General features: G+C 63.7%; 52 protein-coding genes. 27 read left to right on the forward strand and 25 right to left on the reverse strand.

The window, feature by feature from the left end:
* Positions 1-72 precede the first annotated feature (72 nt).
* Positions 73-471, reverse strand: a complete 399-nt coding sequence (locus tag R3175_RS09720; protein WP_318944076.1) for an acyl-CoA thioesterase — start codon at positions 469-471, stop codon at positions 73-75.
* A 288-nt stretch (positions 472-759) separates the two neighbouring features.
* Here R3175_RS09720 and R3175_RS09725 point away from each other — a divergent pair, with 288 nt between their 5' ends.
* The 5 genes from R3175_RS09725 (at position 760) to phoU (ending at position 6,330) form a co-directional block, all read left to right on the forward strand.
* Positions 760-1,818 carry a substrate-binding domain-containing protein gene (locus tag R3175_RS09725; protein WP_318944077.1) on the forward strand — a complete coding sequence of 353 codons (1,059 nt, stop codon included), beginning with the start codon at positions 760-762 and terminating at the stop codon, positions 1,816-1,818.
* Between the two features lie 162 nt (positions 1,819-1,980).
* On the forward strand, positions 1,981-3,369 hold the full coding sequence (gene pstC / locus R3175_RS09730) for a phosphate ABC transporter permease subunit PstC (protein ID WP_318944078.1): 1,389 nt from the start codon (positions 1,981-1,983) through the stop codon (positions 3,367-3,369).
* Complete coding sequence (gene pstA, locus R3175_RS09735; protein WP_318944079.1) at positions 3,362-4,657, forward strand: phosphate ABC transporter permease PstA; 1,296 nt, start codon at positions 3,362-3,364, stop codon at positions 4,655-4,657. Before pstC ends, pstA begins: the two co-directional genes overlap by 8 nt.
* A gap of 10 nt (positions 4,658-4,667) precedes the next feature.
* The gene (pstB, locus tag R3175_RS09740) at positions 4,668-5,561 is read left to right on the forward strand and encodes a phosphate ABC transporter ATP-binding protein PstB (protein WP_318944080.1); all 894 of its coding nucleotides are present in this window, start codon (positions 4,668-4,670) and stop codon (positions 5,559-5,561) included.
* Positions 5,562-5,598: 37 nt separating this feature from the next.
* A complete protein-coding gene (gene phoU / locus R3175_RS09745; protein WP_318944081.1) occupies positions 5,599-6,330 on the forward strand; it encodes a phosphate signaling complex protein PhoU in 732 nt (243 codons plus the stop codon).
* A gap of 160 nt (positions 6,331-6,490) precedes the next feature.
* On the opposite strand, the gene R3175_RS09750 is transcribed toward phoU, so the two are convergent.
* The 5 genes from R3175_RS09750 to mnmH all read right to left on the reverse strand — a co-directional run bounded on the left by R3175_RS09750 (position 6,491) and on the right by mnmH (position 11,189).
* Positions 6,491-6,856 carry a histidine triad nucleotide-binding protein gene (locus R3175_RS09750; protein ID WP_318944082.1) on the reverse strand — a complete coding sequence of 122 codons (366 nt, stop codon included), beginning with the start codon at positions 6,854-6,856 and terminating at the stop codon, positions 6,491-6,493.
* Between the two features lie 40 nt (positions 6,857-6,896).
* Positions 6,897-8,192, reverse strand: a complete 1,296-nt coding sequence (locus R3175_RS09755; RefSeq protein WP_318944083.1) for an FAD-dependent monooxygenase — start codon at positions 8,190-8,192, stop codon at positions 6,897-6,899.
* A gap of 88 nt (positions 8,193-8,280) precedes the next feature.
* The gene (locus R3175_RS09760; protein WP_318944084.1) at positions 8,281-8,838 is read right to left on the reverse strand and encodes a YbaK/EbsC family protein; all 558 of its coding nucleotides are present in this window, start codon (positions 8,836-8,838) and stop codon (positions 8,281-8,283) included.
* Between the two features lie 247 nt (positions 8,839-9,085).
* Positions 9,086-9,919, reverse strand: a complete 834-nt coding sequence (locus R3175_RS09765) for a mechanosensitive ion channel family protein (RefSeq protein WP_318944085.1) — start codon at positions 9,917-9,919, stop codon at positions 9,086-9,088.
* Positions 9,920-10,100: 181 nt separating this feature from the next.
* Positions 10,101-11,189 (reverse strand): tRNA 2-selenouridine(34) synthase MnmH, encoded by a 1,089-nt coding sequence (mnmH, locus tag R3175_RS09770; RefSeq protein WP_318944086.1) that lies wholly within the window; start codon positions 11,187-11,189, stop codon positions 10,101-10,103.
* Between the two features lie 202 nt (positions 11,190-11,391).
* On the opposite strand from mnmH, the gene R3175_RS09775 reads away from it, so the two are divergent.
* From R3175_RS09775 to R3175_RS09785, 3 genes are all read left to right on the forward strand, one after another.
* Entirely contained in the window at positions 11,392-12,045 is a 654-nt protein-coding gene (locus R3175_RS09775; protein WP_318944087.1) for a class I SAM-dependent methyltransferase, read from the forward strand.
* Between the two features lie 83 nt (positions 12,046-12,128).
* Positions 12,129-12,605, forward strand: a complete 477-nt coding sequence (locus R3175_RS09780; protein WP_318944088.1) for an NUDIX domain-containing protein — start codon at positions 12,129-12,131, stop codon at positions 12,603-12,605.
* 15 nt (positions 12,606-12,620) lie between these two features.
* Positions 12,621-13,598: a histidine phosphatase family protein gene (locus tag R3175_RS09785; RefSeq protein WP_318944089.1), complete on the forward strand. Its 978-nt coding sequence runs from the start codon at positions 12,621-12,623 to the stop codon at positions 13,596-13,598.
* Positions 13,599-14,060: 462 nt separating this feature from the next.
* On the opposite strand, the gene R3175_RS09790 is transcribed toward R3175_RS09785, so the two are convergent.
* On the reverse strand, positions 14,061-14,474 hold the full coding sequence (locus R3175_RS09790; protein WP_318944090.1) for a VanZ family protein: 414 nt from the start codon (positions 14,472-14,474) through the stop codon (positions 14,061-14,063).
* 95 nt (positions 14,475-14,569) lie between these two features.
* Between R3175_RS09790 and cysZ the strand changes: the two genes are divergently transcribed.
* From cysZ to R3175_RS09815, 5 genes are all read left to right on the forward strand, one after another.
* Positions 14,570-15,322 (forward strand): sulfate transporter CysZ, encoded by a 753-nt coding sequence (cysZ, locus tag R3175_RS09795; RefSeq protein ID WP_318944091.1) that lies wholly within the window; start codon positions 14,570-14,572, stop codon positions 15,320-15,322.
* 12 nt (positions 15,323-15,334) lie between these two features.
* Positions 15,335-18,178: an RNA polymerase-associated protein RapA gene (gene rapA, locus R3175_RS09800; protein WP_318944092.1), complete on the forward strand. Its 2,844-nt coding sequence runs from the start codon at positions 15,335-15,337 to the stop codon at positions 18,176-18,178.
* Positions 18,179-18,371: 193 nt separating this feature from the next.
* Complete coding sequence (locus tag R3175_RS09805; protein WP_318944190.1) at positions 18,372-20,819, forward strand: acyl-CoA dehydrogenase; 2,448 nt, start codon at positions 18,372-18,374, stop codon at positions 20,817-20,819.
* A gap of 73 nt (positions 20,820-20,892) precedes the next feature.
* The gene (crcB, locus tag R3175_RS09810) at positions 20,893-21,273 is read left to right on the forward strand and encodes a fluoride efflux transporter CrcB (protein ID WP_318944093.1); all 381 of its coding nucleotides are present in this window, start codon (positions 20,893-20,895) and stop codon (positions 21,271-21,273) included.
* Positions 21,274-21,574: 301 nt separating this feature from the next.
* On the forward strand, positions 21,575-21,781 hold the full coding sequence (locus tag R3175_RS09815) for a cold-shock protein (protein ID WP_227173699.1): 207 nt from the start codon (positions 21,575-21,577) through the stop codon (positions 21,779-21,781).
* 63 nt (positions 21,782-21,844) lie between these two features.
* Here R3175_RS09815 and R3175_RS09820 read toward each other — a convergent pair whose 3' ends face one another.
* Positions 21,845-22,642, reverse strand: a complete 798-nt coding sequence (locus R3175_RS09820) for a dienelactone hydrolase family protein (protein WP_318944094.1) — start codon at positions 22,640-22,642, stop codon at positions 21,845-21,847.
* A 219-nt stretch (positions 22,643-22,861) separates the two neighbouring features.
* Here R3175_RS09820 and ald point away from each other — a divergent pair, with 219 nt between their 5' ends.
* The 3 genes from ald to R3175_RS09835 all read left to right on the forward strand — a co-directional run bounded on the left by ald (position 22,862) and on the right by R3175_RS09835 (position 25,279).
* Positions 22,862-23,983, forward strand: a complete 1,122-nt coding sequence (ald, locus tag R3175_RS09825; RefSeq protein WP_318944095.1) for an alanine dehydrogenase — start codon at positions 22,862-22,864, stop codon at positions 23,981-23,983.
* A 32-nt stretch (positions 23,984-24,015) separates the two neighbouring features.
* Complete coding sequence (locus R3175_RS09830) at positions 24,016-24,588, forward strand: glutathione S-transferase family protein (RefSeq protein ID WP_318944096.1); 573 nt, start codon at positions 24,016-24,018, stop codon at positions 24,586-24,588.
* Between the two features lie 82 nt (positions 24,589-24,670).
* Entirely contained in the window at positions 24,671-25,279 is a 609-nt protein-coding gene (locus R3175_RS09835; protein ID WP_318944097.1) for a Yip1 family protein, read from the forward strand.
* Between the two features lie 53 nt (positions 25,280-25,332).
* Here the strand turns inward: R3175_RS09835 and R3175_RS09840 are convergent, their stop codons facing one another.
* Positions 25,333-25,965 carry a TetR/AcrR family transcriptional regulator gene (locus R3175_RS09840; protein WP_318944098.1) on the reverse strand — a complete coding sequence of 211 codons (633 nt, stop codon included), beginning with the start codon at positions 25,963-25,965 and terminating at the stop codon, positions 25,333-25,335.
* An 81-nt stretch (positions 25,966-26,046) separates the two neighbouring features.
* Between R3175_RS09840 and R3175_RS09845 the strand changes: the two genes are divergently transcribed.
* The 3 genes from R3175_RS09845 to R3175_RS09855 all read left to right on the forward strand — a co-directional run bounded on the left by R3175_RS09845 (position 26,047) and on the right by R3175_RS09855 (position 29,464).
* A complete protein-coding gene (locus R3175_RS09845) occupies positions 26,047-26,889 on the forward strand; it encodes an SDR family NAD(P)-dependent oxidoreductase (protein ID WP_318944099.1) in 843 nt (280 codons plus the stop codon).
* Positions 26,890-26,912: 23 nt separating this feature from the next.
* Entirely contained in the window at positions 26,913-27,839 is a 927-nt protein-coding gene (locus tag R3175_RS09850; protein WP_318944100.1) for a ferritin-like domain-containing protein, read from the forward strand.
* Between the two features lie 86 nt (positions 27,840-27,925).
* The gene (locus R3175_RS09855) at positions 27,926-29,464 is read left to right on the forward strand and encodes an NAD(P)/FAD-dependent oxidoreductase (RefSeq protein ID WP_318944101.1); all 1,539 of its coding nucleotides are present in this window, start codon (positions 27,926-27,928) and stop codon (positions 29,462-29,464) included.
* On the opposite strand, the gene R3175_RS09860 is transcribed toward R3175_RS09855, so the two are convergent.
* Entirely contained in the window at positions 29,436-32,033 is a 2,598-nt protein-coding gene (locus R3175_RS09860) for an EAL domain-containing protein (protein ID WP_318944102.1), read from the reverse strand. The two genes, R3175_RS09855 and R3175_RS09860, sit on opposite strands and share 29 nt — an antisense overlap.
* A 301-nt stretch (positions 32,034-32,334) precedes the next feature.
* Here R3175_RS09860 and pbpG point away from each other — a divergent pair, with 301 nt between their 5' ends.
* Positions 32,335-33,228, forward strand: coding sequence for a D-alanyl-D-alanine endopeptidase (gene pbpG / locus R3175_RS09865; protein ID WP_318944103.1), 894 nt, complete (start codon positions 32,335-32,337; stop codon positions 33,226-33,228).
* A gap of 20 nt (positions 33,229-33,248) precedes the next feature.
* Complete coding sequence (locus R3175_RS09870) at positions 33,249-33,728, forward strand: asparaginase domain-containing protein (protein ID WP_318944104.1); 480 nt, start codon at positions 33,249-33,251, stop codon at positions 33,726-33,728.
* A gap of 3 nt (positions 33,729-33,731) precedes the next feature.
* On the opposite strand, the gene R3175_RS09875 is transcribed toward R3175_RS09870, so the two are convergent.
* Genes R3175_RS09875 through R3175_RS09885 form a run of 3 tightly spaced genes read right to left on the reverse strand, consistent with a single transcriptional unit; the run spans position 33,732 to position 36,681 of the window.
* On the reverse strand, positions 33,732-34,430 hold the full coding sequence (locus R3175_RS09875) for a pseudouridine synthase (protein WP_318944105.1): 699 nt from the start codon (positions 34,428-34,430) through the stop codon (positions 33,732-33,734).
* Between the two features lie 2 nt (positions 34,431-34,432).
* Complete coding sequence (locus tag R3175_RS09880; protein WP_318944106.1) at positions 34,433-35,464, reverse strand: metal-dependent hydrolase; 1,032 nt, start codon at positions 35,462-35,464, stop codon at positions 34,433-34,435.
* Positions 35,452-36,681, reverse strand: a complete 1,230-nt coding sequence (locus tag R3175_RS09885) for a lytic murein transglycosylase (RefSeq protein ID WP_413231754.1) — start codon at positions 36,679-36,681, stop codon at positions 35,452-35,454. The genes R3175_RS09880 and R3175_RS09885 overlap by 13 nt, the downstream gene beginning before the upstream one ends.
* Positions 36,682-36,957: 276 nt before the next feature.
* Here R3175_RS09885 and R3175_RS09890 point away from each other — a divergent pair, with 276 nt between their 5' ends.
* Positions 36,958-37,833: a response regulator gene (locus R3175_RS09890; protein ID WP_318944107.1), complete on the forward strand. Its 876-nt coding sequence runs from the start codon at positions 36,958-36,960 to the stop codon at positions 37,831-37,833.
* A gap of 18 nt (positions 37,834-37,851) precedes the next feature.
* On the opposite strand, the gene phoR is transcribed toward R3175_RS09890, so the two are convergent.
* From phoR to R3175_RS09915, 5 genes are all read right to left on the reverse strand, one after another.
* The gene (gene phoR / locus R3175_RS09895) at positions 37,852-39,174 is read right to left on the reverse strand and encodes a phosphate regulon sensor histidine kinase PhoR (protein WP_318944108.1); all 1,323 of its coding nucleotides are present in this window, start codon (positions 39,172-39,174) and stop codon (positions 37,852-37,854) included.
* Positions 39,175-39,272: 98 nt separating this feature from the next.
* Positions 39,273-39,965 carry a phosphate regulon transcriptional regulator PhoB gene (phoB, locus tag R3175_RS09900; protein ID WP_318944109.1) on the reverse strand — a complete coding sequence of 231 codons (693 nt, stop codon included), beginning with the start codon at positions 39,963-39,965 and terminating at the stop codon, positions 39,273-39,275.
* Positions 39,966-40,081: 116 nt separating this feature from the next.
* Positions 40,082-40,966 (reverse strand): 4-hydroxybenzoate octaprenyltransferase, encoded by an 885-nt coding sequence (ubiA, locus tag R3175_RS09905; protein WP_318944110.1) that lies wholly within the window; start codon positions 40,964-40,966, stop codon positions 40,082-40,084.
* A 67-nt stretch (positions 40,967-41,033) separates the two neighbouring features.
* Positions 41,034-41,612 (reverse strand): chorismate--pyruvate lyase family protein, encoded by a 579-nt coding sequence (locus tag R3175_RS09910; RefSeq protein WP_318944111.1) that lies wholly within the window; start codon positions 41,610-41,612, stop codon positions 41,034-41,036.
* Positions 41,593-42,150 (reverse strand): hypoxanthine-guanine phosphoribosyltransferase, encoded by a 558-nt coding sequence (locus R3175_RS09915; protein ID WP_318944112.1) that lies wholly within the window; start codon positions 42,148-42,150, stop codon positions 41,593-41,595. Before R3175_RS09915 ends, R3175_RS09910 begins: the two co-directional genes overlap by 20 nt.
* Positions 42,151-42,429: 279 nt before the next feature.
* On the opposite strand from R3175_RS09915, the gene rd reads away from it, so the two are divergent.
* The 3 genes from rd to R3175_RS09930 all read left to right on the forward strand — a co-directional run bounded on the left by rd (position 42,430) and on the right by R3175_RS09930 (position 44,813).
* Positions 42,430-42,597: a rubredoxin gene (gene rd / locus R3175_RS09920; RefSeq protein WP_271979009.1), complete on the forward strand. Its 168-nt coding sequence runs from the start codon at positions 42,430-42,432 to the stop codon at positions 42,595-42,597.
* 24 nt (positions 42,598-42,621) lie between these two features.
* Complete coding sequence (locus R3175_RS09925) at positions 42,622-43,776, forward strand: NAD(P)/FAD-dependent oxidoreductase (protein WP_318944113.1); 1,155 nt, start codon at positions 42,622-42,624, stop codon at positions 43,774-43,776.
* Positions 43,777-43,955: 179 nt separating this feature from the next.
* Entirely contained in the window at positions 43,956-44,813 is an 858-nt protein-coding gene (locus R3175_RS09930; RefSeq protein WP_318944114.1) for an acyl-CoA thioesterase II, read from the forward strand.
* 133 nt (positions 44,814-44,946) lie between these two features.
* On the opposite strand, the gene R3175_RS09935 is transcribed toward R3175_RS09930, so the two are convergent.
* From R3175_RS09935 to R3175_RS09945, 3 genes are all read right to left on the reverse strand, one after another.
* Positions 44,947-47,508, reverse strand: coding sequence for an EAL domain-containing protein (locus R3175_RS09935; protein WP_318944115.1), 2,562 nt, complete (start codon positions 47,506-47,508; stop codon positions 44,947-44,949).
* A gap of 208 nt (positions 47,509-47,716) precedes the next feature.
* Positions 47,717-48,163 carry a flavodoxin gene (locus R3175_RS09940; protein ID WP_318944116.1) on the reverse strand — a complete coding sequence of 149 codons (447 nt, stop codon included), beginning with the start codon at positions 48,161-48,163 and terminating at the stop codon, positions 47,717-47,719.
* Between the two features lie 58 nt (positions 48,164-48,221).
* Positions 48,222-49,331, reverse strand: a complete 1,110-nt coding sequence (locus R3175_RS09945) for a GGDEF domain-containing protein (protein WP_318944117.1) — start codon at positions 49,329-49,331, stop codon at positions 48,222-48,224.
* 246 nt (positions 49,332-49,577) lie between these two features.
* On the opposite strand from R3175_RS09945, the gene R3175_RS09950 reads away from it, so the two are divergent.
* Together R3175_RS09950 and R3175_RS09955 are read left to right on the forward strand one after the other, a co-directional pair.
* Positions 49,578-51,143 (forward strand): inorganic phosphate transporter, encoded by a 1,566-nt coding sequence (locus tag R3175_RS09950; protein ID WP_318944118.1) that lies wholly within the window; start codon positions 49,578-49,580, stop codon positions 51,141-51,143.
* 102 nt (positions 51,144-51,245) lie between these two features.
* A complete protein-coding gene (locus R3175_RS09955) occupies positions 51,246-51,512 on the forward strand; it encodes a hypothetical protein (RefSeq protein WP_318944119.1) in 267 nt (88 codons plus the stop codon).
* A 35-nt stretch (positions 51,513-51,547) separates the two neighbouring features.
* On the opposite strand, the gene panP is transcribed toward R3175_RS09955, so the two are convergent.
* From panP to R3175_RS09975, 4 genes are all read right to left on the reverse strand, one after another.
* A complete protein-coding gene (gene panP / locus R3175_RS09960) occupies positions 51,548-53,224 on the reverse strand; it encodes a pyridoxal-dependent aspartate 1-decarboxylase PanP (RefSeq protein ID WP_318944120.1) in 1,677 nt (558 codons plus the stop codon).
* 265 nt (positions 53,225-53,489) lie between these two features.
* Positions 53,490-53,828 carry a DUF503 domain-containing protein gene (locus R3175_RS09965; protein ID WP_318944121.1) on the reverse strand — a complete coding sequence of 113 codons (339 nt, stop codon included), beginning with the start codon at positions 53,826-53,828 and terminating at the stop codon, positions 53,490-53,492.
* Positions 53,829-53,896: 68 nt separating this feature from the next.
* Complete coding sequence (locus R3175_RS09970; protein ID WP_318944122.1) at positions 53,897-55,591, reverse strand: isovaleryl-CoA dehydrogenase; 1,695 nt, start codon at positions 55,589-55,591, stop codon at positions 53,897-53,899.
* Between the two features lie 2 nt (positions 55,592-55,593).
* Positions 55,594-56,223, reverse strand: coding sequence for a TetR/AcrR family transcriptional regulator (locus R3175_RS09975; protein WP_318944123.1), 630 nt, complete (start codon positions 56,221-56,223; stop codon positions 55,594-55,596).
* Between the last annotated feature and the right edge of the window lie 51 nt (positions 56,224-56,274).

The following is a 56,274-nucleotide window of genomic DNA, read 5'->3' on the forward strand; positions in this document are numbered from 1 at the left end:
GGCGCCAAGTGGCTGGTGCTGGCCTATGCGCCGTTGGAGCCGTGTTAGCGGGGCAGTCGTGCCCGGAACGGATTACTGTTCCGGGACCTCTCGGATACGCCCCTGCTCGTCGATGGCAACATACACAAACAGGGCCTCGGTGACCTTGCGCTGACGCTTGGCGTTGCGGTCCCGGGTCCATACTTCCACCCCTATCTTCATCGAGCTGCGTCCGATGTCCTGCAGCTCGCAGTAACAGCTCACCTGGGAACCGACCCGCAACGGCGAGAGGAATTCCATCCGGTCGATGGCCACGGTGGCGTTGCGGCCCAGGGAAACCCGGCCGGCGACGGTGGCAGCGGCCAGGTCCATCTGTTTGACCAGCCAGCCGGCGTAGACGTCGCCATTGGCGTTGGTGTCCGCAGGCAGAGGGACCACCTGGATGGTCAGCTCCCCCCTGGGGATCGGTTTGTCATCGTCGAGATTGCTCATGGAGACTACCCTTTTGCATTCTTGAAGTTGTATTCCGGGGGTCCCGGTTGTCTCAGCCTGCATGTTAATGGCGACAGCTCAGGTAGCAAGAAAAAACTGTGGCATCTATATTTCAGAGATTGTCACAAAGCTGTCATATAGTCTGCGTATTCTCCAACCATCGGCTCACCCGTGCCGTTTTGTCTGTGGGTCAGACATCAGCGTTTCGGTAGGCAACCGGACGGTATCTGGCTCGATCAGCACAATAAAAGCAGCTAAACAAGCTCATGTGAATGATGGAGACGTAACGTGATCAAACTGAAAGCAGCCCTCGCCAGCGTTGCTGTGGCCGGCGCCCTGGCTACCGTGTCCGCCCCGACCCTGGCTCGTGACACCATCAACATCGTTGGTTCGTCCACGGTTTACCCGTTCGCCACCGTCGTGGCCGAGCGTTTCGGTCGCAACACCAGCTTCCCGACTCCCAAGCTGGAATCCACCGGTTCCGGCGGCGGTCTGAAGCTGTTCTGTGCCGGTATCGGCACCCAGCACCCGGACATCACCAACGCCTCCCGTCGCATGAAAGCCAGCGAGTACGAGCTGTGCCAGAGCAACGGTGTTGAAGACATCGTGGAAGTCAAGATCGGCAGCGACGGCATCGTGCTGGCCAGTTCCAAGGAAGCCGAGAACCTGGACGTCACCCTGCGTCAGCTGTTCCTGGCCCTGGCCAAGGATGTCCCGAACCCGGATGGCAGCGAGGAACTGGTGCCCAACCCGTACCAGAACTGGAGCGACGTTGACGACAGTCTGCCCAACAAGCCGATCCGCGTAATGGGTCCCCCGCCGACGTCCGGTACCCGTGACGCGTTCAGCGAGCTGGCCCTGGAAGGCGGTTGCAAGACCTTCCCCTGGATCAAGGCCATCAAGAGCGAAGACAAGTCCCGTTACAAGTCCATCTGCCACAGCGTTAGGGAAGACGGCGCCTTCGTTGAAGCCGGTGAGAATGACAACCTGATCGTCCAGAAACTGACTGCCGACACAGACTCCTACGGCATCTTCGGCTACAGCTTCCTGGAAGAGAATTCCGGTACCCTACAGGCGGCCACCGTGAACGGCTTCGAGCCGACCATGGAGAACATCAGCTCTGACCAGTACCCGGTGGCCCGCTCCCTGTGGTTCTACGTCAAGAAGGCCCACGTGGGTGTGGTTCCGGGGATCCAGGAGTACGTCTCTGAGTTCGCCAGCGAAGGCGCATGGGGCGACAACGGCTACCTGGCCGACGTTGGTCTGATCCCGCTGGATCGTTCCACACGTATGGAGGCTTCCCGCCACGCCAACGCCCTGGAAACCATGACCGGCGACGAGCTGTAAGCAGTCGAACCAGGTCAGGATGACTGAAAAAGTGCGGGACGCAGGTCCCGCACTTTTTTGCGTATGTACGAAAAGGCCTGAGTGAAACGGCCCATCACGTTACACTATGGCTTTTTAAACAGTCAGGCGAGTGCCAGATACAGCTAGACACAGAGAGAAATCATGCAACCGGCCAATCTATTCCCGCTGATCGTGGTTCTGGTCGCCATCGCGTTTGCCCTGGGGCATGCGCGGTCGAGGGCCCTGGCGGCCCCGCTGGGCGGCATCCGGAACCTGAAGTCCCTGCCTTTCTACTACGCGGCCCGGGCCGCCATGTGGTGTGGTTTACCCGCGTTGATCGTGCTGGCCTGCTGGCTCGGCTTTGAAGGCAAGGTCATCCAGACCCTGGTGGTGGGCAGCCTGCCCGCGGAGTTGCGGCCGGATTCGGCCGGTAAGGCCAGCTTGGTGCTGTCGCAGATCAGTAACGTCGCCTCAGGAGCGCTGTCGGCGGATTTCGTGCCGGCCGCTATTGCCGACGCCGCCAACCGGCTGACCGAGCTGCGCGAAAACAGTCGGCTGATGATGACCCTGCTGGTGGTCGCCATCGCGGTGCTGGGGGGCTTCCTGGCCTGGCTGCGGATTGCGCCCCACATCAACGCCCGTGAAAAGTTTGAGACCACCCTGCGGCGCATCTTCTTTGCCTGTGCCGCGGTGGCCATTCTGACCACCGTGGGGATCGTGTTCTCGGTGATTTTCGAGACCATCCGTTTCTTCGGCAAGGTGCCCATTACCGAATTCCTGTTCGGCACCAGTTGGAGTCCACAAACGGCGATCCGCGCTGACCAGGTGGGGGCCGAGGGGGCCTTCGGCATGATCCCGCTGTTTGTCGGAACCCTGCTGATCTCGGTGATTGCCATGGTGGTGGCGGTACCGGTGGGGCTGCTGTCCGCCATCTACCTGTCCGAATACGCCAGCAAGCGCATGCGGGGCATCGTCAAGCCGCTGCTGGAGATGCTGGCCGGGGTGCCCACCGTGGTCTACGGTTTCTTCGCCGCCCTCACGGTCGCGCCCTTCATCAGTGACCTGGCCAGCGCACTTGGGCTGGAAGCCTCCGCCGAGAGCGCCCTGGCCGCGGGGCTGGTCATGGGGATCATGATCATTCCGTTCGTGTCGTCGCTGTCCGACGACGTCATCAATGCGGTGCCGCAGTCACTGCGGGACGGCTCCCTGGCCCTGGGTGCCACCCAGTCGGAAACCATGAAAAAGGTGATTTTCCCGGCGGCGCTGCCGGGCATCATGGGCGGTGTCCTGCTGGCGGTCTCCCGGGCCATCGGCGAGACCATGATCGTGGTGATGGCCGCCGGTCTGGCCGCCAACCTCACCGCCAATCCGCTGGAAGCGGTCACCACCGTCACCGTGCAGATCGTTACCCTGCTGGTGGGTGACCAGGAGTTTGACAGCGCCAAGACCCTGGCGGCGTTTGCCCTGGGCATGATGTTGTTCATCGTGACCCTGGTGCTGAATATCATTGCCCTTCATGTGGTTCGGAAATATCGGGAACAGTATGACTAAGCCTATCTCTGAGACCCATACCGGGTCCCAGGCGGAGATCGTCCGCCAATCGCTCAAGCGACGCTACCGGAAGGAAATGCGCTTCCGGGCCTATGGCATCGCCGCCATCTCGGTGGCCCTGCTGGCGCTGGTGGTGCTGTTTGCCGACATCATCGGCAAGGGCTACACCGGATTCCTGAAGACCACGGTGACCCTGGAGGTGACCTTCGATCCGGAGCTGATGTACCTTGAGGACGCCACCGATGAGATCGCCCTGCGCAACGCCGATTACCTGGCGCCACTGCTCAACGCCCTGAAGCGGGAGTTGCCGGACGTCTCCGGTCGTCAGCAGGAGCGGGCGCTGAAGGGGCTGCTGAGCAGCTACGCCTCCAGCGACCTGCGGGACCTGGTTGAGGCCGATCCTTCGGTGATGGGCACTACTCGAACCTTGAGCTTCCTGGCCAGTGACGAGGTCGATGTGTTCGTCAAACACCGGGATGATACCGACTACTCCATCCAACTCAGCGAGCAACAGCAGCAGTGGACCGACACCCTGCTGGAGCGTGGGGTGATCGAGACGTCCTTCAACGACCTGTTTTTCACCAACGGTGACAGCCGGGAGCCGGGCAATGCCGGGGTGTTGGGGGCTATGGTGGGCTCCCTGTTGACCATGCTGGTAACCCTGTTCCTGTCGTTCCCGATCGGGGTGGCAGCGGCCATCTATCTGGAGGAGTTCGCGCCCCAGAACCGGTTCACCGACTTCATCGAGGTCAACATCAATAACCTGGCCGCGGTGCCGTCGATCATCTTCGGCCTGCTCGGCCTGGCCATCTTCATCAACCTGTTCGGCATGCCCCGGTCGGTGCCGGTGGTGGGCGGTCTGGTGCTGATGCTGATGACACTGCCCACCATCATCATCTCCAGTCGCGCCGCCATCAAGAGTGTGCCGCCGTCGATCCGCGAGGCGGCCGAGGGCATCGGTGCCTCCAAGATGCAGGTGGTGCTCCATCACGTGCTGCCGCTGGCCATGCCCGGCATGCTGACCGGCTCGATCATCGGCATGGCCCAGGCGCTGGGGGAAACCGCCCCGCTGTTGCTGATCGGCATGGTGGCGTTCATCGTCGACGTGCCGGGGGGGTTCTTCGATTCGGCGACGGTGTTGCCGGTCCAGATCTTCCTGTGGGCGGGCAGCCCGGAACTGGGCTTTATTGAACGCGCGTCAGCGGCCATCATGGTCCTGTTGACCTTCCTGATCAGTATGAATGCATTGGCCATCTGGCTGCGCAAGCGGCTCGAGCGCCGGTGGTAAGGAGAATCCCATGAACAGCATGAATCCGAGTCTCAGTAACGAACAGGTCCAGCGGGATACGACGGAGGAGGTCAACGCGGCCGCCCAGGGCAAGCCGGCGGACAGTGTTATTGAATATGGCAAGACTGTGGGCACGCCGTTTTCCGACAACCCCAAGTTTTCCCTGCGGGATGTGGAGGTCTATTACGGTGATACCCAGGCCATTAAGGGCGTCAGCCTGGACATCGCCAAGAACGAGGTGATCGCCTTTATCGGGCCGTCGGGTTGCGGTAAGTCCACCTTCCTGCGCTGCCTCAACCGGATGAATGACAGCATCGACATCTGCCGGGTCAAGGGTCAGCTCGAGCTGGATGGTCAGGACCTGTACGATCCCAAGCGGGACGTGGTGGAGCTGCGGGCCCGGGTGGGCATGGTGTTCCAGAAGCCCAACCCGTTTCCCAAGTCCATCTACGATAACGTGGCCTATGGACCGCGCATTCACGGTCTGGCCAACCGCAAGTCGGAGCTGGACGATATTGTCGAGAACAGCCTGCGCAAGGCCGGCCTTTGGCAGGAGGTGAAGGACCGGCTGGATGCCCCCGCAACCGGCATGTCCGGCGGTCAGCAGCAACGTCTGTGTATCGCCCGCACCATCGCCGTCAGCCCGGAGGTGGTGCTGATGGACGAGCCCTGTTCGGCACTGGATCCGATCGCCACCGCCCGGGTGGAGGAGCTGATTGCCGAGTTGTCGGAGAGCTACACCATCATCATCGTCACCCATTCCATGCAGCAGGCGGCGCGGGTGTCCCACCGCACGGCGTACTTCCACCTGGGTCACCTGGTGGAGGTGAACGAGACCAACAAGGTGTTCACCGCGCCGGAGCATGAGCTGACTGAGTCTTACATCACCGGACGTTTCGGTTAATCGCGCCCGCTGACAGGATACGAGGAGAACAAAACCTATGCCACATCAAAAGGACGACGTATACGGTGATCACATTTCCCATCAGTTCAACGAAGAACTGGCGGAGCTGAAAACCGAATTCCTGAAAATGGGTGGGATGGTCGAGCAGCAGCTGAACGACGCGGTCCAGGCCCTGATCGAAAGCGATGGCCAACTGGCGGACGAGGTTCGCGCCCGCGACAAGGCCGTTGACCAGATGGAAGTGGACATCGACGAGGAAGCGACCCGGGTCATTGCCCGTCGCCAGCCCACGGCGCGGGACCTGCGGCTGGTGGTGTCGGTGATCAAAATGGTGGCGGACCTGGAACGGGTCGGTGATGAGGCCAAGAAGATTGCCAAATTCGCCATCGGGCTGGCGGAAGAGGGCAAGGCGCCCCGCGGCTATGTGGAGGTCCGTCACATCGGCAATCACGTGGCCACCATGCTGCACGACGCCCTGGATGCCTTCGCCCGCCTGGATTCCGAGCAGGCCCTGCAGATCATGAAGGAGGACAAGCGGGTGGATGAGGAGTATCAGGCGGCCACCCGCAGTCTGCTGACCTTCATGATGGAGGACACCCGCAACATCTCCCGCTGCATGTCGGTGATGTGGGTGTTGCGCGCCCTGGAGCGGGTCGGTGACCATGCCTGCAACCTGGCGGAGAACGTGATCTTCATGGCCAAGGGTGAGGACGTGCGCCATACCTCCATGGAAGAGGCCGAACGGGTGGTGGGACATACCACGGAGTGATCGTCGCTTCCCTCCTGATTGGGGACAGGTCTCGATTCTGTTCCCGATCTGAAAAACCGGCCGGGTTTGCCTGAGCCGGTTTTTTTGTGCGCGCTTGCCGGCCAGCGGCCTGGGGACAGAGTTGAAATCTGCCGCCGACGGGAGGGCCTTGGCTTTGGCGTTACGCCTGCTTCATCCGGTCGGTGTAGGGCGGCCAGCCAAAGGGCTTGCCGGCCAGCAGGTGCAGGTGCAGGTGAAACACCGTCTGGCCGGCATTCTCGCCGCAGTTCATCACCGTCCGGTAGCCGTCGTCGTCAAACCCCATGTCCTTGGCCAGTTTGGCCGCCACCAGGAACAGGTGACCGACCAGTTCGCGGTCTTCCGGTGCCAGGTCGTTGATGGTGGCGATGGCCTTCTTGGGAATCACCAGCAGGTGGACCGGGGCCTGGGGGTTGATGTCCTTGAAGGCCAGGCAGCGATCGTCTTCGTACACGATGTCGGCGGGAATTTCGCGGTTGATGATCTTGCTGAACAGCGTCTCTGACATGGCTCGTATCCTTGCGATCGAGGGGTGCCTCAGGCTTCGGTCAGCGTGATCCGAGGCCGGGCAGCCGGTTTGCGAGTAACTGCACCATGCGGGGCAGTGTCTCCTCAATGCCCATGGCGTACCGCGCCACCCGGTTTTTGGCCGCGGGCATGGCCTGTGCGAGGCCAAGCCCCAGGTTGCGGGCCAGGTGAAGCGGTGGAATTCGGTTGCTGAACAAATAGTAGAACAGATCCATCGCCAGCATCATGCGACGATTGGCGGGCCGGCGCAGATTCTCGTATCGCTGCAGCCATTGTGCCTGGCCGGGGTCCTGTCCGGCCCGGCGGCATTCGTGCAGCAGCCCCTGCAGACAGTCAGCGTCCTGGAAACCGAGGTTGACGCCTTGCCCGGCCAACGGGTTGATGGTGTGGGCGGCGTCCCCCACCAGCACAACCCGGTCGAGGTGATAGCGCTTGGCGTGCTGGCGGGCGATGGGGAAACTGGCGCGACCATCGACATGGGTCAGTCGGGGCAGGTCAGCAGGAAAGGCCTGCTGCACGGTGGCCAGAAACTCCCCTGCCGGGAGCGCCTTGAGGCGAGCCAGCGTGTCCGGGCTGTCGTACCAAACCAGCGAGGCCCAGCTCTCCCCGGGGTGGGTTTCGCCCGCGGTGTGCAGGGGCAGGAAGGCGCGGGGGCCCGAGGGATGGAACGCCTGCCAGGTGATGTCCTCCACCGCCCCCTGATAGCGAACCGACGCTACCAGCGCCTGTTGGCCGTACTGGTCCCGTTCGGTGCCGATGCCCGCCAGGGCACGGACCCGGGACTGGGCACCATCGGCGCCTACCACCAGGGCACTGTTTAGCGCGGTGCCATCCTCAAGGGTGACCATGGCAGTCTCGCGATCCGACTGCAGGGCCGCGACGCCCTGCCCCACCAGCAGGGTGACGTTGTCCTGGGCATCCGCCAGTTGCCACAGAGCGCGCTGGGTTACGCGGTTTTCCACGATGTGACCGAGGTGGCTGGTGTCGAGCCCGGTGGCATCGAAGACGGTTCGCGGTGCCTTGCCCGGCAGCAGGTTCTGTAGCGGGTGGGCGCTGGCGTCCCAGACCGCGAGGCGGCGATAGGGCGTCATGCGCATGGCCGCCATGATGGGCCAGGCCCCCAGCTTACGCAGGTAGCGTTCACTGCCAACGCTCAGTGCCGACACCCGAAGGTCCGGAGCGTCGCTGGGGGCAAAGTCGCTGGCACGCGCGCGATCGATGAGGGCCACCCGGTAGCCGCTCTGGCCCAGGCCGCAGGCAAGGGCGGCGCCAACCATGCCGGCGCCAACCACCACAATGTCAAAGGAGTGTGTCATAGAAAGGGCTTCCCGTCTGGAGAGCCCCAGTTTACGCGATGGGGCGTGTCAGACAAACCGGCCCGGTTGTCGAAAGCGGCCTGCTGGCTCAGTACCCGGCCATGCCGGTGGGACGGTCGCTGGCCGCAAGCTGACGGGGTTTACGGCTTTTACGCAACCAGGCGGGCTTTTGGGCGCCCGGTTTGGTGAAGCCCTGGTCGATCACCACCGGGTGCACCAGGTTGAGGAAGTCGGCGGTTTTCATGTGGATGGATTCGCTGTGGCTGCCCGCGGCAAACGCCAGTTCCGGTTGGTTGGTCAGTGCCTCGCAGCAATAGACGGACATGTCGAATAGGTTGCCGAACGGCGGCATGGCGCCCACTTCGCAGTCGGGGAACCGATCCTGGAATTCCTGCTCATCCGCCAGGTCGACGAAATCGGTATCCAGGACGTTGCTGAGCCGGTCCCAGCGAATCCGCCAGGTGGCGGGCATCACCAGCATGGCCATCTTGCCATCGAGCTCGATGATGACGGTCTTGACCACCCGGTCTCCGGCAATCTGAACGTGATGGGCCAGCTCCTGGGCGGTAAAGGCGGGGGGATGGGGCAGGCACATGTACTCCACATCCGCCTGGTCAAGGAATTCTTTCAACTGCTGTACCGGCATAGTGACTACCTCCTACCAGCAATGACAGCGTTCCGGCCTGCGTCCCGCGGGACGTCTGCCCGTGCGCAAGAAAGTGGCCAATGGGCACGATGACTTCCTTACCCGTCAGCTTAGCTGAGGCTGTCAGGAATGCGAGAGGTTTTAACCCCGTTTTGCGAAATGCCTCCCAGGTGGAAACAAACGGTAACAGGGGCGTCACAACGGGCGGGGGCAGGGCCGGGTTGTTGGGGCAACCCGGCCCTGCCGGTCAGTCGGCCTTGTACAGGTGCACGTCGCGCTGGGGGAACGGAATGGAGATGCCTTCGGCGTCGAAGGTTTTCTTGACGTTCTCCTGCATGTCGAAATAGAACGGCCAGTAATCGGAGGCCTTCAGCCAGACCCGCACGGTGAAGTCCACCGAGCTCTCGCCCAGACCGCCCACCACCACCATGGGTTCGGGGTCCTTCATGGCGCGCTCATCGCTGCCGATCAGCCGCTGGATGATCGCCTTGGCCTTCTCGATATCGTCGCCGTAGCCGATGCCGAAACTCATGTCGCAACGCCGGGTTTCGTAGGCGCTGAGGTTAATCAGGCTGGAGTTGGACAGGTTGCCGTTGGGAATCACGATGCGGCGGTTGTCGAAGGTGTTGAGGATGGTGTAGAGGATCTGGATTTCCACCACCGTGCCCAGGTAACCCTGGGCCTCGACCACGTCGCCCACCTTGAACGGCTTGAAGATCAGAATGAGCACGCCGCCGGCGAAGTTGGCCAGGCTGCCCTGCAGGGCCAGGCCGACGGCCAGGCCGGCGGCACCCATGACAGCAATAAAGGAGGTGGTGGCGATGCCCACCATCGAGGCCACGGAGATCAGCAGCAGGATCTTCAGGGTGACGCCGATCAGCCCGCAGAGGAACTTGCTCAGGGTCGGGTCCTTGGCGGTCAGCCGGGTTTCGAGCACGCCGACCAGTTTGCTGATCAGCCACAGGCCGATCAGCAAGGTAATGAGGGCCAGCACCACCTTGGGGGCATAGGCCATGACCATGGCCATGGCCTGGTCCATCAGTTCAGCGGCTTTTCCATCCGCTCCAAGCATGTCTTCCATCGAGGACTCCTTCTTTCCTGGTTCTTCTTTCCGATCATGCGCACAGGGTTGTTTACGGCCGAACGGGAGAGCTGGATGATGCCGGCCTGCGGTAGGTTATAGCAGAGTATCGTGACCGGCGGGTAGCAGGCAGGTGACTTTGGGGGCCAATAATGCCTTGATCGGACGGTTGTTTGTCCGGTTAGCGCCGGCTCCAGCCGAGGATCTCCGATGCGGTTCCCCGCACCGCCACCCGGCCTGCCTTCTGGCTCAGCTGGTAGTCGTACATGGGGTCGTAGTAGTCCGCCAGCAGGACCTCGATCCAGGCGTCGTGACCGCTGAGATCGTCCTGGGTCTGCTGCCGGTGCAGGGCGGCCGCCATGGTCTCGCGCAGCCGCCGGTGCCGCTCGCCCCCCAGCCGCTTGCGGATGCGGTCCAGGGCGCTGAGCAGGTAATCCTGGAAATTGGCCCAGCCGGCGGCCTCGCCATCCCGGTGCTGGAACTCGGCGAGCATGTTTTCGACGTAGTCTTCCCGGATGATGGCGATCCGTTCAACTAACGGGCGTTCCAGGATCATCAGGTCGGCCTGGGCCATTTTCTGGCGGAAGCTGTCGGGCAGGGCGCAGCGGCCGATCAATCGGCTCTCGTCCTCCAGGTACAGCGCACCGCCACGGCGGTGGCAGGCCTTGATCAGGGACACCGCCAGGGCATTCTCGAAGTCGATCTGGGACGGCTGTGGCGTCACATGGCGGCCGAAGCTGGAACCGCGGTGATTGGCCAGGCCTTCCAGATCGATGGGGTTGGGCAGCTGTTGCAACAGCCGGGTCTTACCGGTACCGGTGCGGCCGCTGAGGATGCGGAACTCGCTGGCCTGGGCCAGCTCTTCGAGCTGGTCGATCAGGAAGCGGCGCAGGGCCTTGTAGCCGCCGATGACCAGGGGATAGTCGATGCCGGCGTCCCGCAGCCATTGCTGGGTCAGGCGCGAGCGCAGTCCGCCCCGGAAGCAGTACAGGTAGCCGTCCGGGTGCTGCACCGCGAAGCGCTTCCAGGCGGCAATCCGTTCCGCCTTGATGTCCCCGGAAACCAGCTGGTGGCCCAGCTCGATGGCCTGCTGCTGGCCCCTGTTTTTGTAGCAGATCCCCACCCGGTGGCGCTCATCGTCGTTCATCAGCGGGGCATTGACGCTCTGGGGGAAGCTGCCTCGCAGGTATTCCACCGGTGCACGAACGTCCATCAGGGGCACATCGTTCAGGAACAGCTCCAGGTAGTTGTCGGTATCCGCTCTGGCCATCGCCACGCCCTCATCGCCACAAAATAACAGGGGCGCAGTATACCGGACCGGGGGAGTCGCTGAATAATCCCGTTGTCCATGCGCGAGCCCCAAACGCCAGGCCGATATTCAGGGAATCTCCGCGACGGCGTGAATCAGGGGGGATGCCCAGACGCCCATGGCGGTTTAGAATGCTCCGTTTTGACCAAGGGCAGAACCTGACATGTCGCCGGAACAGCTTGATCGACACCTCCAGCAAACCCTTCCCCATGGTCGGGTGGCCGAAACCCGGCCGGCCGGTTGCCCGGCTATCCGCCTGTACCTGTTCGACCCGGCTGTGCTCGAGGGGCCGTTGAGTCACGACGAGGCCCAGGCGGTAGTGGACGAGCCCGCCTACTGGTCATTCTGCTGGGCCAGCGGGCAGGTCCTGGCGGGCTGGATCCTGGCACACCCGGAACGGGTCGCTGGCAAGCGGGTGCTGGACTTTGGCAGCGGCTCCGGCGTGGTGGCCATTGCCGCAGCCCTGGCCGGTGCCCAAGAGGTCATCGCCTGTGACCTGGACCCGGCCGCGCTGGATGCGGCCCAGGCCAATGCGGCGCTGAACGGCGTGACCCTGTCCCGTTGTGAGGATTGGTATCGACGCCCAGGGGATCTGGATGTCATCACCGCGGCGGACGTGCTCTACGACCCGGACAACCGGCATTTTCTGGCGGAGTTTCGCAGCGCCGCCCCGTCGGTGCTGCTGGCGGATTCGAGGGTCAAAGTGCTGGGGGACGACACCTATCGTCGTCAGGCCGTCATCGAAGGGCGAACCTGGCCCGACCTGAATGAATTTGAGGAATTCAACCGGGTGAGGATCTATCACGCTGGTTCATGAAGCTGGCGTCCCGACGGCGGACAACATAGGGTAAGAAGCTCTTTCGTTACTAAGACCTCTGACGAGGAGGTCTCGGACCCGCTATGACACAATTGCACCCGGACATCCGCAATACCGCCAGGGCACTGATTATCAGGGAAAACGCCGTTCTGTTGCTGCGCAAACGGGGACCTGGGCGAGGGGAGTATTACACTCTGCCCGGCGGCGGCCAGCAAACCGGTGAAACCCTGGAGCAGACCGTGGCCCGGGAGTGCCTGGAAGAGATTGATGCCGAGGTCTGCCTGCAGGACCTGCTCTGGGTGGCGGATTATTTTCGCTGCCGCACCACCCGTCGTCACGTCATCGAAATGGTGTTCCGCTGTGATGTGCCCCCCCTGTACGAACCCCGCAATGGCAGCCAGCCCGACCGTTACCAGGTGGAGGTCTGCTGGCTGCGTCTCGACGAATTGGAGCGCCATACCCTGGCCGAACCCTATCTGGCGTCGGCCATGGCGAGCTACAGTGGGCAACAGGCTTCCCCGGTCTATCTGGGGTGCTTCCGTGACCCGGTCTTTGCCTGAGGATTATCGATCAGGATGGTTTGGGAGGGTCGGGAACTTCTGCTGCTGCGACACGGCAAGTCCGACTGGAGCCGCGAGCTGCCGGATTTTGATCGGCCGTTGAAAAAGCGGGGGCGTCAGGGCGCCCAGCGTATTGGCGCCTGGCTGCAGCAGGAAGCGTTGGTTCCGGACTATGTGCTGTCGTCACCGGCGGAGCGGGCCCGGCAGACCGCTGACCTGTGTTGCAAGGCCCTGGGCATGGACGCGGCCAGCGTGCATCCAGACCGGCGCCTGTACCTGGCCGACACGGCGGCGTTGAGGCGGGCGCTGGCCAGGGTCCCGGACGAATGCCGGCGGGTCCTGCTGGTGGGGCACAACCCGGGCTTGGAAGAGCTGTTGCTGGCGTTGGCCGAACCAGCACCGGAACGGACCGACGACGGCAAGCTGTTGACGACTGCCACGCTCGCCCATCTGCGGTTCGGCCTGTCGCACTGGCACAACCTGACTGCGTGCAGCGGAGAGTTGGTCCAGCTGGTCCAGGCCCGCTCACTCGATCACCGCTTCCCCTTTCCCCACGCCCACGAACGCCAGGAGTGGCGGCCGCGGCCCGCCTACTACTATCACCAGGCGGCGGCCATTCCCTATCGCTACTGCCACGGCCGGCTGGAAATCCTGTTGACCGGCTCCGGCAATGGTAAGCATTGGCGCCTGCCCCAGGGCGTGGTGGCACCCGGCCGCAGCGAAGCGAACACCGCGCGGGATCAGGCGCTGGCGCAGGGCGGGGTCGTGGGTGAGATCCAGCTGCCTTGCCTGGGTTACTTTCGCCGGGAAAAGTGGGGGGCGGACTGCGAGGTTGCGGTCTACGGCCTGGAGGTGGTGCGGGTACTGGAGGACGCTCAGTGGCCAGAGGCCCCGCGTGGCCGCCAGTGGCTGGAGGCGGCGCGGGCCAGCCAGCTGGTTCGCCAGCCGGGGGTGGGGCGTCTGATCACCAAGCTGGCTCGTCTGCTGGCCTGACCCGCTCGACGCTGGCAAAGCAAACAGCCAAGCAACAAAAAAAGGGCAACCCCTCGGGGCTGCCCTTGTGTCGGAACAGGTCGTGGCTTCCTTGCGCACGTGCGACCGCCTTGTCGCGTTATGTTGTCCTGATGCCAGCTCCGTGGCGCCAGCGTCCTGGCCGGCGATCCGAAAGTTATCCCTCAAGCTCGGCGTCCGTACGTCCCTGCTTCTCTCCGCATCCAGTTGCGGGGGTGCTTCCCAGCGGCTTCCTTCTCCCTGTCATCCTTGACGATTCCACTATAGCAATCGGCCGATGTTGTTTTTGTGACAGCGTCGTAGTGTTTTGGCCGGCGTCGGCGAACACTCAAGTTGGTCTTCTAAAAATCAATTGGTTGCGCTGTTCTGGTACGAACGTGCACAGTCTGCGCACGTCACATTGCCGAAAATTCTCACCGGCATGTGAGAAATCTCGCACGCGGTTCAGGGAGGATTTCGCAAATGCCGTTCTTGGCGAATGGCGTAGGCCTGCAGACGCGCCAGGACCGGCCAGAGCAACAGCCCCAGGCCGATGCCGGCAGCATCGGCCAGCATGTCCGCCGCGGAGAAGTCCCGGTGCTCAAGCTGGCCCTGGATCAGCTCAATGAGCAGTCCATAGCCGGCAAGGGCCAGCAGCGCCGGCAGCCGTCGGCCATGGGGCCAGCCCAGTTGCACCAGCAGGGTCAGTTCCAGGAAGGCCAGCAGGTGATTGACCTTGTCGATGGGCGCCGCCGGAATGGGGTAGGGCGAGCTGGTGGTGGCCAGGTACAGGATGGCCACCACCGACAGCACCAGGGCGGCACGCCAGAGGGACTGGAGGCGGACCAGGGTCAACAGTTGCAAGGTGATGGTTTTCATAGGGCATTCGGGCTGTGGACTCAGGCGCAACATGGTATGCTTTGCGCCCCGTTACTGTCATTACATTAGGTGCCACCAGCGGAGTGCCTGTCACCATGCTCAAAGGCAATTTCTTTCATGGCCTGGGTTATCTGGCGGAGGGGTTTCGCCTGATCCGGCAGCCCGGCCTGCGACTGTTCGTTATTATCCCCCTGTGTCTCAACATCCTGCTGTTCGCCCTCCTGTTCTACCTGCTCGCCGAATTTTTCTCCGTGCTGATTGCCACCGCCATGGGGTGGCTGCCGGACTGGGCCTGGCTGCAGAGCCTGGACTGGCTGTTCTGGATCCTGTACGGCGCGGTCATCCTGTTGCTGCTGGCCTACGGGTTTGTGATTGTCGCCAACCTGATCGGCTCGCCGTTCTATGGCTACCTGGCGGAATTGACCGAGAAACACCTGACCGGTCAGGAGGTTGGCGTGGACGGCGGCTGGACGCAGATCATCAAGGACATTCCCCGTGCGCTGTGGCGTGAGGTGCAGAAAATCCTCTACTACCTGCCGCGGGCCCTGGGGCTGTTCCTCATTGGCCTGATTCCCGTCGTCAACCTGGTGGCCGCGGTACTGTGGTTCCTGTTCAACAGCTGGATGATGGCGCTGCAGTATGTCGACTATCCCGCCGACAACAACCGGGTCAGTTTCCCGAAACTGCGGCAACAACTGGCCCAGCGACGGCTGTCGGCCCTGGGCTTCGGTCTGCCGGTGGCCCTGGCGGCCATGGTGCCGGTTCTCAATCTGTTCGTGGTGCCAGCAGCCGTGTGCGGCGCCACCGCTTTCTGGGTGCGTGAACCCCGCTTACCGTCAACGCAATAGTTCGGAGGTTTTTTGGAGATATCAGATTTTGTCATCGGACAGCGCTGGGTCAGCCACAGCGACAGCGGCCTGGGCCTTGGGATTGTGACGGATGTGTCCGGTCGCCGGGTAACGCTGGGATTTCCCGCCGCCGATGAAGAGCGCACCTACGCCATCGATAACGCGCCGCTGGCGCGGGTGGTGTTCCAGATGGGCGAGCAGATTGAGACCTTCGACGGCGATCGGTTCACCGTGCGGGCGGTGGAGGATCTGGGTGGAGTCCTGCTTTACCACGCTGACGACGGCAGTGGCGACCTGCAGCAGATCTCGGAAGTGAAACTCAGCAGCGTGGTCAATTTCTCCGCGCCCCACCAGCGACTGTTTGCCGGCCAGTTCGACCGCAATGGGGCGTTCCGCCTGCGGGTGGCGGCGTTGCAGCACCTGGACCGCTTGCGGTCGTCACCGGCCCAGGGGCTGATCGGTGCCCGCACCCAGCACCTGCCGCACCAGATCCACATTGCCCACGAGGTGGCCCGGCGCTTCGCTCCGCGCGTGCTGCTGGCGGATGAGGTGGGGCTGGGCAAGACTATCGAAGCCGGCCTGATCCTGCATTACCAGTTGCACACCGAACGGGCCCGTCGGGTGCTGATTGTGGTGCCGGATTCGTTGGTTCACCAGTGGCTGGTGGAAATGCTGCGTCGTTTCAACCTGCGTTTTGCCATCGTCGACCAGGACCATTACAGCCACGACTACGACCGCGAAGCGCCGGTGGAAGTGGCCGAAGACGAGCGGGAGAACCCGTTCGAGGCGGACCAGTTGGTGCTGTGCAGCCTGGACTTCCTGAGCCACAACCGTACCGCCCAGTACGACGTCGAGGCGGCGGGCTGGGACCTGCTGGTGGTGGACGAGGCCCATCACCTGGCCTGGAGTCCGGAGGGCGCGAGTACCCAGTACCAGGTCATCGAACGCCTGGCGGAACTGACCCGCGGGCTGTTGCTGCTGACTGCAACCCCGGAGCAGGTGGGCGTGGCCAGCCACTTTGCCCGCCTGCGGCTGCTGGATCCGGCGCGATTCCACGACCTGGACGCCTTCTGTCTGCAGGAACAGGACTACGAGCGGCTCAACGACGTGGTGCGGGGGCTGCTGGCCAAGTCTGGCGCGCCCGGCGAGGCCGAACAGGCCGTCCTGCGCTCCTGGCTGGGGGACGAGCTGGAGGCCATGCTGCAGACTGAGGACCCGGTGACCACCATCGTCGACGCCCTGCTGGACCGTCACGGCACCGGCCGAGTGCTGTTTCGCAATACCCGTGCCGCCATTCAGGGCTTTCCCGAGCGACAGCCGGAGCCGGTAGCACTGGCCTGTCCGGAGCTGTACCGGGATCGGGTCCAGGGCGTACCGGGGCTGACCCCGGAGCAGGGCCTGCCGGAGGAGGACTGGCTGGCCAGTGATCCCCGGGTGAGCTGGCTGGAGCAGACCCTGACCGCACTCAAGCGGGAGAAGGTGGTGGTGATCTGTGCCCACGCCGAAACGGCGATGGCGTTGGAGTACCACCTGCAGTTGCGGGCCGGCATTCGCAGTGCGGCGTTCCACGAACACCTGAGCCTGGTGGAGCGGGACCGGGCCGCGGCCTACTTCGCCGAAACCGAGCAGGGGGCGCAGGCGCTGATCTGTTCCGAGATTGGCAGTGAGGGCCGTAACTTCCAGTTTGCCCACCACCTGATCCTGTTCGACCTGCCCCAGAATCCGGACCTGCTGGAGCAGCGGATCGGCCGTCTGGATCGCATCGGCCAGTCCGAGACCATCCGTATTCACCTGCCGTACCTGGCCGGCACGGCCCAGGAGCGCCAGTTCCGCTGGTTCCACGAAGGCCTGAATGCCTTCGCCGAGAGCTGCGCGGTGGGCGTGGCGGTCAAGGAAACACTGGCGGACGACTGGCAGGCGGTGCTGGACGGTGGTAGCGACCTGGAGGCCCTGATCGCCCGCACCCGCGAGGAAGCGGGCCGGTTGCGAACCCTGCTGCAGAATGGCCGAGATGCGCTGATTGAGCTCAATTCCTGCCGCCGTGATCAGGCCCTGGCACTGATCGAGCGTATCGAGGAGGAAGAGGCGGAAGCGCCGGTGCGCGACTTCATGATGGAGGCCTTCGATATCCTCGGTGTCGACGTGGAGGACCATTCCGAGCACGCCGATGTCCTGCGCCCCAGCGAACAGCGTCATACCGGCCATGTGCCGGACCTGCCGGAAGACGGCCTGACCGTGACCTGGGACCGGCAGCAGGCGCTGGAGCGGGAAGACATGGCCTTCATGAGCTGGGAACACCCGCTGGTCACCGGCGTGATGGAGTCGGTGACCGGCACCGACCTGGGCAAGGCGGCCCTGGCCAGCATGTCCGTCAAGGGGCTGCCCCCGGGGACCTTGATGCTGGAGGCGCTGTTCAAGGTGCACTGTCCGGCTCCCGAGTCGTTGCAATTGTCCCGTTACCTGCCGTTGTCGCCGTTGAGGCTGCTGGTGGACGTCCAGGGCCGGGACCTGTCTGCGGCCCTGCCCCATGAACGCCTCAACGACCTGTGCTCCAACATCCGCCGCCGCACCGCTCAGGCGGTGGTGCCGAAAATCCGTGCCGAGGTGGAAACCATGGTGGACCATGCCGAGGGGCTGGCCGACCAACACCTGGCGCCGATGCGGGAGGCTGCCCTGGCCCGGGTTCGGGCCTTTTTCTCGCCGGAGATTGATCGACTGACGGCGTTGCAACGTACCAACCCGGCGATCCGTGCTGAAGAAATCGACTTCTTTGCGGCCCAGTTGGCGGCCAGCGAGCAGGCCCTGAGCCGGGCAACGCTGGCGCTGGAGGGGATCCGGGTGATTGTGACCTCGTGAGTTGACGGCAACGGCTTGGCGAGTAACCATCTAAGAGGGTCTTGCCGGGCCCCCTGAACATTGTCAGGAAAGAAGTTTCAGGTATCTGATTCAGTTAACTGGAGGGCGGGCGCCGTGGCAACGTGCGTCGCGTGAGGTCCGCCGCGGTCTTCAGGATAAATTCAACGGCTCCCAAAGGACGTGAGTGGCTATGATGACGTTAATCCTGTCCCTAATCGCTGTGGCCGGCATTCTGGTGGTCATGCGCAATGAATCGGGGGCCAAGCCCGCTATCACCCTGCTGGTGGTGGTCGGTGTGGTCTCCCTGTTGTTTGCCTCCGCTACCCTGGCGCTGGTGCTGTTCCTCGCGGCGGCGGTGACCGCAGCCTGCGGCTTGCCGGGCCTTCGCCAAGGCTGGCTGACCCCACGGATATTCGACCTGTTCAAGAAGGTGGCTCCGAAGGTCTCGGACACCGAGCGCACCGCCCTGGAGGCGGGCACCGTCGGCTGGGACGGCGAGCTGTTCAGCGGCCGTCCGGACTGGCACAACCTGTTGATCAATCGCAACACCGGCCTGACCGACGAGGAGCAGGCCTTCGTCGACAACCAGTGCACCACCGCCATTTCCATGTGCAACGCCTGGGACGTCGCCTTCGAGCGCGCCGACCTGCCGCCGGAGGTGTGGGAGTTCCTGAAGCGTGAGAAGTTCTTCGGCATGATCATTCCCAGGGAATACGGCGGCCTGGAGTTTTCCGCCAAGGCGCAGACCGCGGTGCTGCAGAAACTGGCCCCCAACGAGTCGCTGATGGTCACCGTGGGCGTGCCCAACTCCCTGGGGCCGGGCGAGCTGCTGCTCAAGTACGGGACCGACGAACAGAAGCAGCATTACCTGCCACGGCTGGCGGACGGCCGGGAGATTCCCTGTTTCGGCCTCACCGGCCCGCGGGCCGGCTCCGATGCCACCTCCATTCCCGACACCGGCGTTGTCTGCAAGGGCACCTTCGAGGGCAAGGAGGTACTGGGGCTCAAGCTGAATTTTGAGAAACGCTGGATCACCCTGGCCCCGGTGGCCACGGTGGTGGGGCTGGCCTTCCGCATGTTCGACCCCGACGGCCTGCTGGGGGACACCAAGGACTACGGCATCACCTGTGCCCTGATCCCCCGGGACACCAAGGGCATGGAGATTGGCCGCCGCCATTGCCCCATCGGCAGCCCGTTCCTGAACGGTCCCATCAAGGGCAAGGATGTGTTTATTCCGCTGGATTACATCATTGGCGGCCAGGAAATGGCCGGCCAGGGCTGGCGGATGCTGGTGGAGTGCCTGTCGGTGGGCCGTTGCATCACCTTGCCGTCCGGTGCGGCGGGGGCCGCCGCCTACGCCGTCGGCACGGCCGGGGGCTTCACCCGCGTCCGCCGTCAGTTCAACGCCCCGGTGGCGGAAATGGAGGGCGTGCAGGAGCCGCTGGCCCGGATTGCCGCCCATACCTACATTGCCCAGGCTGCGGTGAACCAGACCGCGAACATGGTGGATGGGGGCGAGAAGCCCGCAGTGCCGTCCGCCATCCTGAAATACCACCTGACCGAATACCAGCGCGGTGTGCTCACCGATGCCATGGACGTCCACGGTGGCAAGACGGTGACCCTGGGGCCCCGGAACTACCTGGGGATCAGTTTTGCCGGCTCGGCGGTGTCCATCACCGTGGAGGGCGCCAACATCATGACCCGCAGCCTGATGATCTTCGGCCAGGGGGCGATTCGCTGCCACCCCTACGTACTGAAGGAACTGGCGGCCAAGGACAACGACGACATCACCGCCTTCGACCGGGCTTTCTTCGGTCACGCCGGACTGATCCTGGGCAATGCGGCGCGGGCCTTCACCCAGGCCCTCGGCCTGGGCCGGGGCGAGGTGCCGTTTGACAGTGATTCCCGGCGCTACGCCCAGGGGGTAGCCCGCTTCAGCGCCGCCTTCGGGCTGTGTGCCGATGCCGCCATGACCACCTTGGGCGCCGAACTCAAGATGCGGGAGCTGATTTCCGCCCGGCTGGGGGATATGCTGTCCAACCTCTACCTCGCGTCCATGGTGCTCAAGCACTGGTATGAGACGCATCCGGTGGAAGGTGAGCGGGAAATCATGCAGTACAGCCTGAAACTGCTGCTGCACCGGGCCGAGGCGGCCCTCGAGGAGTTCCTGCAGAACCTGCCCAACCGGCCAGTGGCCATGGCCCTGCGGGCAATCACCATGCCGCTGGGGCAGCATTGGGACAAGCCCCACGACGACAGCGCCCGGGCCCTGGCTCGTGCCATCTCCACCGACACGCCGCTGCGCGCCAAGCTGTTGGCGGGGGCCTGGACGGCGACCGGGGATAAGGGCGTGGACAACCCCGTGGCACGCTACAACGCGCTGCTCAAGGATTACCCCCGCGCCGAGGACCTGTACCGCAAGGTGACCAAGGCCTACGCCAAGGGCGAGTTGCCGATGGAGGCCCTACATCCGGAGCAGCGGGTCGAGGCCGCACTGAAGGCGGAGCTCATCAGCGAACAGGACGCCGAGTTCATGCGCGAGTACGAGGCCGAAGTCCTGGACCTGCTGAGCGTCGACGATTTCCCCTTCGACGCCTTCGCCCAGAACAAAGAGTCGGTGATCGAGCACAACGCGGCCTGACCGTGGCCTTCATATCCGCCGGGAGAGCCGTTTGCAGGCCTCCCGGCGGCACGCAGTGGAGACAACTGAAAGCATGTGGTGGTCGATTCTTGCCGTCAGCAGCGGTGCGGTGATTGGAGCCAACCTGCGCTGGGCGCTGGGGCTGTGGCTGAACAGCGAGTACCACGTGCTGCCGCCGGGCACCCTGCTGGCCAACCTGGCGGGTGGCTGGCTGGTCGGGCTGCTGATCAGCTATTTCAGCCACGGCAGCTCACTGGCGCCGGAATGGCGGTTGTTCGCCATCACCGGGCTGTGCGGCGCCCTCACCACCTTTTCCACCTTCTCCCTGGAAATGTTCGCCGCCATCCAGGACGGCAAGTGGCTGATGGCCGTGCTGGGCAGCCTGGCCCACCTGCTGGGCTCCTTGCTGATGGTGGCCCTGGGTGTCTACACCTTTAGTCTACTGCGCAGCTGATGACGGGCCATTGGGCCTTGCTCAGAGCCTCGCAGCGCCAGGGCTGCCGGGGGCAGCGTCGAACCCCAGTTATCGTCGGTATCTTCCCCTATAGCTCGAAAATGCGCTTGGCAAGTCGTTGAACTAAGAGTAAAGTGCTCAGTGAAGGAAAGATTAGCAAAGCATTTCATGAATAAGACGTATCCCACCGTTGGTTGTAGTGCAACGTCCTGTTTTTGATTCCGCGCGTTGAGTTTTTCCGTAACCGTCGGTCGCAGTGGCTGCGACGACAACCCCAAGATTGATTTCAGGAAGTGTAAGTATGTCTACAACTACCGGTACCGTTAAATTCTTCAACGAAACCAAAGGCTTCGGCTTTATTACCCGTGAAGATGGCCCGGACGTATTCGTTCACTACAGCGCCATTCAGGGCTCTGGCTTCAAGACCCTGGCCGAAGGTCAGCAGGTTGAGTTCACCGTGACTCAGGGCCAGAAAGGTCCTCAGGCGGAGAACGTGGTTGCCCTGTAATCCAGGCACCCGTTGAGCAAAAAGGCAGCCTTGGCTGCCTTTTTTATTGCCCGAATCCCGGGTCTACTGATCAAACAGTTCCCGGTAGAAGGCCAGGGTGCCACGCCAGGTGCGTTCGGCGGCCGCCCGGTCGTAGCCGATGGGCAGGTCGAACTGGTCGGCCATGGCGTCGGCGCGGGGGTTGCTGAAGGAATGCGTAACTCCCGGAAAGCTGGTCAGGGACAGGTCGACGCCTGCGGTCTGCATCTCCTTCACCAGGCCAGCCACCTGATCCGGGGGCACCATCTGGTCGGCGCCCCCCGTGTACACTTGCACCCGAGCCTTGACCTTGCCGGGCTCGGCCTGGATCGGGCTTGCCAGGGAGCCGTGGATGCTGACCACGCCATCCAGGTCGATGCCCTGCCGCGCCATGTTGAGTACCACCGCACCGCCAAAGCAGTAGCCCTGGGCGGCAATACGCTCGCTGTCTACGGTGGGATGGCGCTGCAGCCACTCCATGGCCGTGACGAATCGCTGCCGTAACTGATCGCCATCGGCCGTGGCCTCCTGCATGAAGGCGCGGGCCTCGTCGGGGTGGTCGGCCAGCTTGCCGCTGCCATACATGTCCAGGGCGAAGGCGGTGTAGCCCTCCTGGGCGAGCTTGTCCGCCTGCTCGCGGGCGAAGGCGTTGTGCCCCCACCATTCGTGGACGATCAGGATGCCCGGCCGCTTGGCCGTGCTGGCATCATCATACGCCAGGTAGCCGGTGAATTCCTGGCCGTTGACGTGGTAACTGACGGACTCCGACTTCAGCGCCGCCTGGCTCGCCCCTGACACCAGTAACAGGGCGAGGGACGCCGCTGGGGCTGTGGCTGTCCGCATGGTCTGTCCTCCTTGTGTTGCAATCCGATTAACGAGCCTTTCAGGGAAATCTGGGCCTTATCAGTGTAATCGTTCTGGCGTCCTTGTCAGGCCCCGGCCACCGCTTGTCCCCCTCGCCCAGGGGCGCTCGGTTGTCGGATCCGCGTCCATCTGCTGAACTAAAGGACGGGGTGACTTGAGCTGGGCAGCCGTGGCGGTGTTGACGGGGGGCAGGAAAGCATGATCATCGGTGTTCCCAAGGAAATCAAAAACAACGAATATCGGGTCGGGCTGCCGCCCGCGGCGGTCCGCGAGCTGTGTGGTCACGGCCACCGGGTCGTGGTGGAGAGCCTGGCCGGCGCCGGTATCGGCTATCTGGATGCCGACTACGGGGCCGCCGGCGCTACCGTGGCCGCCTCGGCCCGGGAGGTGTTCGAGCAGGCTGAGTTGATCGTCAAGGTCAAGGAGCCGCAGGCCGCCGAGCGCGCGCTGTTGAGCCCTGACCACACCCTGTTCACCTACCTGCACCTGGCACCGGACCGAGTCCAGACCGACGAGCTGGTTGCCTCCGGTGCCACCTGCATTGCCTACGAAACCGTCACCGATGCCCTGGGGCATTTGCCCCTGTTGGCACCGATGTCCGAGGTGGCCGGGCGGATGTCGGTGCAGGCCGGTGCCTGGTGCCTGGAGAAAGCCATGGGCGGACGCGGGGTGCTGTTGGGCGGTGTGCCCGGTGTGCCGCCGGCGCGGGTGACGGTGATTGGCGGCGGCGTGGTGGGCCAGAGTGCGGTGGCCATGGCGGTGGGCATGGGGGCCGATGTCACGGTGCTGGACCGCAATATCGAGGTATTGCGGGCGCTGGATCATCGCTATGGCAACCGGGTCCACACCCTGTTCTCGACCCGGGATGCCCTGGAGCAGTCGGTCAGTCAGGCGGACCTGGTGATCGGTGCGGTGCTGATTCCCGGTGCGTCCGCCCCCAAGCTGGTGACCCGGGAAATGCTCCGGCAAATGGCCAATGGCAGTGTCATTGTCGACGTTGCCATCGACCAGGGCGGGTGCGTCGAGACGTCCCGCCCCACCACCCACGCCGATCCCACCTTTGTGGAGGAGGGCGTGGTGCATTACTGTGTCGCCAATATGCCGGGCGCCGTGGCGCGCACCTCCAGCCAGGCCCTGAGTCATGTCACCCTGCCGTTTATCGTGGCCCTGGCGGATCGTGGCCCGGTGGCGGCCCTGCTGGCCAATCCTCACCTGAGGGCGGGTCTGAACGTCTGTGACGGCAAGGTCACCTACCGGGAGGTGGCGGAGGCCCACGGCTACCAGTACACCGAGCCGGAGCCGCTGCTGAAGCGCTTGTAGGCTCATTGAGACCCATTGACAAAGGAATGGCCATGAAACTGATCGGATCGACCACCTCGCCCTATGTGCGCCGTATTCGCCTGCTGCTGGCGGGACAGGACTACGAGTTCGTGAACCTGGACATCTACGGCGCCGACCGGGACGAACTGCGACGGCAGAACCCGGCGCTGAAAATCCCCATGCTGGTGGACGGCGACCAGGTGGTCTATGACTCCCGGGTGATCTCCCGCGACCTGAGCGCCAAGCTCGGCCTGCCGGCCCTGGACTGGGACCAGGAGAACCAGCTCACCCTGATCGATGCCGCCAACGATTCCTTTGTCACCCTGCTGCTGTCCAAGCGGTCCGGGCTCGACATCGAGCAGGACGCCATGTTCTACCGCCTGCAGTGGGAGCGGGTGGCGAAGACCCTGGCGGCCCTGGCCGAGATGGTTCGTGGTCACGAGTTCGAGGGCTGGACCTACCCGAGCATTTGCCTGTATTGCCTGGTGGACTGGCTGGACTTCCGGGAGCTGCTCGGCGGCGAGGCCCGGGAGACCCTGCTGGCCTTCCGGGACACCCATCGTGAGCGGGAGGCGGTCAAGGCCACCGATCCCCGGTCGGCCTGAATGGCTGGAGCTTTCGCCGTTTCTGATCTAATTTGAAATCGAGGCGTATCCAAAGACGCAATACAACAAGAGGGAAACGGCTATGCTATTGGGTCATGCGTTTGGTCTGTTTACCCACCCAGACGACGAGTGGGCATCCATCCGAAAAGAACATGAAACCCCAACCCGGGTCTATGCGGCCTATGTGCTGCTGCTGGCGCTGATCGGGCCGGTCTGTGCGTACATCTCCACTGCCCACTTTGGCTGGAGCGTGGGGGAGCGTACGCTCAAACTCACCGAAATGAGCGCCATCCAACTCAGTGTGCTCACCTACCTGGCCATGCTGGTGGGGGTCTTTGCCCTGGGTTACGCCATCAACTGGATGGCCCGCACCTACGGTGCCCGTGAAGAACACAACGCGGCCAATGGCATTGCCCTGGCGGCCTATTCCTGCACACCGTTGTTCCTGGCGGGGTTTGCGCTGCTGTATCCGGTGCCCTGGTTCAATGCCCTGGTCTTCTTGGGGGCGGCCTGTTACGGCGCCTGGCTGCTGTACGATGGTTTGCCCATAGTGATGCAGATTCCCAAGGAGCAGGCCATCATGTACGCGGGCGCCCTGCTGGCGGTGGCCCTGGTGATCCTGGTGTCCACCCGCGTCGGTTCGGTACTGCTGTGGAGCTACGGTTTCGAACCCACCTTCATCGAGGTTTAGCCCATCCCGCCCGGAGTGTTGTCGTCGCCTGTGGTGACAACGCTCCTGTCCAGTCAACCCGACTGCACGTCCTGGCTGCTGGCCAGGGCAATTTCCCGCTCGGTGTAGTGGCCCACCATGGTGGCCAGTCCCTCCACCAGTTCGTCGAAGCTGATCGGCGGCGCCGGCTCCGACAGGTGCCGGACCACCGCGAAGATGCCACCGTTGATCATGATGTAACTCATGGTAGGAATATTGCGCATCTTCAGGGTTTCCGGGTGGTGCATCAGGTACTGGGTCACCAACTCCTGCAGGGCCTTCTGCAGCGGTTCCATGTGTGCCTCAAAGCCCAGGGTCATGGCGTGGCGGGCGCATTTGAGGTAGCGGCCGTCGTTTTGCTGGAGGAAATCCCGGAACTGCTGCAGCAATTCGCGCACGGCATCCTTAATCGGTTTCCGAACAAGGATGGGGGTGAGGGGGTGGATCAGGCCAATGGTGTCGGCCACGAACCGTTCCGACATCACCTCAAAGATCTGCTCCTTGTTGTCGAAATACTCGTACAGAGACCCCACGCCAACGCCTGCAATATCAGCAATTTGCCGGGTCGTTGTGGCGGCCGGGCCATGCTCGGCCATCGCGATGAAGCTGGCCTCTATAATGGCGTTCACGGTTTCTTTGGCGCGTTTCTGTCGGGGTACTCTGGCCATATTTTTTCCGAATTGAATCCGAACAAGCATTCGCTTTAATGTGGTCCTGACATTCTACTACTCAAAGAAAACAGGTTCACCATGTTTGGAATTCGTGCCCCGAAAAAAACCAGTACCGCCGCCAACGCCGTGGTCACCGGCGCCGGCAGCGGCATCGGTCGGGCCTTCGCCCTGGAAATCGCCCAGCGTGGTGGGGCGGTGTTGTGCTCGGACATCAATCTGGAGTCCGCGACAGAGACCGTGCAACTGATCGAGCAGGCTGGCGGCCAGGCCTGGGCCTGTCGCTGTGACGTCAGCCAACTGGCCGAGGTGGAGGCGCTGGCGGCCAAGGCCGACGAACTGCTGCCGGCGTCGGTGGACCTGGTGGTCAACAACGCCGGGGTGGGCGTGGGTGGCCAGCCGATTGGCGAAGTCTCCATCGACGACTGGAAGTGGACCCTGGGCATCAACCTGTGGGGTGTGATCCACGGCTGTCACGTGTTCACGCCGCGGCTGAGGAAGTTGGGCCGGGGTGGCATCATTAACGTGGCCTCCACCGCCAGTTTCTCCGCCGCCCCGCTGATGGGCCCCTACAACGTCACCAAGGCCGGTGCCCTGGCGCTCAGCGAGACCCTGTCCGCCGAACTGGCAGGCACCGGGGTCTCGGTCACCGCCCTGTGTCCGACCCTGGTCAAGACCAACATCAACGCCAACGGCCGCATCGTCGGGGACTCCTCCAAGCTGCTGGACCGGCTGATGAGCCGTCTCGGCATGTCCGCCCAGCGGGTGGCCCGGGACACCCTCAACGCCCTCGACCGCGGCGACCTCTATGTCATGCCCCAGTTCGACGCTCGCATGATCTGGCGCGCCAAGCGCTTGATCCCCCGCACCTACGCCGGCGCCGCCGGGCTGATCAGCCGTTTTGGCACCAGCCGCCTGCACTGAAATCAAGGCCAAAGGAGTAAATCATGGCTAAGATCGATCTCGATAAAATGCTCGCCAAGGTAAAGAGTACCCAATGGGCCCTGTCGGACATCGACTGGGACGCCCCGGGCGCGGACCTGATCACGGAAGAGCAGTGGCCGAAACTGAAGGCGTTCATGGCGGACCTGATGTGGATCGAGCACGTCGGTGCCCGCGCCTTCGCCGCGATGGCCAAGAAGGCCCCCACCGACACCCTGCGGGAACTGTACAGCTATTTCCACGCCGAGGAACAGCGCCACGCCAATGCCGAGATGGCCCTGATGAAGCGCTGGGGCATGCTGGAGGGTGACGAGCTGCCGGAGCCCAACATCAACCTGCGTCTGGTGATCGAGTGGCTGGACCGCTACAGCGACGAGATGCCGGTGTACGTGCTCGGCACCGTGGTGCCGATGCTGGAAATCGCCCTGGACGGCGCGCTGTGCAAGTTCCTGCTGGATACCGTGGACGATCCGGTCTGTCACCAGGCGTTTGAGAAGATCAACGACGACGAGTCCCGTCACCTGGGTGTGGGCTTCACGGTGATGGAAATGCAGGGCCATGGCGCCACCTACATCAAGATGGTGCAGATGGCGGCGCGGTTGATGGACCCGCGGTTGATCCTGGGCATCGCCTCCTACTTCCCGCTGCTCAACAAGATGCGGGACAACGTGGTGGCCATGGGGCTCTCGGAAGAGAAGCTCTACGAGTGCATGCAGAAGTTCGAGAAGATTGGCGGGCGCACCGAAGATGGCCGTCGCAATCCCTGGTTCCAGATCATCAAGTTCCAAAGCCGCTGGATGGTGGACCGCAATAACCGTTTTTACCACACCCCGGTGGATGCCCTGGTGAAAGCCTCCGGCTACATCCCTCGCAAGCTGTTGCCGGCGGTGCCGAGCTGGGTCAAGGAATTGACCTACAAGCCGACCGCCTGAACCGGTCCCCAACAGACAGCTGCATCGGTCGCCGCCAAGGGGGGCAGGGCCGGTGCATCGTAATACGTGTACAGTGAGACGTGATTATGACCAACGCGACCAGCAACCGTAAGCGCGGTAAGCGTGCCAGTGCTGCGAAGGCCGAGGCCCAGGTAACCCCCATCAAGAGCAAGCCCAGTACCGTGCTGATCGTCGGCGCCGGCTTTGCCGGACTGGGCACCGCCATCCGGCTGAAACAGGCCGGCATCAACAACATCGTGATCCTGGAGCGGGCCGGCGAGGTGGGTGGCACCTGGCGGGATAACAATTATCCCGGCGCGGCCTGCGATATCCCCTCGAACCTCTACTCCTTCTCGTTCGACCAGAACCCCGAGTGGTCCCGCAGCTTTTCCGGCAGTGCCGAGATCCTCGATTACATCAGGTCGATGGTGGAAAAGTTCGATCTGGCCCGGTACATCCGCTTCAACCAGAACGTCACCGACCTGGCCTTCGACGACGATTACGGGCTGTGGCACGCCACCACCGACAGGGGCGAGGTCTTCAGCGCCCGGGCGGCGGTGATGGCCCAGGGGCCGCTGTCCAACGCCCGCTTCCCGGATATCGAGGGCATCGAGGAGTACCAGGGCCACAAGATCCACAGCGCCGCCTGGGATCACGACTACGACTTTCGCGGCAAGAAGGTCGGGGTGGTCGGCACCGGCGCCAGCGCCATCCAGATCATCCCCGAGCTGGTCAAGGAGGCCGGCAAGCTGACGGTGTTCCAGCGTACGCCGGCCTGGGTGATGCCAAGGCCGGATTTCGAGACCCCAAATTGGCAGAAAGTCCTGTTCCGCAAGCTGCCGGTGAGCCAGAGCGCCCTGCGCAAGGGGCTCTACCTCGCTCATGAGTCCATGGCGCTGGCGGTGATCTGGAACTCCCCGATGACTCGCCTGGCCGAACGTCTGGGACGTGGCCACCTGAAGCGTCAGGTCAAGGACCGGTGGCTGCGGCGTCAGTTGACGCCCAACTACCGCATCGGCTGCAAGCGCATCCTGGTGTCCAACGATTACTACCCGGCATTGCAGCAGCCCAACTGCAAGCTGATCACCTGGCCCATCGTGCGGCTGTCCAGGAACGGTATTCGCACGGTGGAAGGTATCGAGCACCAGTTCGACTGCATCGTCTTTGCCACCGGTTTCGATGTCAGCAACTCCGGCACACCGTTCCCGGTACGGGGCAGTGGTGGCCGGCTGCTGTCGGAGGACTGGCAGCGCGGCGCCCAGGCCTACAAGAGCATCAATGTGGCGGGTTACCCGAACCTGTTCCTGACCTTTGGCCCCAACTCCGGCCCGGGCCACAACTCGGCCCTGGTCTACATGGAGTCCCAGATCGACTACATCGTGAAGGGGGTGCAGACCATCCTGGAGAAGAACCTGAAGGCGCTGGCGGTCCGTGATCGGGCCCAGCAGACCTACAACGACGACATCCAGCGACGTTTGGCCAAAACCAACTGGAACTCCGGCTGCAAGAGCTGGTACCTCACCGAAGATGGCTATAACGCCACCATGTTCCCGGGGTTTGCCACCCAGTACGCCCGCCAGATGGCGGAGCTGGATCTCAGGGATTACGCGCTGATAACTGCCTGACACTGGCCGGCCGGCTCCAGTAGTAACCCTGGCCGTAAAGGCCCGGGAACTGCTGGAGCCAGCTGGCCACCTCCTCGCTTTCCACCCCTTCCACCACAATCCTCAGCTGCAAGGCCTCCCCCAGTTCCAGCGCGGTCCGCAGGATACGCTGCCGGGTTCGGTCGGTGGTGATGTCCTGCAGGAAGCTGCGATCGATCTTCAGCTCGTCCAGGTCGAAGCTGGCCAGGGTTCCCAGTGAGGAATGGCCGGTGCCGAAATCGTCCAGGGCGATCTGGAAGCCGGCTTCGCTGAGCCGATGGATCATGCGTTGGGCCAGGGCCGTGTTGGCCATCATCGAGGTCTCGGTGATTTCCAGGATCAGCTGCTGCGGGGCGATGCCGTGTCGCCCCACCGCAGCCAGGGCGCCCTGGTCGAAGTTCGGCTGGGTCAGGTCAAGCGCCGAGATATTGATGGCCAGCCTCAGGTCATTGCCGTAGTGCCGGGCTAACGAGTGCCAATCCTGGCATACCCGGTCCAGGGTCCAGCGGGTGACCCGATGGATGGCGCCCACCTGTTCGGCCAGTGGGATCCACTGGTCCGGTGCGATCGGCCCAAACTCCGGGTGCCGCCAGCGGATCAGGGCCTCAAAGGCAACGATCTGGCGGTCGGCGAGGCGCACCTTGGGCTGGTACAGCAGGTAGATGTCGCCATTGGCCAGGGCGCCGTCCAGGTCCAGCATTAGCATCTGTTTCTGGTACTGTTGTTCGGCCACCGCGGAATCGTACTCGGTCAGGGTCCGGGTCTGGTTGAGGGCGGCAAAGCCGGCGCAGGACAGGACCTCGGCACCGGTCTGGCCATGACGCTGGGAGTCGGCGAGACCCACCGACGGCGCCCAACTGAAGGCGTAGCGGTCCTCCACGAAACTCGCTTCCAGCCACTGGGTGAGCGCGGACCAGAGCGGCTCCGGGGGCTGCGCCAGGCGCTGGCTATAGACGGCAAAGGTGTGGTTGACGGTGTCGATGGTGCCCAGCGGCTGCCGATTGAAGCGCACCAGGGCGTTGCCCAGCAGTTGCCGCAGAAAGCTGTCGAACTGGTCCAAATAGGTGTTCAGCAGGTTCTCGGCGGCATGGTGGCCGAGGGACTGCTCAATCTCATGGAACCGTTCCACCCGGATCAGAAACAGCAGATAGGGCTCCTCCTGACGGTGCAGCTGATCCAGGGTTTCCTCCACCACCACCCTGTTGGGCCGGCCGGTCACCCGGTGGGTGATCAGCAACTGGTCGTAATCCGCTTTCAACCGGGCCCGCAGCCGGCGTTCCTTGCGGACCCGCAGTGAGGCCAGCAGCCGTCGGCGTCGCTCTTCCAGCAGTTGCTGGCCGATGCCCATGGTGAGGATCAGGGCGGCGGCGCTGGTACCCAGGAAGAACGCAGAATTGGTGACGCTGTTAACCGGCACCCAACCAATGGTGCGGACAGAGGAGACCAGCGCACCCGCCAGCAGGGCGAGGACCGCGCAGGCATAGTAACGGGCATAGAGATGGCTGCGAAGGCGCTGTACCACCAGCGCCAGAATGTAGAGCAGGGCGAAGGCGGCCAGCACCAGCAGGCTGCCCTGACCCAGGTAGGGGATCTGCAGGGGGGTGGTCACCAGCAACAGCAAGGCCAGCAGAGACAGCCCATTGAGCGCCCACGAGGAGGTCCGGGGCAGGTCGATGAAGTGGTGGGTGAACTGGCAGATGGCGATCAGGCACATGGGCAGGCTGATACCAATCAGGGCGTTGGCGGCGGGCACCGCAGGCCACAGCAGCCAGGGACCAAAGCCTTCAATGACCAGCTGGGTCAGGATGACGCCGAGCAGCAGCACGCTGAGCCAGGCCAGCCCGGGACGCCGCAGCATGCTGACCATGATCAGGTTGAACAGCAGGGCAAACCCCAGCAGTCCGGCGACGAAGGCCTTCCAGACCAGGGTCAGCGCACTGGAACCGACCACTTCCTGAGGCGTTTGCAGCGACACCGGCAGCATGGTGGGGCCGCTGTTGCGCACTTCAAACAGATACACCGTGGAACTGCGGGGCGGCAGGGTGACCGGCCAGACCCACTGGGGCAGCTGGTAGATGCGGGTGTTGAACGGATACAGGTCTCCCATCACCGGGAGTCGCTCGGCTACCCCGTCCCGGACCGCCACCGGGGCGATGTGGTCGAGGAACGGTGCCGCCACCACGATGAGACGGTGTTGAGGCCGGTCGTCTGGGTTGTCCAACCGGAATCGGAAAGTGGTCGGGCCGGTCAGGTAACCGATGCCACTGCCATTGTTGGGCGTGGTTTGCCAGCGCTCGTGTTGCCAGTTTCCGCTCGCCAGCAGCCGATCCACCCCCTCGAGGACATACTCCAGGCTGGGCCGGGGGGGCTCGTCCGGGGAGAGCTCGAGCGGAGCGGCCAGGGTGGGCACTGGCTGGTTCAATGCCTGCATCAGCAGGCTGTAACTGATTGCCAGCACCACCAGCAGCAAAGGAATCCAGGTCCGCGCCAGCGCCATCGTCTGGGCCAGGGGCGGGTAAGCTGGTTGAATGTGGGGGGGACTGGTTTCCATGTCTGGCCCGGAGTAAGTACGGTGCAAGCCGGCCGGTGTTGGGTTTGCCGGTTACACAGAGAAACGAATGTATACGCTATGTAACATATTGAATTACGGTACATTTTACGTAATTTTAAGATCCCTTTCATGGGTCTGTTGGTCACGATGTGGCGTAGTCGTAATATTTTTTAACCCGGTTCGGCCATTCGTTGGCCGGACCGGGCTGGTATAGTAGACGCCCGGTCCGGCCCTGGGGCGAAACCCACCGGCGAAAGTCACCGTCTGGAGCGATACTGGTACCATGCGCCGTTTGCTATCAATGACCCTCCTTGTCTCGTTTTGCCTGGTGATGGGATTGGCCCGGGCGAGCGTGCCCGAGTCGAAGCCCAATCTGGCCTCGGTCAACGCTGCAGTGGCCTACGCCGACGATGGCGAATTGATCCTGGCCAAGAACGCCGACCGGGTTGTGCCCATTGCATCGGTGACCAAACTGATGACGGCACTGGTGGTGCTGGAAGCGGGCCAGCCCCTGGGGGAGTGGCTGGAATTCTACCCCCGTCACCTGCCGGCGGCGGCCAACGCCTACACGCGCATTCGCGAGGGCTCGGAGATGCGGCGTCGGGACATGCTGCGTATTGCCCTGATGTCCTCGGAAAACTTTGCCGCCTACACCCTGGCCCGCCACTATCCCGGTGGCTATGAGGCCTTCGTGGCAGCGATGAACGCCAAGGCCCGGGCCCTGGGCATGGACGACTCCCGCTTTGTCGACCCCACCGGGCTGTCCAGCGACAACCGCTCCACCGCCGCCGATTTGGTCAAGCTGGCCCTGGCGGTGGCCGAATACCCGCAAATTCGGGAATACTCCACCACCCGCTACTACACCGGCCGTTTTCGCCAGCCCCGTTACAGCCTGGCCTTTGGCAACACCAACGTGTTGGTACACCGCGACAGCTGGGGGGTGGCCCTGAGCAAAACCGGCTATCTGGATGAGGCGGGACGCTGTCTGGTGATGATGGCCGAGGTGGATGGCCGGCAGGTCATCAATGTACTGCTGGATTCATTCGGCTCCCGCTCGCCCGTCGGAGATGCCGGGCGAATCAAGCGCTGGCTGCAAACCGGAGCGCTCGGGCGGGTGGCCGGTGCCGCCAGGGCCTACGAACGTCGCAAGAATGCCCAGTACGCCGCAGCGGGTGACGCCCCCGCTGCACAGTAATCTCCCAGGACGGTTTCTTCATGATCCAGGTCTTCACCACCGGCGGTACCATCGACAAGCACTATTTCGATGCCAACAGCGAGTTCCGCATTGCCGAGAGCCTGGTGCCCGGAATGCTACAGGAAGCCGGTGTGGCGGAGGATTACCGGTTGGCCGAGCTGATGCGCAAGGACAGCCTGGACCTTGACGACAGTGACCGGGCCCGGATTCGTGACGCCATACAACGCTGCGGTGCCAGCCGCATTCTGTTGACCCATGGCACCGACACCATGACCGACACCGCCGAGGCACTGGCCGCGGTCTCGGGCAAGACCGTCGTGTTGGTGGGGGCCATGCAGCCGGCGCGCATGCGCTGCAGCGACGCCGAATTCAACCTGGGATTCGCCTGGGCGGCGGTCAAGCTGTTGCCGCCGGGGATCTACCTTGCCATGAATGGCAAGGTGTTTGAAGCCGGTCGGGTGCGCAAGAACCGGGCAGCCCAGCGATTCGAGTCCGCCTGAGCCTCAGGTTCCCCCAACACTGCCCACCTCTGCCTCGGTCAGCGGCCGGAACTCGCCGGGCGCCAGGGCCGGATCCAGCTGGATATCGCCAATACGGGTGCGGTGCAGGCCCACCACCCGGTTGCCCACCGCCGCCAGCATCCGTTTAACCTGATGGTAACGGCCCTCGACGAGGGTGAGCTCGATCGAGCGCGGTCCCAGCTGGATCACCTCGGCCGGGGCCGTGGGCTGGGGATCATTGCGTAGCTCGACGCCCTGTCGCAGCTGCTCCAGCGCGGTCGGGGCAATGGCGTCGGCCAGGGTGACACGGTAGGTTTTCGGGCACCGTCGCCGTGGTGAAGTGACCCGATGGGACCACTGGCCATCATTGGTCAGCAACAGCAGGCCGGTGGTGTCCAGATCCAGCCGCCCCACCAGGCGCAGGTCCGGTCGCAGCTCAGCTGGGATCAGGCTGAGCGCGCTGGGGTGCGGCTCGTCACCGGTGCTGCTCACCACCCCGACCGGCTTGTTCAGCATCAGATAGCGGGGTCCGGGTGGCGACAGGGGCTGACCATCCAGGCACACCGTCTGAGTGGGGGCGACCTGGCTGGCGGCCTGCCGGCAGGGGCTGCCGTCCACCGAGACCGCGCCCCGGCCGATGGCGCGTTTGGCGTCCTTGCGGGACAGTCCGCTCGCTTTGGCGACAAAGTGGTCCAGGCGCATGGTCAGGAGCAGTGATGATCCAGGGTGGGAGGCGCCAGCGCCGCCAGGCAGGGCTCGCCTTGTCGCCCCAGCAGCCGCTGCCAGAGGGCGTCGAGCAGGTGCGGCGGTACCGACGGCCTCGGCAACCGGTAGCTGGGGGTGGCCGCCCAGTCGCCGTCCTGCTGTTGGGCGAGGACGAAGGTGAACGGGTGGGCGCCGGGCAGGCCCAGGCGGATATCGGTGGCGGTGAGCTGGTCGCCCTGCTGTTGGACATCCAGAAACCCCCGCGTGAACCAGGCCAGTCGCTCCCCTTCGGGAAAGGCCATCAACCGGGCGGCGAGCCCGGAGGCTCTCGGGTAGTGTTGGACCTGGGGGGGCGCGTCGCCATCGAGAAAGCCGGTCACCAGCTCCAGTCGTTCATCGCCGTTGAGTACGGTGACGCGCCACAGCAGGGTGGACAGCGGCATGGGCTGGACCAGGCGTGGCGCCGACTCCGCCCCCAATTCCGCCAGTACCGGGGTCACCCGGGCGGTGACCAACTGCTGGGCCACCAGGCTCCAGCCCAGATAGCCGGTGGATACCACCAGGGCCATCACCAGCGGCCGTACCTGCCAGGGTCGCCACAGGGCGAAGGCCACCCCAAGCAGCAGGGGGAGGGTGTACAGCGGGTCAATGATGAATACGCTGGTGAGTGCCACCGGCGTACCAAACGGCCATAACAGCTGGGTGCCGTAGGTGGTGAAGGCATCGAGCAGGGGGTGGGTGAGCAGGATGGTGGCGCAGAACACCGTCCAGTGGCGGTAGCTCAACACCGGTCGCCAGCGGTGCAACAGCCAGGCCAGGAGTAGGCTTAACGGAGTCAGCACCAGCAGCGAATGGCTGAATCCCCGGTGTTGGGTAAAGTTGGCCACTGCCGTGCCGTAATCGATCACCACGTCCAGGTCCGGCAGCGTACCCAGCAGGGCGCCCCCCAGCAGGGCAGAGCGGCCCAGGGCATTGCCGGCGATGGCTCCGCCCAGGGTGGCACCGAGTGCGGCCTGGGTTACTGAGTCCATGTTTCCAGGCCCAACGCTTCGAACAGCGCCTGATCCGGGTAGCCGTCGGCGGTCAGCTCGTGCGCGCTCTGGAACTGGCGGATGGCACGGCGGGTGCCCGGGCCGAGGATGCCATCCGGCTCGCCGGCGTTATAGCCCCGCTCGTTGAGGGTCAGCTGCAGGCTCTTGATGGTGTCGCGGGACAATGCCGGTGCATCTTCCGGCGGCGGATTCTGCAAGCCGCCGGCCCCGGCGATCCGGTCCGCTAGGTGACCCACCGCAATGGCGTAGAACTCGGACCGGTTCCAGCCCATGATGACCTTGAAATTGTGGTAGGCCAGGAAGGCCGGCCCCTGGTGGCCGGCGGGCACGATCAGCGCGGCATCGATCGGCGCGTCGGCCAGGGGCTTGCCAAAGGCATCGGTCAGGCCGAGCTCGCGCCATTCCGACAACGGCCGTTTGCCGCCATCGGCGAGACCGTAGTCGAAGTCCGCTGGCAACAACACTTCCCGGCCCCAGCGGTAATCCGGGTTCCAGCCCATGGACTGGAGAAACTTGCCGGCGGACATCAACGCGTCGGGGAGGCTGTTCCACAGGTTGCGTCGGCCGTCACCGTCGGCATCCACCGCATGCTGCAGGAACACCGTGGGCATGAACTGAACGTGGCCCATGGCGCCGGCCCAGGAGCCCTCCATCTGGTCGGCGCTGATGGCGCCCTCGTCGATGATCTTCAGCGCCGCGATGAGCTGGTTGGTGAAGAAGCGGCTGCGGCGGGGGTCGCAGGCCAGGGTGGCGAGGGAACTGGGCACCGACATCTTGCCGAAGTAGCTGCCGAAGTTGGTTTCCAGGCCCCAGAAAGCCAGCAGGTAGGCCGGCGGGACGCCGGTTTCCCGGGTAACCCGTTGCAGCAAATCGTGATGTTGGCGCAGCAGCAGGCGGCCCTGGAGAATCCGGCGGGCATTGACCCGGCGGTTCAGGTAGTCGGCGAAGGTGGTGGTGAATTCCGGTTGCCGACGGTCCAGTTCGATGACCCGTTCCAGGTATTCCACCTGGGCCAAAACGGTATTGGCGACGTTCTCGGAGACGCCCTCGGCAATGGCCTTGTGCTCCAGATCGCTCACGCATTGCTGGAACTGCTCGGGGTTGGCGCCCTGGGCAAGCGGTGACGCCAGTATGGCAAGCACAGTGACAAAACGGTAAAGGGCGGCTTTGGGCTGCCGGAACTGGGAGCTGGACACAAATGACCTCAAAGCGAAGTGACTGAAATCAGTGCCTATGTTAACGCGTTTGCGGGCCCTTGAAACGGGGATTTCCTGGCCGAAAGTGACAATTCCTTCAGGGAGCCGGATCGTAACCGGATTCTGCGGTTTGTTGTGCGCTGGTAACTGTCGTGTCTCTCGACAGGGGATTGGATTATAGTTACCCGATGGCATTTCATACCATACTGAAGGTGGCTGGTGACGATTCGCCGGTTCGGGGCCGGGCCCCGGTCCTCATCTGATAAGGACTGTGATATGGCAGCATTAAAGGCGCTGGTGGTGGACGACGCCAGCTTTGTCCGGGACCTGGTGAAGCGGACGGTTCGCGAGCGTTTCCCGGTGATCGGGGTGAGTGAGGCGCCGAACGGGCGGCGAGCCCAGTTGCTGATGTCCCGCACGTCCTTCGATCTGGTTCTCTGTGACTGGGAGATGCCGGAAATGTCCGGCCTGGAGCTGCTGCAGTGGATGCGCCAGCAGGATCAATACCGTAAGACCCCCTTCATCATGATAACCAGCCGGGGGGACAAGGACCACGTCATTGAAGCGGTGAAGGAAGGCGTCTCCGAGTACCTGGGCAAGCCCTTCAGTCCCGAGGGCTTGAGCGGCAAGATCATCAAGGTATTGGGACATCGCCTGAAAGCGGCGATGGCCGGGGGCAATCACTCCATGACCGGGCCGGCGGATGCGTTCAAGGAATCCGCGGCTCTGCTGACCAGGAAGCGCGACCCGGGTGAGCGCGAGTCGCCGGCCAAGCCCGCCCCGCCATCTCCCCCCGCCGAGGGGCAGGCACCACCGGCGGCGCCGGCAGCCAGGCCCGGTTTGACCGTGGCGGCGGTGCGGTTTGCCGACCACACGTTGCGTTCAGTCATCAAGGACATCAATTTGACCGAGGTGAAGGTCATTGCCAAGCGGGATCAGGCGTTTCCGGGCATTCTGGACCAGGCGGTGGTGGACATCGAGGTGGCGGACGGCAAGATGGCTCGCCTGAATGGTTATGTCCACCAACTGCAGGCAGTGGACAAGCGTCAGGACACCGATTTCGTCAGTGTGGTGATCCGATTCGTGGACGAAGATCCCAGCAAGCTGGAAGACCTTTCCCGCTTTATCGCCCGGTTCCGTTCGCGAAACTAAACCGCCCGGTTGCGGCGTTCAGGTGGCCTGCTGGCGCTCTGGCGGCCGTTCGGCCAACCGTTCCCGGGGGAAATGGCAGATGAACTCGCTGCCCTCGCCGATCCGGCTCTTGATTTCCAGGGTGCCGTCGTGATTGAGCAGTACGTGCTTGACAATGGCCAGGCCGAGGCCGGTGCCACCGGTTTCCTTGTGGCGACTGGGGTCGGCCCGGTAGAAGCGTTCGGTCAGGCGGGGAATGTGGATCGGGTCGATGCCGATACCGGTATCCTTGACGGAAAGGTGGGCTCCATTGCGGTCGGTGTACCAGGCAACCTGGATGGCGCCCCCGGCCGGAGTGTACTTCACGGCATTGAAAATCAGGTTGGAGAAAGCGCTGCGAATCTGGCTCTCATCCCCCCGCAGCAACCGGCGTTCGCCGATCTCCAGGCTGATCTCGTGATGTTGATCGCCGCTGAGGGCCTTGGCGTCGTTGCAGATCTGGGTGATCAGGGTCTGCACGTCGGTCACGCTGTCCGCCATGGACTGCTCGCCGGTCTCGATCCTGGACAGCAGGATCAGGTCGGTGATCAGGGCCTCCATCCGGGAGGCCTGCTGGGCCATGGTGACGATGGCGCGGCGCCATCGGGGCGGCAGGTCGTCGGCGTTGTCCACCAGGGTTTCCAGATAGCCGCTGATGACCGTTAACGGCGTGCGCATCTCGTGGGAGACGTTGCCAACGAAGTCGCGGCGCATCTGCTCCAGCTGGAACAGGCGGGTGACGTCTTTGGCCACGATCAGCCGGTCATCGTCCCCGAACAGGCTGATCTGGATCTGCAGGTGAATGTGGGGTTTGGCCGGCGACGTGATTTCCAGCGGTTCGCGGTAATCGCGGGCGTCGAAATAGCTCTTGAAGGCCGGGGTGCGGATCAGGTTGTGGATCAGCTGGCCCCGGTCGGAATGGCGCTGGAAGCCCAGCAGGTATTCCGCCGAGCCGTTCCACCACTCCATCACACCGCGGGAATCAGTCATGATGACGCCATCGCGCATGGCGTTGGTGGACTCCTGCACCCGGTTGATCTGGGCTAACAGCCGATCGCGGGTCCGCAGGTGATTCTGGTTCAGCCGGTGCAGGCCATCGAAAATGTCGCCCCACATGCCCAGGCTTTCCGGCGCGCCGTCGCTGGCGCTGGGATTGGCCAGCCACTGGTACAGCTTGCGCGCCTGCGCCAGGGTCCAGGCCAGGTAAATCACCAGCCCCGCCAGCAGGCCCAGCAGGGGCTGGCCGAAGAACAATCCAATGCCGGTACTGGCAATCAGAAACCCGAAAATCAGGCGCAGATACCGCGACCAGTTATGCTGCATGAATATTCCGTTGTCAGGGGGGAGTCCTTGGTACTGCTGCCCCGTGTGCCATACCCCGTGATCGACTGCGGCGGCATGGCGCAGGGCCGATGCTGCCGTTAGGCCGCCCGGGTGGAAAACCGGTATCCGGTGCCCCGCACGGTCTGGATCAGATGATCGTACTTGTCTCCCAGGGCCTTGCGCAACCGCCGTATGTGTACATCCACGGTGCGTTCTTCCACGTACACGTTGCCGCCCCAGACCTGGTCCAGCAGCTGGGAACGGGTGTAGACCCGTTCCTGGTGGGTCATGAAGAACTGCAGCAGGCGGTACTCGGTCGGGCCCATGTTAAGGGCGCCTTCCTCGGTGGTGACCCGATGGCCCACCGGATCCAGGGTCAGGCCATCCACCTCGATCGGCGATTCCACCCCCGGTGGCGTGGCCCTGCGCAGCACCGCCTTCAGGCGCGCCACCAGTTCCCGCGGGGAGAAGGGTTTGGTGATGTAATCGTCCGCCCCCACCTCCAGGCCCTGGATCTTGTTGTCCTCTTCCACCTTGGCGGTGAGCATGATGATGGGGATTTCCGCGGTGGTTTCGTCCTTCTTGAGGCGCCGGGCCAGTTCCACCCCACTGGTGCCGGGCAGCATCCAGTCCAGCAGAATCAGGTCCGGCTGCTTGTCGACGATCAGGGCATGCGCTTCGCGGGCATCCGCTGCCTCCAGATAGTTGTAGTCTGCCATCTCGAGGGCCACGGCAATCATCTCGCGGATCGGGGCCTCGTCATCAACGATCAGGACGGTTTTTCCAGACATGAGCATCAACCTGTATCAATCGGAATATTGTTGCTGCCTCATTACAACCTCACAGTGTTACAAGTATATGACAGTTGCGGTGTCCGCTGGATAGGTTCGTCCCGATGACCGGTCTGTCAGAACAGGTGATCCAGCAACAGGCCGGTGAATACCGAAAACCCGGCCCAGTTGTTGTTGAGGAAAGCTCGGAAACAGCCGTCCCGCTCCCGCCCCCGGGCCAGCAACTGCTGGTAGCCGAACAGCACGGCCATGCCCGCCAGGCCGAGGTAAAACCAGGGGCCGAGGTCTGCCTGCAGGCCCACCATCGCCAGTATCAGCACAACCAGGGCCTGCAGCATCGCGATGATGGCGCGATCGGCATCGCCGAACAGAATTGCCGTCGACTTGACGCCGATCTTGAGGTCGTCATCCCGGTCGACCATGGCGTAGAGGGTGTCGTAGGCCACGGTCCACAGCACGTTGGCGGTGAACAACAGCCAGGCCAGTTGGGTGATCTCGCCGGACTCGGCCGCCCAGGCCATGGGAATCGCCCAGGAAAACGCCGCTCCCAGGAACAGCTGGGGCAGGTGGGTGTAGCGTTTCATGAACGGGTAGATAAACGCCAGCACGATGCCACCAAACGACAGGTACAGGGTCAGGGCATTGGTGAACAGCACCACCATCAGGAACGCGGTCAGGGAGAGGCCGGCAAACAGCGCCACCGCCTCCGCCGGCTTGATGCGTCCGGCGGCCAGCGGGCGGTCCTGGGTGCGCTTGACGTGGCCATCGACCTTGCGATCGGCGAAATCGTTGATGGCACAACCGGCGGCCCGCATCAGGAATACCCCGAGGGTGAAGATCACCAGGTTGGCCAGACTGGGAAAACCGTCGGCGGCCAGCCACAGCGCCCAGTAGGTCGGCCACAGCAACAGCAGGCTGCCAATGGGGCGGTCCAGCCGCAGCAGGCGGGCGTAGTCGCTCAGGCGGGTCTGCAGTTCGGGGGAAGCGAAAGCCGGGGGCATGACGACGGATCCTTTAATCGAGGTCGGCTGAGAGTTGCCCGATTATAGCCCGTCGGCGCCGGCGAATTTAAGGGGTGACTCCCTGTTCCAGCAGGGCGGGCAGGAAATATTCCCCCACCAGTAACCCGCCGCCGTTGCGGGTCGCAAAGCGGGAACGCCGGGCCAGCATTGGCAGGCCGGCACGGCGGCACTGGCAGCGCCCGACTTCCAGTGGTCCCCTCTGCCAGCGGGGGTCGCTGAACAGAAAGGCGCCCAACGGCTTGCGGCCCAGGTGGCGCAGGCGTCGGCCGGCGCCCTCGAGGGTGCTGCGGGGAATCACCGTGCGGGCAAGTACCCAGGGCACGCCATCGCCGCACAGCCGCACTTCACGGATCCAGGCCACCTGCCGTAGCGGGATGCCCAGGGTGCGGGCTTCCTCCAGGGTCGGGCGGGCGAAGCCCTCCTGGCTGATCTCGACGTGGAACCGGTGGCGGCAACGCAATTGCAAGGCCCGGGTCAGCGAGCCTTCCAGTTGCAGCCAATAGCGGGCCGCCGGACTGGTGTCGTGAGCGCTCAGGCCCGCCGCCACCCGCGAGCGATACCAGGCGGTGGGGGGGATGCAGGGCGGACTCACCGTCGTGGCGACGTCAAAGTCCCTTAACGGCATAGATCCCCGGAGCGTTGCGCCAGTAGCCTTTGTAGTCCATGCCGAAGCCGAACAGGAAGCGGTCTTCCACCTCCAGTCCGGTGAAATCCGCCTTCAGGCCGGGGCGGGCCTTGCGGTCGTGCTGTTTGTCCACCAGCACCGCGGTCAGCACCTCGGCCGCGCCATGGGCCTGGCAGAAGTCGGCGATGGCATCGAGGGTGGTCCCTTCGTCGAGGATGTCGTCGACTATCAGCACCGTCCGGTCCTTCAGTTCCTGTTCCGGCCGCAGCTTCCACTCCAGGATGCCGCCGGTGGTCTCCTGGCGGTAGCGGGTGGCGTGCAGGTATTCCGCCTGGACCGGAAAGGGCAGGCGGGGCAGGAGTTGTCCGGTCAGGATCAGGCCGCCGTTCATCACACAGAACAGCAGCGGATTGCGGTCCTTCAGGCGGGCAGTGATGGCGTTGGCCATGCGGTCGATGGCGGCATGCACCTGCGGCTCCGGGACCAGGCAATCCGCCTCGGCGAGCACCTGGTTCATTTCGGCGACGGTATCGGTCATAGTGGTCGGATCCTGTCGTAAAACGCCGCATTATACCGAAGCCCGTGCCGGTAAGGGAGCCTTGTCAGGGCCAGCGAAGCGCTGTCGGCCATGGGTAGATGTCGCTATTGGCAGAAACAACGACCAATGGCCGTCCGCTTTGGCATTGGTGTACGGGTGTTCGCTCGGTATGATGGGCGGCCAACGATGACATTGCGCCTTTCCGGGTTTTGGCCTTCGGCCGTGTCGTGTATGATTGTCCGACAAAAATGGCGCACCGAATAACAACGGAGGAACAGCATGAAAAAGTGGCAGTGTGTGGTGTGTGGCTGGATCTATGACGAAGCCCAAGGCTGGCCGGAAGACGGTATCGAGCCGGGCACCAAGTGGGAAGACGTGCCCGAAGACTGGGTTTGTCCGGACTGTGGTGTCGGTAAAGAAGATTTTGAAATGATTGAAATCGGTTAAGCCGGTTTGACAGGAGAGCAGTGAATGAGTGCAGCAGCCCCCATCGTAATTGTAGGTACCGGCCTGTCCGGTTTTTCCCTGGCGCGGGAAATGCGCAAGCAAGACAAGGACATCCCGATCCTGATGGTGACCGCGGACGACGGCTACAGCTATTCCAAGCCGATGCTCTCCACCGGCTTTACCAAGGGGAAGGAGGCGGACGAGCTGGCCCAGGCCACGGCCGCGGCCATGGTCGAGCAGCTCAATATTGATCTGCGTGCCCACACTACGGTCACCGGAATCGACACCGAGGCCCACGAACTGCTGATCGGCGACGAACGGCTGGCTTACTCCAAGCTGGTGCTGGCCTGGGGGGCGGATGTGATTCGCCTGTCCATCGATGGGGATGGTCAGGAGTACGTCTACTCCATCAACGACCTGATGGACTATCGGGCCTTCCGCAAGGCGGTGGCCGGCAAGCAGAAGGTGGCCATCATGGGCGCCGGCCTGATCGGCTGTGAGTTCGCCAACGATCTTCGCAACGGTGGCATCGAGGTGGATGTCATCGCGCCTTGTGAAACGGTGATGCCGGGGCTGCTGCCTCCGGAAGCGGGTGACGCGGTGGTTGACGCCCTCAAGGCCGAAGGTGTCCGCTTTCACCTGGAAACCGTGGTGGAGCGCATCGACAAGGACGGGGACGGCGTTCGGCTGACCCTTGCCAATGGCGACATCGTCAATGCGGACCTGGTGCTGTCGGCGATCGGCCTGCGCCCCCGTATCGGCCTGGCGGCGAACGCCGGCCTGGAGACCGGTCGCGGCATCCAGGTGAACCGTGCCCTGGAGACCTCGGCGCCGGATGTCTACGCCCTGGGCGATTGCGCCGAGGTGGACGGGCACGTGTTGCTCTACGTGCTGCCGCTGATGGCCTGTGCCCGGGCCCTGGCCAAGACCCTGCTGGGCGAGCGGACCGAGGTGGCCTACGGCACCATGCCGGTGATGGTGAAAACCCCCTGTTGCCCGACTGCGGTGTGTCCTCCGCCCGCGTCGGCCGAAGGCGACTGGGAGATTGAGCGCAACGGCAACAACGTGCGTGCCCTGTTCAAGGGGGCGGACGGCCAGGTGCTCGGCTTCGCGGTGACCGGCGACTACGCCCTGGAGAAGCAGACCCTGGCGAAGGAAGTGCCGCCGATTCACGACTGAGGCGGGGGCCAGAGGTCTGGCCGGCACCGGCAAAGGGCAGCGTGGTTCAGCCGCGCTGCCCTTTTTTGTTTGCGCCGGCGGTTGTCTTGCGGTAGAACCATTTACTTAGTGAGCTAAGGAGCCTCCGGTCTCGTCGGTCAGGGCCGGGTGATCTCCGCGAAGTGAGAAGAGGAGTCGGCATGCTGGAAGTCACCAGAAAACTGGTAGAGTTGCTCGATCTGTCGCCCACCGGTGACGATCATTTTCAGGGTGATAGCGAAGACCTCGGTTTTCGCAACGTGTTTGGTGGTCAGGTACTGGGCCAGGCCCTGATGGCCGCCAGCCGCACCGTTGAGGATCGCCTGCCCCATTCCCTCCACGCCTATTTTTTGCGTCCCGGCAATCACAGCCTGCCCATTGACTACGAAGTTCAGCGAGTGCGTGATGGCGGCAGTTTCTCGGTGCGCCGGGTGATCGCCCGCCAGGACGGCAAGGAAATCCTCACCGGGTCGATGTCGTTCCAGGGCGAGGAGCCAGGCTTTGATCACCAGGCCGAGATGCCGGCCGCCACCGGGCCGGAGGGGTTGATGTCGGAGTCGGACTACGTGGAAAAGCTGCTGCCGAAGATCCCCGAGGCGATGCGGGCCAAGCTGGCCCGGGACCGCCCGGTGGAGATTCGCCCCATCGACCCGGTCAACCCGCTCAAACCGGAGCCCAAGCCCCCGGTCAAGCAGAGCTGGTTGCGGGTGCAGGGCGAGCTGCCGGACGACCCGATCCTGCACCGCTGTCTGCTGGCCTACGCCTCGGATTTTTCCTTCCTGGCCACGTCACTCAATCCTCACGGGGTCACTTTCATGAGCCCGAAGATGCAGGTCGCCAGCCTGGACCACGCCATGTGGTTCCACCGGGATATCCGCATGGACGACTGGCTGCTGTATGACAAGGACAGCCCCAGCGCCTCCAGTGGACGCGGTTTCAATCGCGGCAATTTCTTCAATCGGCAGGGAGTGCTGGTGGCCTCCACCACCCAGGAAGCGCTGATCCGTCGGAAGAGCTAAGGAACCTCTGAGTAACTCCTGAATCGTCTCTGCGTGCTCTGAAGGCTGTAGCCCAAGCGGTTCGGCGCTCCGACGCGGCTCGCCGCCAATGGTCTGGGCCGCACGCGGATAGTCCTTGGCAAGGGCCGCGTCGTCACCCAATCTTGCGGGCCCCGTCGGCGGCCCGTCCATCCAGCCAGGTGAGCAACTCCCCCAGCGGCAGGGGGCGGGTGAGCAGGAACCCCTGGATCATGTCGCAGCCCATCTCGGCCAGCAGCGCCTGCGTCTGCTGGTCCTCCACGCCCTCGGCCACCACCTGGTAACCCAGGCTGTGACACATGTTGATGGTGGTCTGGACAATCACCCGATCCTCGCTCTGGGTGGGCAGGTCGCTGACCAGCGAGCGGTCGATCTTGATCTCCCCGGCCGGCAGCTGCTTGATGTAGGACAACGACGAGTAGCCCGAGCCAAAATCATCAATCGACAGTGGGATCCCGGTGGCATTCAGTGACTGCAGGGCCCGCAGGGAGTTGACCGGGTCCAGCATCATCGAGGTCTCGGTCACCTCCAGGGTGATGTGGCCGCGGTGCTGGGGCTGGCTGGCCATCAGGCGCTGGACGTAGAGAGGGAAGTCCGGTTCTCGCAGGTTGTTGGGAGAGATGTTCACCGAGACACCGATCCGGTGGCCGTGTTCCAGCAACTGTCCGCGCACCGTGATGGCCTGCTCCAGCACCCAGCGGGTCAGTGGTTTGATCAGTCCGGTCTGCTCGGCGATCGCCACCAGCTGGTCGGTGGGCACCGGTGATTTGCGTCCCGGCCAGCGAATCAGGGCCTCGGCGCCGACAACGGTATTGTCGTGCAGGCGGAGCTTGGGCTGCAGGTACAATGCCAGCGCCTTGTCCTGCAGCGCCTGACGAAACTCCGACACCAGCGTGAGCCGGTCGGCGCTGTAGGAATCCCGGGTGGGCTGGTAGTAGGCCAGCCCCCGGTCCCGTGCCTCGTCGGACTCCTGGGCGATATAGGCGCGCCGGATCAGCGAGTTGGTGTCCTGGGCGTGCTCGGGGTAGATGGCGACGCCGGTCTGGGGGTCCAGCGGCAGTTGCATGCCCAGGTAATCGATGGGTTCCCTGAACTGTTCCAGGCCGAGCACGATGTTGCGGGGTGTCTGGCCAATCACGTCGGCGTCGATCAGGAAGCCGAAGGTCGCGGATTCGAGCGAGGCCAGGTGAAACGCCCGCCGGTCCGTCTGCTCGATGGGGTAAACCCCGGGCAGCTCGCTGACGATGCTGTTGAACCGGCGTGCCGACAACTCCAGCAGTCGGTCGGTGTTGCGGTGTCCCAGGGTCTTGGTGATGGCCTGAAGGTTGGTGAGGTAGATGATGCCCACGGCGAGACGCTGCTTGGGGTGCCGGTTGATCAGGTCGTTGATCGCCATCTCGAAGCTGGTGCGATTGGGCAGGCCGGTTAGGGGGTTATGCAGGGCCTGCTCCATCATGCGCAGTTCGGCCTTGCGCCGGGCGGCCATGGCGTTGACTTCCGCCTCCCGGGCCGACACCTTGCCTTCCCGTTCCTGGTAGAGCCGGGCCGCCAGCGCAATGGTCAGCAGGATGGCTTCCAGGGCCGAGCCAATCTGCATGCCATAGGCGGTCACGAAGCTGTTGGGGATCAGCCCATACTTGTTGGCGGCGGTGATGATGCTGCCCAGGGTCAGCAGACCCCAGGCAATGGTGTAAAAACCGGCCAGGGAGCTGCCCCGGGCCCAGAGCAGGGGGCCGATGATGGTCAGCAGCAAGAAGCTGGGAATGGCCAGGGCCACCGATAGCCGGATCGAGGCATTGTAGTCCAGCAGGAATACGCCGGCTATTGCGGCTAGGTTACAAAAAATGCTGATGCGCACCATCAGGTCGAGGCGGCTGGCGTAGCGGGGCAAACGCAGGAACGAGCGGGCGAACAGCAGACTGAACAGCACCGCTGCCGGCACCGCTATCAGCACGGCCGTGTTTTGCAGCCAGGGAGTGTCCGGCCACAGCAGTTGGAAGGTGACCCCTCGCAACGACGCCATCAGGAACAGGTAACCGAAGGTGGACAGCACGTACAGGAAGTAGGTGACTTCCCGCAGCGCCAGAAAAATAAACAGGTTGAAGAAGATCACCGTGATCAGCACACCGTAGTACAGGCTGTGCAGTTGATCCTCGAGGGCGATGTGGTCGAACAAGGCGCTTTGGCCCCAAATCCGCAGTGGTACCTGGAGTGCACCGTTGGTCTGAACCCGGAGAAAGATCTCCGCATCGCTGTCGGCACTGAGTTCGTACGGGATCAAGAACGTCGGGTGTTGCAGGGGACGCTGGGCAAAGGGGATGTGGTCCCCGATCACCTCGGTGTGTCGGAGCTGGTCGTTTTCCACCAGGTAAAAGGTGACGTAGTCGAGTTGCGGGTAGCTGATGTCGAGGAGCTGGCTGTCAGGGGTCGCCGGCGGGGTCATGCGGAACCAGTATTCTTCGGTCTGGTAGCCAAAATTCGGGGTCCGCTCCTCCAGCGGCTGCCAGTCCGTGCGGGTGCGGGCCTGGTCCAGGGTGAGCTGAGTGCCGGGCGCAGCTTTCAGGTAGGCGATGTCCGGCTGAACCCAGCCCGGCCCCTGGACTTCATCGCCATAGGCCGCGGAAGCCAGGGTGAGGAGTACGCCCACCAGGGCACACAATAGAGCAAGTTGACGCACGGCAATCCGGTCTTGTTGTGGTTGTTGTCTTGCTATCGGGGGAGCGAGGTGTCTCTCCCCGTTGCGTGCGTTTCTGTCGCACGGTAATTGAAGGAGTGAATAAAGGCTCCTTACTTTCCTGGCGCCAGTATGGCGTGTGCGGATACCGCACTCAAGACTAAAGTACGGTTGACTGAGAGAAACGCGACGGAGTCTTACAAAATAGCCGTTAAAGCTGGTCCAGCCATTGTCGAACCCAGGGCAGCGCCTCCGCCTCGGGCTCGGTGGTTTCCAGGGCATCGATCTTCAGGGTGTCCCCCACCTTTTGTGCCGCTGTCTCATAAAACGCCTCTTCCATCAGTTCGCCGGCGCCGCAGAAGGTGTCGCCGTAGGAACTGTCGCCCAGCACCAGCACGCCAAACTTGCGGCCCGGCTGCTGGGGCAGTTGCTCGCGAAGGGCGAGGTAGAACGGAAGCAGGTTGGGGGGGATTTCCCCCTGTCCGGTGGTGGAGGTGCAGATCAACACCGGACAGGTATCGGCCACCAGGTCCGCCAGGGTGGGGTTGTCCAGCACGGTGATCTGGTGCCCTTCCGCTTCCAGGGCCTGCTTGATGGCTCGGGCGGTCATCAGTGCTCCGCCATACACGCTGCCGACGATAATCTGGATCGAAGCCATGGGGTCAGTCTCTCTGCGGCGATTGGGGCCGCCATGGTAACGGCAGCGAGGGGGAGTCTCAAGCGTCCTGCGGTGGTCGCGAGTCGGGGTCGCTGACCTGGCTGCGGACCCGGGGAGCGATCTGGTTGCGGCCGTTGGCTTTGGCGGAATACAGCTGCGCGTCCACCTGTTGCAGCAGCTGGTTGATGGAGTCGGCCTGGGTAATCGAACCAACCCCGGCGCTGATGGTGACCGGCAATGCCCGCCCGCGGAAGTGGAAATCCGCCTGGGTCACCTCCGCCCGCAACCGCTCCGCCAGGCTCAGGGCCTGGAGCAGTGAGGTATCCGGCAGCAGGACCAGGAACTCCTCGCCGCCCCAGCGGGCCGCGAGATCGGTTTGCCGCACCAGTTTCTGCAGCAGCCTGGCAAAGCGCTGCAGCGCGATGTCGCCGGCGTCGTGACCAAATTCGTCATTAATCCGCTTGAACCAGTCCAGGTCGATCAGGGCAATGGAGAAATGGTGACCGGAACGCTGATAGCGGGAATGCTCGGCCAGCAACCGCTGATGCATGTCACGGCGATTGGCCAGTCCGGTGAGTTCGTCAGTGCGGGCGGCCCGTTCATGGCTCAGGGCCAGAGCCATCAGCTCGCTGCGGGCCTTCAGCCGGCTATACTCCAGCACGTAGCAGAAGATCGACTCGAAGGCGATGGTGGCAAAGAACCGCACCTTGAAATCGAGGGTGTACTCCGCGCTGACGAAGGGCAGGCCGGGAAACTGGAACACGATGGTGGCAAACAGCAGGCAGCTGAGCAGCAGCAGGGTGCCGAGCTGCAGACCGGTGAGATAGAACAGCAGTGGCGGGAAGACATAGAACCACAGGGGGCCGGTGTTGCTCTCGCCGCCTGAGGCGAACAGGTAGGCGAACAGGCCCGCGACCACCAGGATCAGGCCTCCCTTGTGCTGCCGGGAGTTGCGGGTCCACAGGAACAGCAGGATGTTCAGGCCCACCAGCAGGGCGAACCCCCACAGTACCAGGGCGTGGGTGGGATGGCCGGACAGCCAGGACTTGACGCCGATGCCGACCAGGAACAACAGGGCCATGGCGGAGAGCCAGGCCAGCACCCGTGCGACCCGGTTCTCCTCGTCCCGCTGGGTGTTGTCGTCTTGTAGCTTGGTGAGCTCGGTCATGGCCGCAAACGGAGGTTGTTGTAATTATTGGTTGGTGACCTGCAGCATCAGCCATCGGTCCACTCAATGCACCGATTATGCGCCAATTTTGACGACAATACAGCCAATTAGCATGACCTGGTCGACAACCTGAAGCGGAAGTTGGCCTCCCTTGGGGGAGCGGTTGGCGCGTTCGAAGATTTCAATTTGGTGACAAAAAAATTATAGTGCGCCCCTGATTCACGAGGTACAGGCACGGTAGTTCCCATGGCCCAAACGAACAGTTTTCTTGACACCCTTCTCACCAGTTCCGGTACGGAACGCTATCGCGTAGGACTCAGTCTGTTGTTCCTGCTGGGGATATTCCTGGCGGTTGGTCACCTCAGCAGCGGCATGCCCAACAGCATGCTGTTGATGGCGGCGGCCGTAATCGGCGGTTACATGGCCATCAATATCGGCGCCAACGATGTGGCCAACAATGTGGGGCCGGCCGTCGGTTCCGGCGCCCTGACGCTGGGGGGCGCGGTCCTGCTGGCGGCGGTGTTTGAGGCGGCGGGCGCCCTGATTGCCGGTGGCGATGTGGTGTCCACCATCAAGGGAGGCATCATCGCGCCGGAGCGGCTGAGCAATCCGGACAGCTTCGTCTGGCTGATGACCGCGGCCCTGCTGGCCGGTGCCCTGTGGCTCAACCTCGCCACCTGGATGGGCGCGCCGGTGTCCACCACCCACTCCATCGTGGGGGGCGTGCTGGGTGCCGGTATCGCGGCCGGTGGCTGGGGCATTGCCGACTGGTTCGTGATGGGCAAGATCGTCGCCAGTTGGGTGATCTCGCCCGTGCTGGGCGGTGTGCTGGCGGCCTTGTTCCTGTTCCTGATCAAGAAGGCGGTGCTCTACCGGGCCAATGTGATTCCGGCGGCCCGCACCTTCGTACCCTGGCTGGTGGCCATCATGGCCTGGGCGTTTGGCACCTACCTGATGGTCAAGGGCGTCAAGAAGGTGGTCAAGGTGGACTTCCTGGACGCCTCGCTGGTGGGACTGGGCGTGGCGGCCCTGGGTTTGCTGGTGATGCGGGTGCTGGTGTCCCGGCGGGCGGCCACCATGGAGAACAGCGCCTCCGGCGTGAACACCCTGTTTACCTGGCCGCTGATCTTCGCCGCCGCCCTGCTCAGCTTCGCCCACGGCGCCAATGACGTGGCCAACGCCATTGGCCCGCTGGCCGCCATCAACGATGCCTTGAGCTCCGGGGGCGTCATCACCGCCGCCAGCATCCCGACCTGGGTGATGGTGGTCGGCGCGCTTGGCCTGGCGGTGGGGCTGATGCTGTTCGGACCGCGGCTGATCAAGACCGTGGGCAGCGAGATCACCGAGCTGGACAAGACCCGGGCGTTCTGTATTGCGTTGTCGGCGGCGCTGACGGTCATCATCGCCTCCCAGCTCGGCCTGCCGGTCAGCTCCACCCACATCGCCATCGGCGGGGTGTTCGGGGTCGGTTTCCTGCGGGAGTACCTGAAGTCCAATTACGCCAGTCAGCTGCACTCCATCATCGACAATCACGACGCTGCCGAGCGGGCGCGTCTGCAGCCGTTCCTCGACAACTTCCGGGACGCCTCGGTGGAAGAGATGGAGTCGCTGCTGAAGAAAGCCCGCAAGAACAAGCGCGAGGTGCCGCTGTCCAAGGCCGAGCGCAAGCGCCTGAAAAAGATCTACCGGGAAGAGATGGTGAAGCGCTCGCACCTGACCCGGATCGTGGCGGCGTGGGTGATCACCGTGCCGGCCTCCGCGTCCATGGCGGCCGTGCTGTTCTTCACCATCCGGGGGCTGTTGGTCCAGTGATGCCTAGAGTCCCGTCTGGTTGCCAGCCCGGGCAATCGTCCATACTATTGAATGCGGACCCGGACACGGGGCCGCAGCGTACCATCAGCCGGGGAGTACCCAATGAGCTCAGCAGAAGAAAGTCGTCAGTCCAAGACCATCAGTGAGTTACGGGGCTTTATCAAGAAGGTGTTGAGCGATCCAACCGTGGCGGTCAAGTCGGTGGAAATTGCCCGCAAGTACCGGGATCAGCCGGGCGCAGACGAGAAAATCGCGGAAGAGATCAGCGCCAACACCATCCTGCGCATTCCTGAAAACTGGAGTGAAGCGGATCGGATGTTCCTGGAGGTCCTGCACGAGGTGCTGGACGACGAGGCGGCGCTCTACTGATCGCCCCCCTTCCTTCCCGTCGAGCGGGCAGGCGTTCAGGCCTGCCTGCTGTCGGGTTGATGCTGCGCCAGCACCGCCTGCGCAGTTTCCGTCAGAATCGTCAGCTCATCATGGATGCCCGGCTCGTGCGCCAGGGCCGCCTGTTCGGCCAGGATGTCCCGCAGGATGTCTTCGGTGGTCAGGGGGTTGGCCAGCACCACCCGGAACACAATGCAGGGGAAGTGCTGATACCGCGCCGGCTCCAGGCGGGTTCGAGAGACGAAGGCCTTGCCGCGTTCCCGCTGGGTCTTCTGGATGAACTTGGTGATCCGGTTCAGGCAGGTGTTGATGCGCTCCATCTGAGCCGGGTCCGCCAGCGCCAGGGCCTGCTGCACCAGGGGTGGGTTGTAGCGGTAGGTGAGGATGTTTAGCTCCGGCCGGGTGATCAGTTCGAAGTCTTCCCGGTCGTTGATCAGGTCCGCAAACAACCTGGCCTTGGCAATGCCCTGATTGATCAGGATTTCGTACCCTTCCCGGGCCAGAATCTTGAGCCCGGAATGGATCAGCATCGACATCCCGGGCCGGGAGCCTTCCAGCGTGGTGCTGCCCAGGTCGCGGGAGCCCTTGCGGATAATGTATTGGGCGTGGTGCTCCACCGCGCTGGCCAGCGCCGGGTCGCGGAATACCACCAGGCCTACCCCCATCGGTACATAGAGCTGTTTGTGGGCGTCGAAGGTGACCGAGTCGGCCTGTTCGATGCCTTTGAGCAGGCGGCCATGTTCGCGGGAGAACAGGGTGGGGCCACCCCAGGCGGCATCGACGTGGAAATGGGCGCCAAACTCCCGGGCAATGTCGGCCATGGCCTCCAGCGGGTCGACGTTACCGGTCTCGGTGGTGCCGGCGATGCCGCAAATGGCCATCACCTTGATCTTCTGTTTCTGCAGTTCCAGGCACTTGTCCCGCAGGGCGTCGGTCTGGATGCGGTTGTCGTCGTCGGTGTCCACCGCCACCAGGAATTCCCGGCCCAGCCCCAGCACGTCGGCGGCCTTGCGCAGGGAATAATGGCCACGTCGTGACACCAGCACCGCGGCGCCCTCGTAACCGTAGTAACGCAGGGCCCGGAACAGGCCCTCCTCGTGTATGCCGCGGAAGCTGCCCTCGGCCGGGAAGGCGCGGTTGCGGGCCACCCACAGGGCGGTCAGGTTGGCGATGGTGCCGCCGGAACACATGGCACCCAGGGAGTGGCGGGGGTCGTGCATCCACTTGCGGTAGAAGGCACCGTCCTCGTTGTACACCAGCCGGTGAATCATGCCCAGTACCTGACGCTCCATCGGGGTGAACGCCTTGGAGGTCTCGGTCTTCACCAGGTTCTGGTTGAGCGCGATCATGATCTTCGACAGCGGCAACATGAAGTAGGGCAGGGCCGAGGTCATGTGGCCGATGAAGCTGGGGGACGCGGTGTGGACCGAGTTGGCCACCAGCTTGTCGAGCAGGAACTGGGCCTGCTCGGACACGAACACCGGCTTCTCCGGAATGGCGGAGTCGGAGAAGTCCTTCTCGACGTCGCTGAGATCGCGTTCGATGGCGACGATGTGTTCCTGCAGGAACCCAGCCAGATTGCTGGAGATGTTCTGGTCAATCCGGCTCAGGGTGGATTCCGGTGCCTCGGGAACCGTGAATACTCGATACATCGCCTCTACCGAGGCGTGAGCGGATTTTTTCTTTCCAGTCATAAGCGCCACTCTGTCTCAGTGGTATTCCGCGGGGCCATCCCGGCTGGCCAGCGGATCACGGCGAGAAGCCCTGCTTCTCATCAAACTGTCATCAGCAGTCTGGCACAGTTGCCCCGCCAAGGGCCATGCCACTGCCATCCGGCGTCCTTAGGGGGCCGTAGTATACGGGGTCGCCCATGCTCATGCCACACGGCCCTTGGTCTAAGGGCTGAAACGGGGTTGCCGGGATTGGGCACGGTGCCGGGGACGGGATGGCTCGCCGGGGCTAGAGCAGTTCCCTGTGGACGCTCAATACCGGCGCGTCGATGCGCTCGGCAATGGCTTTTTCGATCTGGTCGAGCCGTTGGGCGATCAATTGGGAGGAGGTGCCCAGGGCGGCGATCGACCAGGTGGCGCAGTCCAGGGCATCCAGGTCGGCGGTTTCGGCCACGGCCAGGTCCGCCTCCTTGCCCCAGAGCACTCGCAACGGTGCGAAGGCTTTGCGCTTTGCCTTGATGTCCTCACAGCCATACACCTGAAAGTGCAGGGTCATGACACCGATGTGCGGTGTGATGGACGGTTGCTGGCTGTCGGTGTTCAGTAGGCGACGGAGAGTGTCGGACATGATCGGGCCCTTGCGCAATGACCGCCGTGCCCGCTGCGTTGAGCGGGCACGGTCAGAGGGAGTTGCGATCAGTCTACTACAGGCGTGGCACGCTGGATAATGGCCTGAACGTCCACGCCGCGGGGCAGGTTGCCATAATTGAGGCCGCCGGGCTGTTCCAGGCGGGAGGCGCAGAAGGCATCCGCCACGGCGGCATCGGAGTGTTGCAGCAGCAGCGCGCCCTGCAGGGACAGCGCCAGCCGGTCCACCAGGTTGCGGGCGCGGTACTGCAGGTCCTGGCTGTTGCCAAAATCCGTTTTCAGCTCGCTGACGAAGCGGTCAAAGCGGTTGTCGGCACCCCTGGCCCGTTCCAGCTCGGCGAAAAACGCGGCCAACGCATCCGGCGATTTCTGCAGGGCCCGCAGGGTGTCGAGACACTGAACGTTGCCGCTGCCCTCCCAGATGGCGTTCACCGGCGCTTCCCGGTACAGCCGGGGCATGATGCAGTTCTCCATGACCCCGCTGCCGCCAATGCATTCCATGGCCTCGTAGGCGTGGTTGGGGGTGCGCTTGCAGATCCAGTACTTGCCCACCGGCGTGGCCAGGCGGGTGAGCAGGCGCTCGTGTTCGTCATCTTGCTGGTCCAGGGCCCGGGCCACCCGCAGGGTCAGGGTCATGGCCGCCTCGCTCTCCAGCGCCAGGTCGGCCAGCACGTTCTGCATCAGTGGCTGCTCGCTGAGGCGGGCACCGAAGGCGCTGCGGTGACGACAGTGGTGCAGGGCCTGGGCGGCGGCCTGGCGCAGGCCGCCGGAGCTGCCGATCATACAGTCGAAGCGGGTCATGGCGACCATTTCGATGATGGTCGGCACACCGCGTCCTTCCTCGCCGATCATCCAGGCCAGCGCGCCCCGCAGTTCGGCCTCGCTGGAGGCGTTGGCCACGTTGCCCATCTTGTGTTTCAGGCGCTGGATCTGCCAGGGGTTCTTGCTGCCGTCCGGGCGCCAGCGGGGCATCAGGAAGCAGGACAGGCCGCCCGGTGCCTGGGCCAGCACCAGGAAGGCGTCGCACATGGGGGCCGATACGAACCACTTGTGGCCGACCAACTCGTAGGCCTGGCCCGGGCCTCCCTGGCCCAGGGGGTAGGCGCGGGTGCTGTTGGCGCGCACGTCGCTGCCCCCCTGTTTCTCGGTCATCGCCATGCCGATGGTCACCGACTGCTTCTCGCCGTCGGGCACGTTGCGCGGGTCGTAGCTGTTGGCGAGGATCTTGGCTTCCCACTGCGCCGCCAGTTCCGGCTGCCTTCGGATGGACGGGATGGCCGCAAAGGTCATGGTGATGGGACAGCCGTGGGCAGCCTCCACCTGGGAGTGCATGAAGTACTTGGCGGCGCGCGCGACGTTGGCGCCAGGACCAGGGTGGGTCCAGGGGCTGCTGTGCAGGCCATGCTCCATGGAGATCTTCATCAACTGGTGATAGGCGGGATGGAACTCCACCTCATCGATGCGGTGACCGTAACGGTCGTGGGTGTGGAACACCGGCTTGTGCTCGTTGGCCTTGAAGCCCAGGTCGATGGTCTCGGCACGGCCGGCGAGGGCACCGAACTGAACCAGCTCCTCGTGGGCCCAGCCGCCCCCTTCCCGTGCCACCCCTTGCTGCAGGGCCTGGTCCTGCAGGTACAGGTTGTAGTTTTCCAGCGCCGGCGGTTGATTGGTCACTTCATGGGTGACCGCCAGGTAGCGGTCGTCGGCGGACCGTGTGTGCGGGGCAGCTTGCTGGCTGTTCATGATTACCTCCGGGTACCGGTCAACCCCTGCAGGCAGAAATTGACGATGGTGTTGATCAACGGTTCGTGGTCGGTGGCAGCCACCACCTCCGTCCCGCTCTGGACGGGGGACAGCGGTCCCACCAGGCTTTCCGCGATGGCGCCAACCAGGCAGGTGCTGCTGTGCCGTGCCTCCTGCGGTGGCAGCGAGCCCTCCGCAACGCCTTGCCGAATGGCTTTTTCGAACAGCGCGGCGTAGGCCCGGCGGTAGACCAGTCGCTCCGCCTCCACCCGCGGGTCCACCGGCTCGGCGATCAGTGCCCACGCCGTCACCGGTCCCCGCAGGGCACGGTTGGCAAAACTCCGCAGGGCACGATCGAGCCGTTCCACCGCATCGCCCTCGCCGGCCAGCTGCTCCGCGACCTTGTCCACCTCGTGCTGGGTGGCGGCGCGGAACACCTCGGCAAACAGCTGCTCTTTCGACTCGAAATGGCGGTAGATGGTGCCGGTGGCCACTTCCGCCCGACTGGCCACCTGGGTGACCTGGGCGTGACGGAAGCCGCCTTCACTCACCAGGTGCCGGGCGCAGTCCAGGATACGCTGTCGGGTCTCGGCCTTGCGTCGGCGCATCTTCTCAGTCTCGCGATAAGCCATGTGGCTTCCTCTTGCTAACAAGTGAATCACTATTCATTCCTTCTGTCAAAC

It is taken from the genome of Marinobacter sp. (genome assembly GCF_033722735.1).
Classification (GTDB): Bacteria; Pseudomonadota; Gammaproteobacteria; order Pseudomonadales; family Oleiphilaceae; genus Marinobacter.

Bases quoted from the DNA above. Each gene is read 5' to 3' on its own strand.
- R3175_RS09720 (WP_318944076.1), bottom strand. From the start codon at position 471: ATGAGCAATCTCGACGATGACAAACCGATCCCCAGGGGGGAGCTGACC.
- pstC (WP_318944078.1), top strand. From the start codon at position 1,981: ATGCAACCGGCCAATCTATTCCCGCTGATCGTGGTTCTGGTCGCCATC.
- pstA (WP_318944079.1), top strand. From the start codon at position 3,362: ATGACTAAGCCTATCTCTGAGACCCATACCGGGTCCCAGGCGGAGATC.
- pstB (WP_318944080.1), top strand. From the start codon at position 4,668: ATGAACAGCATGAATCCGAGTCTCAGTAACGAACAGGTCCAGCGGGAT.
- phoU (WP_318944081.1), top strand. From the start codon at position 5,599: ATGCCACATCAAAAGGACGACGTATACGGTGATCACATTTCCCATCAG.
- R3175_RS09750 (WP_318944082.1), bottom strand. From the start codon at position 6,856: ATGTCAGAGACGCTGTTCAGCAAGATCATCAACCGCGAAATTCCCGCC.
- R3175_RS09755 (WP_318944083.1), bottom strand. From the start codon at position 8,192: ATGACACACTCCTTTGACATTGTGGTGGTTGGCGCCGGCATGGTTGGC.
- R3175_RS09760 (WP_318944084.1), bottom strand. From the start codon at position 8,838: ATGCCGGTACAGCAGTTGAAAGAATTCCTTGACCAGGCGGATGTGGAG.
- R3175_RS09765 (WP_318944085.1), bottom strand. From the start codon at position 9,919: ATGGAAGACATGCTTGGAGCGGATGGAAAAGCCGCTGAACTGATGGAC.
- mnmH (WP_318944086.1), bottom strand. From the start codon at position 11,189: ATGGCCAGAGCGGATACCGACAACTACCTGGAGCTGTTCCTGAACGAT.
- R3175_RS09775 (WP_318944087.1), top strand. From the start codon at position 11,392: ATGTCGCCGGAACAGCTTGATCGACACCTCCAGCAAACCCTTCCCCAT.
- R3175_RS09780 (WP_318944088.1), top strand. From the start codon at position 12,129: ATGACACAATTGCACCCGGACATCCGCAATACCGCCAGGGCACTGATT.
- R3175_RS09785 (WP_318944089.1), top strand. From the start codon at position 12,621: ATGGTTTGGGAGGGTCGGGAACTTCTGCTGCTGCGACACGGCAAGTCC.
- R3175_RS09790 (WP_318944090.1), bottom strand. From the start codon at position 14,474: ATGAAAACCATCACCTTGCAACTGTTGACCCTGGTCCGCCTCCAGTCC.
- cysZ (WP_318944091.1), top strand. From the start codon at position 14,570: ATGCTCAAAGGCAATTTCTTTCATGGCCTGGGTTATCTGGCGGAGGGG.
- R3175_RS09805 (WP_318944190.1), top strand. From the start codon at position 18,372: ATGACGTTAATCCTGTCCCTAATCGCTGTGGCCGGCATTCTGGTGGTC.
- crcB (WP_318944093.1), top strand. From the start codon at position 20,893: ATGTGGTGGTCGATTCTTGCCGTCAGCAGCGGTGCGGTGATTGGAGCC.
- R3175_RS09815 (WP_227173699.1), top strand. From the start codon at position 21,575: ATGTCTACAACTACCGGTACCGTTAAATTCTTCAACGAAACCAAAGGC.
- R3175_RS09820 (WP_318944094.1), bottom strand. From the start codon at position 22,642: ATGCGGACAGCCACAGCCCCAGCGGCGTCCCTCGCCCTGTTACTGGTG.
- ald (WP_318944095.1), top strand. From the start codon at position 22,862: ATGATCATCGGTGTTCCCAAGGAAATCAAAAACAACGAATATCGGGTC.
- R3175_RS09830 (WP_318944096.1), top strand. From the start codon at position 24,016: ATGAAACTGATCGGATCGACCACCTCGCCCTATGTGCGCCGTATTCGC.
- R3175_RS09835 (WP_318944097.1), top strand. From the start codon at position 24,671: ATGCTATTGGGTCATGCGTTTGGTCTGTTTACCCACCCAGACGACGAG.
- R3175_RS09840 (WP_318944098.1), bottom strand. From the start codon at position 25,965: ATGGCCAGAGTACCCCGACAGAAACGCGCCAAAGAAACCGTGAACGCC.
- R3175_RS09845 (WP_318944099.1), top strand. From the start codon at position 26,047: ATGTTTGGAATTCGTGCCCCGAAAAAAACCAGTACCGCCGCCAACGCC.
- R3175_RS09850 (WP_318944100.1), top strand. From the start codon at position 26,913: ATGGCTAAGATCGATCTCGATAAAATGCTCGCCAAGGTAAAGAGTACC.
- R3175_RS09855 (WP_318944101.1), top strand. From the start codon at position 27,926: ATGACCAACGCGACCAGCAACCGTAAGCGCGGTAAGCGTGCCAGTGCT.
- R3175_RS09860 (WP_318944102.1), bottom strand. From the start codon at position 32,033: ATGGAAACCAGTCCCCCCCACATTCAACCAGCTTACCCGCCCCTGGCC.
- pbpG (WP_318944103.1), top strand. From the start codon at position 32,335: ATGACCCTCCTTGTCTCGTTTTGCCTGGTGATGGGATTGGCCCGGGCG.
- R3175_RS09870 (WP_318944104.1), top strand. From the start codon at position 33,249: ATGATCCAGGTCTTCACCACCGGCGGTACCATCGACAAGCACTATTTC.
- R3175_RS09875 (WP_318944105.1), bottom strand. From the start codon at position 34,430: ATGCGCCTGGACCACTTTGTCGCCAAAGCGAGCGGACTGTCCCGCAAG.
- R3175_RS09880 (WP_318944106.1), bottom strand. From the start codon at position 35,464: ATGGACTCAGTAACCCAGGCCGCACTCGGTGCCACCCTGGGCGGAGCC.
- R3175_RS09890 (WP_318944107.1), top strand. From the start codon at position 36,958: ATGGCAGCATTAAAGGCGCTGGTGGTGGACGACGCCAGCTTTGTCCGG.
- phoR (WP_318944108.1), bottom strand. From the start codon at position 39,174: ATGCAGCATAACTGGTCGCGGTATCTGCGCCTGATTTTCGGGTTTCTG.
- phoB (WP_318944109.1), bottom strand. From the start codon at position 39,965: ATGTCTGGAAAAACCGTCCTGATCGTTGATGACGAGGCCCCGATCCGC.
- ubiA (WP_318944110.1), bottom strand. From the start codon at position 40,966: ATGCCCCCGGCTTTCGCTTCCCCCGAACTGCAGACCCGCCTGAGCGAC.
- R3175_RS09910 (WP_318944111.1), bottom strand. From the start codon at position 41,612: ATGCCGTTAAGGGACTTTGACGTCGCCACGACGGTGAGTCCGCCCTGC.
- R3175_RS09915 (WP_318944112.1), bottom strand. From the start codon at position 42,150: ATGACCGATACCGTCGCCGAAATGAACCAGGTGCTCGCCGAGGCGGAT.
- rd (WP_271979009.1), top strand. From the start codon at position 42,430: ATGAAAAAGTGGCAGTGTGTGGTGTGTGGCTGGATCTATGACGAAGCC.
- R3175_RS09925 (WP_318944113.1), top strand. From the start codon at position 42,622: ATGAGTGCAGCAGCCCCCATCGTAATTGTAGGTACCGGCCTGTCCGGT.
- R3175_RS09930 (WP_318944114.1), top strand. From the start codon at position 43,956: ATGCTGGAAGTCACCAGAAAACTGGTAGAGTTGCTCGATCTGTCGCCC.
- R3175_RS09940 (WP_318944116.1), bottom strand. From the start codon at position 48,163: ATGGCTTCGATCCAGATTATCGTCGGCAGCGTGTATGGCGGAGCACTG.
- R3175_RS09945 (WP_318944117.1), bottom strand. From the start codon at position 49,331: ATGACCGAGCTCACCAAGCTACAAGACGACAACACCCAGCGGGACGAG.
- R3175_RS09950 (WP_318944118.1), top strand. From the start codon at position 49,578: ATGGCCCAAACGAACAGTTTTCTTGACACCCTTCTCACCAGTTCCGGT.
- R3175_RS09955 (WP_318944119.1), top strand. From the start codon at position 51,246: ATGAGCTCAGCAGAAGAAAGTCGTCAGTCCAAGACCATCAGTGAGTTA.
- panP (WP_318944120.1), bottom strand. From the start codon at position 53,224: ATGACTGGAAAGAAAAAATCCGCTCACGCCTCGGTAGAGGCGATGTAT.
- R3175_RS09965 (WP_318944121.1), bottom strand. From the start codon at position 53,828: ATGTCCGACACTCTCCGTCGCCTACTGAACACCGACAGCCAGCAACCG.
- R3175_RS09970 (WP_318944122.1), bottom strand. From the start codon at position 55,591: ATGAACAGCCAGCAAGCTGCCCCGCACACACGGTCCGCCGACGACCGC.
- R3175_RS09975 (WP_318944123.1), bottom strand. From the start codon at position 56,223: ATGGCTTATCGCGAGACTGAGAAGATGCGCCGACGCAAGGCCGAGACC.